The sequence below is a fragment of the Candidatus Ichthyocystis hellenicum genome (genome assembly GCF_001460935.1).
In the GTDB taxonomy this organism is placed as follows: Bacteria; Pseudomonadota; Gammaproteobacteria; order Burkholderiales; family 2013Ark19i; genus Ichthyocystis; species Ichthyocystis hellenicum.
Window position 1 is genome coordinate 358,768 of record NZ_LN906597.1, and the last position, 57,671, is coordinate 416,438.

Consider the following 57,671-nt stretch of genomic DNA (forward strand, 5'->3'; position numbering starts at 1 on the left):
AAGGAGGTGCAATTTCACCCTCAACAACAGTTTCCCGCAAAGTACGTAATGGGGAGGACAATGATCCCGGATCCAAAAAAGATTGAGCTCTACTTTGTTAGGGTTGTTCTTCCACACTATGCTGGGGAAAAGCATTAATGTTCATAAAATTTATCTCACCATATAAACCATCAATTAATTCAAGTTAGGACTGGTTACCGTATAGCACTCACAAAAAAGCAACCGCAGGCAGATTATATATGAAGATAAAATGGTTACTAAAAACAATATATCGCTACCACTTTGGATTTATTTTTAATTAACAGCAAATTTAATATTATTTATACTATGAAAATTAACAAATATGAGCGTAACGCATTGGTGAATTACAAAGTCGATAGTCCCTTGGCCAAAAGCAAAAAATTTTCATCATCTATCTTTATTGATATGCTTGACGGATAGCAAGCGCAAGCCTATTAAGGCCCTCCCCCAATTTATCCAAGCAAAAACACCCCCGACAGGAATAAAAAATTCACCATTAACTTGGATGTATTTTCAGTGAGTTAAGTGACATAAAACTTCACGCATAGTTTATTACCACCTCACAGAATAATCCTCTATGAATCATCTAGTAATCTGCTTAATACTCTAACAATTACCTCTTCAGCAGGAAAGCTAAAACCAGCAACAGCACCTAAAAGAAGAATAGATAACATGGGACATGCCATATGAAGCACACTCAGCAAACTATAATCGATATCATCTGACTCACCATAAAATTTTGAAACCATTCCTAATAAAAAAAATGCTACCATAAAATAAAAATATTTATAAAAAAAAGAAACACCGACACATCTAGGTAAGAACCGGCATCTTTCTTGATTGCAACAATACCCAACCCTCAGCCTATATCGATTAGTCACCCTCGGAGAAATAGAACTAAATCTTATGCAAACAACACCTCTTCCTGAATTTATAACTTCTTGTTCCAATTCCTATGACTCAAGCAAAAAAGATGGTAGAATAGAATAATCTTCTCCTGCCACTTCCATATATATAGGAGATAATTTTTCCCTCATATACGGAGGCGGAGTAGCAATCGCTTCCTCCCTAACTTCATATAACGTATAAGTTACATTCGGCCGAGATAGTTAACTATAATTTGCCGCCGAACCACCCGATGGGAAACATATCAGAAGAGCACCCAAATTACACAAAGTAAACACTAAAGAACAACCATCTAGTGCCGTGTAGAAGTGGGGTATCAATCTGCCGAATAAAAAGTAGAAGCATTATCAAACTGCATATTTCCAAACCCAGAACTTAGCAAGCCTGCTCCCATGTATTGTCGTGAACTTAATTCATTACGTGGATTAACAGAAACCTGCCTCTCTCTAACAAGTGATGAAAAATCACCTTCGCTATCACTATAATCCACTGGAGAAGACAAAGCCCCATTACTGGAAGATGATGATAGATCATAATCATATATAGTCATGTACTATGTGGAGGAGGCTAAATCTCACCCCATAGGGAGGTCACTCTATCCTCAGAAGAAACATCAGTTTCCTGCAAATCACGTAACGTAGCTGACGATAAGACTACATCCGAAATAAGTTGAGACAGCCCTTGCTCTAGCTAATCTTCTACACGCTGCTGTGGAGAAAAATCAATATTCATAAAATTAATTTTACCTTCTAAGTTATCAACTCAAGTTATAACTGCTCCCCCCAATGTAGAATCTAAAAAAAAGAAATGCTCCATATAGTTATTTATCGTTAACAGAACATCATTTGCATTATAAAAATTAACAAATGCATGTAAAACAATAGCTAACCACAACAGTTGATAATACATAAACAGTAATAAGTTTCATCCTGTATATTTACTGAGATACAGAATGACGAATGCAAACTCACTAACTATAGCCGATTGTGTCTTCTTACCGAATCCATTCCTTATCAAAACAACATTACTCCAACTACGAAAATAAAGACCTTAACCCTTACGTTGATATCCTTCTATAACACTACAGTGATTGGCATAAAAGTTATCAGGCTCTGTATTATTCCCAGCACGAGTCCGTATTATCTATAATTATCTTAATGCGCTATAAACTACTTCCTCAGCAGAAAAGATAAAACCAGCAACAACACCTAAAAGAAGAATAGACAACAAAGGACATGCCATACAAAACGTACCTAGCCAACCTTCACTGCCATCTTCTAACCCACCACAAAACCTCGAAGCTATTCCCAACAAAAAAAGTGCCATCATCAAATAAAGGTACTCATAAAAAAGGAAACACCAACACATCTTGGGAAGAACCTACATCTTTCCTGATCATGAGAATAACCGACCCTCAGCCTATATCGTAGTCTGCCCTCGGTGAATAGCACTAAATTCTATGCGCATAGTTCATTGTTATGAATTTACATATTCCCGTTCCATCACCAAAGGTTCAACAAAAAAATAAGGAACCCTAGTAGAACCTTCACCTACCATTACCGCATATAGAGGAGACAATTTTTCTGATATGTATGAAGTTGGAGTAGCAGTTACTTCCTCCCTCACTTCGCGTAATGTATAGGTTACACTTGGTAGTAACGGTAAACTAGTATTTGCCACTAAATCATCGCAAGTACGTAGTGCTTTTTCCAAAAATGATCTACCATCTTGCCAATACAAACTATTTAATAACCTACTAATACGATTACTACCGAAAAGGGAAATCCACGAAAAAATCAATGGGAAACATACCATGGCAGTAGTTATATTACATAAAGCCACCATTAAAGAACGTCTGTTCAGTGCAGTGTAGAATTGGGAAACTAACCTACCGAATAAAAAGAATAGAACTGAGTTAGTCACAGCAATTACCGCACGAACAAAAAACAGGGAAACGTACGACATCCTCTACCACTATCATAGAATAATTCGCTTCTGTGTCTGACTTCAATTGATAGATCCTTATCATCATTTTCGCTCTCGCTTCTAACTCCAATTCTACCAGACAAAATTACACTCCCCCACCTGACGCTGAATCCCGGAGGAAAATAGTTACCACTGAAGGATGAGTCACTACCATACATATAACCGAAGCTGCAGATTCATCAACCTCCCCTACTGTAGATTGCAACAGAGATTGCATCAAAATACCTTCCCTTCCTGAATATTTCCAAACGAAACACTATTCAAATCAGACCTAAGTAGCCCTCCAACTACCACTTGTTGAGGTGAGCTCGGGTCATTTATGCGCATTAACAGAGCTATGCCTCCTCCTAACAAATGATGACTAAACACCACAACTGTTAACATCAGCTATGATAGAAGGCAACGATAAAATAGGATAAGAAAGTGATGAATCATAATCAGATGAATGTGGTCACATTTCACTATCACTACTATGGAGGAGGTGAGATTGCACTCCCCCTGATAATGAATACTGCCATCATCAACAGCAACAATTTCCTGTAAACTCGATGAGGGATACAATAACCCTGCCTCGGAAACAGAGGTGCCTTTGATCTGATTATTCTTCTATATGTTGCTGGGAAAAATACTAATGTTCATAAAATTTATTTCACTTTTTAAGAGTCATTAATTCAAGTTAGGACTGGCCGACACACAGCACTTGTAAAAATCGATGCAAGGCGCTTATGTCTGAATATAAAATAGTTATTAAAAGTAATATATTGTTATTATGCTTGATTTATTTTTAATTAACAAAAAACCTAACATTATTTATACTATGAAAACTAACAAATGTGCGTGCAAAACATTAGTGAGTCACAAAGTAGATAATCAAAAATAGCAGCAAGCAAAAATACCTAATCATTTATATTTATGGAGATACCGTTTAACGAATGCAAACTTATGTATCGCCTCTATCCATCCAAGCATAAATAAACCGACAACAAGAATAAAAAACTACCTATTCCTTGTATATACTATCCAATGATAGTGTATAGCTAACATAAAAATTATCATGCAAGGGTATAACGTTCCACCCCTACTGGTATCACAGCAGATTATCCACTGCACCATCATCCCCAGCAAAGCTAAAACCAGCAACAGCTCCTAAAATAAGAACAGATAGTAGAGGGCACAATATATGAAACTCACTTAGCCAACTATCACCTTCTTCTAATACAGATAACAGAGGAAATGACATACAAAATATACCTAGAAAACCCTCACTATCTTCTAACTCACCATAAAATCTAGAAATCATTCCTGATAAAAAAAATGCCATCATCAAATAAAAATATTTATAAAAAAAAGAAACACCGACACATCTAGGTAAGAACCGGCATCTTTCTTGATTGCGAGAATACCCTATCCTCAGTCGATATAGATTAGCAAACCCTGGGGAAACAAATCTAAGGGCTAGATGTACAATCCCTCGTATAGAGCTCATATTTTCTCGTTCCACATCAAACGATTCAATAGAAAAAGACGGTAGTATATTATGTGCCCTCCCTATGGCAACCAAATATGTAGGTGGCAAATTCTCTTCCATATACGGAGGTGGAGTAGCAATAACTTCCTCCATAACTTCATGCAACGTATAAGTTATATTAGGTGGTAATAGTAAATCAGAATTCTCCAATAAATTGCGACGGATACGTAGCACATTTTCCAAAACTGAAGAACCATCTTGCCAAAGTAATCTATCTGCAACAGCATTAGATAATAATGTATGAAGAGTCTCACTACTACGAATGGCAACAAATGTAAAAATTGAGGGAAAACATACCAAGACAATAGACAAATTATACAAAGCAAACATTAAAAAATCCCCATTTAGTACAGCATAGAATTGGGGAACCAATCTACCGAACAAAAAGAATAAAATCGAATTAGTCACAACACATGCTGCACGAACAAAAAAACATGACGATACACAACATCCCCTATCATCCCTATTAGAAAATCGTTCTCCTATTAAGTTGACGTCAATCGATAACTCACGGGTAATATATGTTCCTCCTCTTCTAATCCCAGCCACCCCAAACAAACGCATACGCCTCCTCCTCACCCCTACTATATCCCTGATGGAGGTAACCACCAGTGAAGGCAACCGTACACCAAGATACACAGCTGAAGATGAAGATGCATCAGGAATAACTATTGTTTGCAAAGCAAGGTGCATCGAGACATCTTCTAAAGGATGGAAAAACTGCACACTACCAAACTCAGAGCTCTCCCCCCTCACTACCATTCGTTGAATCAATATCGTTTCATTATTCGTATTAGTTTCATTATTCGTATTAACAGAGCTTTGCCTTCTCCTAACAAGTGATGACATACCACCAACGCCTATAGGAAAAGGCAATGACGGATCATAATCATGTGAAAGTGGTACTATTTCACTATATGGAGGTGGTTCTGTTTCACTATATGGAGGTGGTTCTGTTTCACTATATGGAGGTGGCACTGTTTCCTGTAAAACAAGCGATTCAGGTAATACCAATTCTTCATCAGATCCACTTTGTTCTGATTGTTCTTCTACATATTGCTGGGGAAAAAAATTAATGTTCATAGGTTTTATTTAACCTTATAAGTTATCAGATCAAGTCAGGGGGAAATTCCAAGAGGAACTTACAAAAAAGTTACGCAGCTCAATTGAATCTATTAAAAATAATTTATATAAACAATATGTTACGATTTATTTATTTTTTATAAATAGCAAATGTACCATTATTTGAACTATGAAAATTGACAAACATATGTGTCAAATAACCGCTGGAGATAGTTATTAATTATCACCCATATAAATCGAGTAACCATAATGCCGCTACTGGCATTGGAACTACGGATGAAATCTCATTGCTTCACGACTAAACCCAGCAACAACACCTGACAAAAGAAAAGATAACCCAGGACACACTAAATAAAGCACATCTAACCAACCCGAACCAATCATAAAATTACTTTCGATTCCGTTAAAAATGCCTGAGAAAAAAAACAACAAAACCAAAGGAAAGTACTTATGAAAAAAATAAGTATCCAAACTCCTTAGCAAAATAAAACCTATTCCTCGCCTACAAATAGAATCTGCTATCCTTAGCAAATATCGATCACTTGTACATCCAGATACAACACTTAATACTATTTCCACAACCTCCCGTTCACTGCTCGGTGAAAAATTAGATGATGTTATTACATTCAAGGAAAAAGCCAGCATCTCCTCCACCTCAGCATATGAAGGAAGCTGATAAGAGACTGATTCCTCATACGAAGGTGGAAATTTAACTACTTCTAGCAATGTGTACCGCGACCGTGAATTATCACAAACACAAATAGAAGAAAAAAACAATCCGCACGAAAAAAATGACAAGGCAATGCCCAAGATATATGAAATAGAAAAAAACAATCCGCACTCTATGTATACCCCATGCATAACCATTCCGGATAAAAAAAATAGTACCGAATTAGATACAACACCTGCAGCACGAACAAAAAAACATGTTAGCGGTAACAAACACTCTACATTTCTTCTATCAACCTGAACAAATATTGCGCTCCTGCTACTACCGACTCTAGTATTAATGTCCATAGTTAGTAATATTATGCCTTCTCCTGCTTCTTCAATGGATGTAACCCTCAATAATGGCCAAGATACATCACGATATAGCGGTGGTGGTGCCATATAATTGAGTAAAGCTCCAACAGACGGTTGGGGATAAACTTCATTGTATGTACTAAAAGAACTACGCCTCCTTCTAACAAGTGATGATACGCCTCCACTGCTACTATCAACTACTAAAGAAGAAGACAAAGATAAAGTGGGAGAATACAGTGATGAATCATAATCATATGGAGGTGGTGCTATTTCACCATATGGTGAAAAAACACTATCATCAGCAAAAACAGTTTCCTGTAAAATCTGCAACTCAGGTGAGAACAATTCCGCACCCGAAATAGGTTGAGATCTACTTCGTTCTAATTGTTCTTCTGCATGTTGCTGGGAAAAATCACTAATGTTCATAAACTTCTTTTAGCTTTCTAAGTTACCAACTCAATTTAGGAGCGATTTCCTCCCAACAATTATAACAAGTTACACAACACAACCGTACGTAAAGAGAAAATAATCACTAAGAGAAATAAGTTGTTCTTAATATATTTTTAACTAACAGCAAAAGTAATATTATTTGAGTTATGAAAAATAACAAATATGCACAAAATAAAACGATCCATAACAACGGACGATAACTAAGCAATAGAAATCAAAACTCTACCTCATCCTATCTCTTTATTGACACATAACAATAAATGCAACCTTTACGACAAACACGAATGGGAACAAGAGAAAATATCTAATGCATCGGACAAAATACCATAATTGGCCAACCACCAATGACACAAATTCCATGTTGTCGAATTATTATCTATCTCCCCCTATCCGTTCTCGATCCACGGCTAAACCCAGCAACTACACCTAATAGAAGAACAGATAGCAAGGGACATAACATATAAACGGTGCCAATCCAATCTTTGCTAACCTTTACCTTTCTATAAAATCCTGAAGCAATTCCTAGCGGAAAAAATAACATCATCAAATAAAAATATTTGTAAAAAAACCGCACACCTACACACCTCGGAAGAAAAACACAGCTTACTTGATTACGAGAACATCCTATCCTAAGCATATGCCGACTAATAATACCTCGGGACATAACCTTCAAGGTTAGACATATAAGCCTTTGCCCCAAACTCATATTCTCTCGTCCCACAGTTAAAGATTCAAGCGATAGTGTAGGAACAAAAAACTGTTCTGCTTCTTTAGTATAAGCAGGAGGTAAATCCTCTTCCATATACGGAGGAGGAAAAGCAATTACTTCCTCTTTCACTTCCTGTAAGGAGTAATTTAAACTCGATTGCGGAACCATATTCACAAGTAAACGATGGAAAATCAATTCTATATTTTTACAGAGTGACCTATCGGTATAAATAGTAAACAAGCTACCAACACCATTGTTGCGAATAATCGAAATCAACAAAAAAATTGATGGAAAACCCACTATAATGTCAAATAAGCTATAAAAAAGAAAAAAACTTCTGTCTGGTCTACTGCATAATTCCGTCACCAATCTCCCGAATAGAAAAAACATAACTGAATTAGCCACAACACATGCCCCACGAATAAAAAAACAAGGTAATAGATAACATCCCATATCCAATCTATTGACAGAAATAGTTACCCTAACCCTAATTAATAATTTACACTTAACATACCCTCTTCTTCCAGTTCTAACTATCACAGACAGTTGCATACATCCGCCTACATCTCTGATGGACGTAACTACCAGTGATGGACCAAGCACTCCACAATATATAGATGGAAACACAAAGTTAGGAACAGCAACTACAGACCCAGAAGTATTTATCATCGAAAAATTTCGCGGGACAAAATTAGCACTATGCAAAATATGGCTCAGTGTCCCCATTACAAAATGTTGTTGCACCCCCCCATCATTGTAGGGGCTCTGCATTCTTCTCATAAATGGCACCCTATCTTCAGAGCTATCAACAGCAACTAGAGAAGACAAAGTTAGATCGCGAACAGATATTAAATTACAGTAATATGGAGGTGGGGCCATTTCCATATCATATGGCGGGGGTGCAATTCCAAATGACAACACTCTATCCTCAGCAACAACAACCGCTGACTGTAATGTGCCTAATGGAGAAACATGAAGACCAGGATCTACATCCAAGATAGGTTGCTGCCGTTCTTCTACATGTTGCTGTGAGAAAATTACATTGTCCATAGAACTTATCGTACCTTCTAAGTTATTCAATTAATGACTTAATTCAAATATACTTATCGCAAGACAACCCTTGCAAAAATCAACGCAGCACAATTGTAAACAAAGTGTGAATAGCTCTCCCCAGTAATCGGTTACATATAGTCTAATTTCTATTAACAACAAACATAGCATTTCTCAAACAATTAAACTTAACAAAAATGCACGCCGAACAACCGTCAAAGATGATAATTAATTATCAGTTACATGAATGAAATGCCACTAATTTCTCCCCTGCTGAAGAAATGATATGCCACTAATATCCTCCCCGAAATTGAGTCGTCCTGGAGAAGATCTACTCGTAATTGCTTCCCGACTAAATCCAGCAACAATACCTAATAAAAAAAAGGACGCCACAGAACATACACAATCGAGCATAATAAACCAACTACCATCAATCACGAAACTACCTCTGCTTCCATAAAAAAACAGGCATAAGCCAAAGGACATTCATCATTATGACTCCTTTTCAAAAACTTTCCCCTTCTAATCATTACTTCATGCTTGCTCTTACCTGCACTCCTAGTATTAATTTCCACTGTTATCAGGGTATCTTCGCCTACATCTTCAATGGCAGTAACAATCAGAAAAGGTGATGTAACATCATATGAAGACGACGAATAATATGTAGGAGGAAAATTTATATCATCATATTGAGGAGGAAGGAACCTCCTATGACCCCGTGGAGACAATGGCGCAGATTCCGCAATAACAACTTCAGGCAACAACTCCTGTAGAGCTGAATAATCTCGAGAATCTACCCCCGTAAAAAAACAGAATTCGGTAAGTCTTCTCTCCGTTGTCGTGCAAAAATATGAACACATATAAAATCCAACAAGGGTATAAATCTCTCATCTTATCTACAAAAACTTTACTGGCAAATTCAACAGACACGCGGATGTTACGAAGCGATAGCGAACCCAAATCCAGCTCATCATATACTGTATATAAAGTAAGATCCCGGAATATATTGATAAAAAAATTAGTAAAAATTTATCTACTTAATGGATTATTTTTGATTAATATCCATACACCATCAGTTTACTTACATAATAACTGAGCAATCATAAACAAATTATTGAACATGGAATACAAAACTAATCGCTGTTAGATACTTGTATTCTCCTCATGATTGAACATTATTAACCACAAAAACTTATTACGTCATAGCAATAGCCAGAAAAATGCCAATAGAAAAATATATCTAACCCCCAAAAAAAACAGTACCTAAAATTACAAACCGTTGACTTCAGCATATTAATGTCAACAGCAACGATAACACTAAACAAGAAACCACCAATCAGGATTAAAAACATATAACCCTTCACCTTAATAAAACGGAATCTATTTCAACGTCTAAGTAGAAAATACAAAGGCAACAGCAAATACCTTTTGCATTCCGTCCCATTTTCATATTACCAACTTATGCAGCTTTTCCCATTTGCAAATAATAAACTGATAGATCAGTTAATGAAGGAAAATCCGTTCACATTCCCAAATGTAAAAATTGACAAAACATCGCCTTTTCAAAGGCAGTTAATCATTAACTGCTACAACTGATTACAGAACTACCATACATTCTAAAGAACAGTAAATACGAAGCTAAAATAGTAATAACAACCGGAAAAAGATAATAGAAACGCGTGACATCAGTAATGGTAATACATAACTTTCAATTGAAAGTAAGTTTATGCCAATTATTTATTAGCTCTGGACAGCGTAACAAAATGCAATTACCCATAAAATATATTGTGCATCTTAAGTTATATATAGTTGCAATTGCACCAAAAGACTTTCTCAACAGCGTCATGTTATTATGATTCATATAGTAGAATGGTTTATTTGTATTTGCGGTAGCGGTAATTATGCAATATTCAATTGCATGAATTTCCTATTTGGTGTCTACAAATACTCGCCCTAACTTGTTTCACTATTTCCCTATTATTTAGTAACCTTAAAACACAGACCGAAAAACAATCACATCATATAATGATAGCAAAAATGCTTGCACCTCCTTTACTAAAAGTTATTATCTAGATTCCTTAGGTGTTACATTATATTAGTAAGCACATGATACATAGTAAAATGACATCTAGGAATTATATTTATATGCCTATGGTATATATCCATGCAAGCTTTACCTAAAGTTTTAGCTTAAAACTACCATAGCAACCAACTCCTACCTCCTATCTTTTTCATGAAGCAACAACCTAAAAAGGCGCTCGAAATAACCCATCTTGCATCTATGTAAGACGATATAAAAGATAAATACTAATCTATTTTATTTAATAAATTCAACTATTCTGGAAAATTTAGCAACTAAGTACCAAATAAAAAAATCACCTAACAGGTCCTCCCACGAATTTGTGCGAGTTACAATAAAATTTTGCTTTCACCAACGGTGCCTCATAATTTACTCAACAAAAGGAGTGGAGTGGAGTGGAGTGGAGTGGACAAACAAAATACCACTTCTACCTTGATACTCCATATGCAATTTGCAATTTATTCCATATGGAATTGTATGCTAATAACATCACTACACAAACCAATCAAAATTGTTCACATACCAGAATACAATGCCATACTACTATCAGGAACGTCGATGTTAAAAGATTGCTACGGAGATTTTTATGAGGGGGTTAGACAGTAGCTATGGTCGGTCAATTTCTTGTCCTGACCTTGGTGAAGATGGTTCGTGCATTGATGGCATTGATGGCATTCATGAACATCGGGCTGGCTCTAGTAGCGATAGTGAAATCGACTATTCCTGTATAAGTGATAATATTCATCAGGAAAACGCGACTTCTGAGCAAGTCACCAATATCTACAGGGGGGACCCTCTAGCACCGTTGTTGCTAGATTTGTTTCTGCCTCATCAACAACAGGACGAGGAAACAATGGCCACACTTAGTCTAGTGATATGCCTTGCTCTTTCGACCATGTCTGCCTATATCTGTTCGGTTATCGTTGAGTGTCATCCACTCATAACTAACTAAAGATCGTTTTTCAACGACCAAATCACAATACAATATCCATACACTTTACACATCATTTTCCTATACTTTCTATTTTACCTTTCCCAGCCAACTAAATCCGATTACTGACGTACATAGCTCACACCAGCAAAAATACTTATAGTTTTGTTTATTGTTATCGAAATATCTATAGCTCAACTAATATATTATGGGATTATAATTTTACATAAATTATCACTATAGTTGATCAAATAACACTTGTCATCCTGTATCAATCCATCTATTTTTTTGTTGGTTGACTTAGCAAGTACAAACTTCATTTTTCCAATTGTTGGCAAAATGAGATAATAAGACTAGAAATATTAATAACTTAGCAACAAAAATATTCATATAATATGGTCTGAAAATATATTACATTCAACCCCACCGAACATTAACAGCGGGCTATAGCATGATAAATTTAGGTAATGAACAAAACCATGAAGAGGGTAGCGAGGAAGAACCCCTTTATCTCAACACAGCGTCCTCCTCTTGCTCTGAAGATTTGGACTGGGAAAGGGTATCTTGTCACAGCGAAGAAGACTGGGAAAGATTATCTTGCTCCGGATCCGAAGCGGGAGGCTCACTTTGCGCGGCAAGCAGAAGGGGGAGTGCGCCTTTATCCGCAGAAAGTGGAGAAGAAGGACCATCTTCACCCGATGGAAATGAATGGAGAAACCTATATTACTTCAACGTATCAGGATGGGATGGTATATGTAGTTCAGAAGAAGAGAGCTCATCGGATTATGATTATCATTCCGATAGATCTGATTCCGATGATTTTTCTGACGAAGAAACCTCGGAAGGAGATGAGGAAAGGCCTGTACAAGGGCGACTGAGCTCGCTTGTTGACATGATTTTGCCACTTGAAATTTTACCTGGAGAAGGACCAATACAATACCCTCCCAGACCATTTGATGTAGTTGTCTATTTTGTCGTCGCACTTTTATTTGCGTACGGATCTTCAGACATTCTATTTGGGTAAGAGCAAAAAAGTCATAGACATACTGGATCAAGAAAAAGGTACCGCCATTGGTGGTTTTGTTATTTTTCCGGATAACAAAACGCCTCTACTCAGACACCCAGATAACACAAAACCCTGGGCGGTACCACCAAACACCAGCACGGTAGGCAACGAAGTAGCCGTCGGACTCTCTCTCTATTAAAAAAATTCCTTTTTCCCGTATTTATACCTCCATTACATCAACAGAAACCAACCACCTAAGCTCTCGTGGCACAACGTAAGACATCAGCATTCTGATCACCTCCTAAAATAGCTAAAATCACATAATACAAATAATTGGAATAACATCATAGCGTCTATAGTACGCTGTCAACTCGGAATAGTATATTTATGACATCACTGTAATATGGGAACAAAATAAAAAATATTAAATAATCAACAACAAAATTATTCATATGATCTAGCTTAAACTAACACTAATATGAACCACACTGATAATTTACCATAGGACCTTGTATGATGAGAAATTCGGATAATTATGACACAGCAATAATGCCATATTGCTGTGAATACAGTGATTCAGAAATCGATGAACCCCTTCCTCCTCCTTATGAATCCATTACATGTGAATACGATAATTTGGTGACCGATGAACAGCAACCACCTCAGTATGGGTCTATCGTTATCGGTGAATGCAGTAATTCAGTAGGCAATGAACTAGTCTTGTCATCGAGCAAAGTTATCCCTTCTAACTACAGTAACTCAGAAATTGATGAGCCTCAGCACAAATACATCACCAAAGACAAAGCTGCTGCTTACAATGAAAACAACACCGAATTGCAAAAGGTTGAAAATTTAACACAAGTTACCAAAAGTGATGGTCCAGCAAAAAAATCTAATTTTTGGAAAGATACTGCTTTACCAATAGTGATGGATATTTGTTTTCCTCCATCATTCCCAAGGGAAGCCAGGTCACCCCTGACTCTAATTATATTAATTGCCTTTACAATTCTATTTTCATATATTTATCCAGGACCAGGATGCACGAGCGCATACAGGAGAAGAAGGTAACGATTATCTCTACCATAACGAAAGTAATTAAACTTACCTAAATTGCATGATCATACGTGAACACATCATCATAGTATCTTAGTTGAATACACACTCCTTGTCCGGGGAAGTACCTCCCCCTCCTTGGAGCTTTAAATCGATTCATAAGATAGAAAATGCTAGTCGGATCCCTTTAAGCAATTAAATCCAATGGTAACATCACAGACTATGATCAACACCCACTATTGGATACCAATCGGTCTATAGAACATGATTCAGGTCGCTCACATTATCTCTATCATTGGGAAAAATCTAACAAAATTAAAAACATTGAGCAAACAAAGTACAAGAAGATCTTATAAACTCATGTAAATCATATCTGCAACACTCATGTTGTAAATTTATTCTTTCAAAGAATCTGGGTATATTAATAATGGACTTATAGTATGTCAGCAAATAAATTTGCTGACATAAATTGTGGTATCTCCGTGGAAGAAGCGAGCCGCTCCTAAAAATGTTATTGAAAAAGCAACAAAAGTCCGTTTTCAGTGTTTGTTGAAGAAAAAACACCAAACTTTTAATAATTAATCCGCAAAAATAATGCCTCGGTATCACTTATTGGATTAGAGTCAGATCAACTAAAGTAACCACATGATAAATTCATCTGATGTAACATGATTATTTTCGTATCGTAATTTTTTGCTGCATTCACGTTATGGCCTCTCTTTTTTATATAAATAAATTAGCCTCAACAATCTTATATTCCGCTAAAAGCAAAAAACTTTACTAATACCTTAGAACAGTAAGGAAAGACATTGCAAAACAGTACCAAAAACTATATATCTCTACTTTGTCTATTGTACCCAGAAACACCACCTAATAGAAGAAGAGCCAATGAAGGACTAAAGAAATGAGGAGCATATAACCTACCGGGAACCATCAACGTGCCTGATAAAAAAACCAACGACATCAAAGAAAAATACCCCCGAAAATAATCCCTCCCCATGCATCTTGGCAAATATACACACCTTTCTCGCCGTGGATAAATATCCGCAATACTTATCAGATATCTATACTCATTCGCTCCATAGATAACCTTCAGCACCAGATCTATATACTCTCTATCAGTAATCAATGAAATAAACGATATTTTTATATCAGGAAGAGAAGCCTCCACCCCTGAATATGAAGGCGGCAACACTTCCTCCAACTCCTCAATATACGCAGGTGGAAACTCAACAACCTCTCGCAAGACATAATGACCCTCTGAATTAATATTATTATTGCTGCGACAAGTTGAGCCTAATAAAAACCCAAAAGAGAAAAACGGCAGCGTAAGAAACAAATTACGTAAAAACGAAACCTGCGAAAGCAGAAAAAATCCCTTCCGTTCGGTGTGTAAAAAACGCGCCATTCTCCCGAATAAAAAGAATAAAAGCAAACTAGAGGAAAAAAAGACACTGCGAACAAAAAAACAGACTGAATTCAGAGAACATACTTTGTTCACAGGACGCCTAGCAATAATGCGATAGCATTCTACTAATAAGCTACATTGAAGAAAAGACTTTCCGACACGAACCCTCGCAAGCATATCTATACCAGTAGGCACTCCTCGGAGGGAGGAAACCACCAGCGAGGGTGAAATCACATCAAAATATGAGGGGGGTATTCTCGGACGATCAACACCAACAGCCGAGAATAAACGGCTAGGAACGGAAGAAACTTGTGAGACAACTCCTGCCTCAATACTTAAAATCCTATCCGGTGATCCTCCCAGATGTCGTCGTGAAGACAGTTCATAATTATTATCAGCAGATCGAGATCGTCTTATCAGCCGACCACTAACATTAGCATTTAGCTGTGTACTTGCTTCTCTATCGAGAGGGAGTGGGTAAAAACTGTATGAAGGAGGCAAATCACGATCTAAAACAGAATTATCTGCGGACAACAAGGAACCAAGCAGCGGTTGCCGGGAATCAACCTCCGGGACACTCCGATGCTGCTCCTCTGTAAATTGCCGTGAAAAAACACTATCACTCATAAAATTTGTCATGCCCTTTGTAACAACGGTCTATCGAAAGATCCCACAAAAAGACAACCTCTATTGCAGCATGATCGCGCAAGTAACTTACGGGATATGATTGTGGCAAATTCAAAGTAATTATTCGTGTAAGTATTTAACAGTCAACTTATTATATTTAATTTACAAAAAATGGCCTCAAATAGGCGATTAAAATACCGGTCATTGCACAAATTTTACTATCACTATACTTATCAAAATTCAAAATCTCACCTTCACAAAAAATCCACAGGTAAATTCAATACCTGACAACAAACAAATTCCTCAAACTTATTTATTTCTCATAATAACAATAGCAATACTTATAATGTAGTCAGTAATATATTAGATATTACTGTTCACAAATCACTAGTAATTTATTCTTTAATAAAAAATTATCTATTACAAATGGAAACAAAAACATTCACATTATTTACAACCATATTAGATTAAATTAGTAAGAGTTTGGAATAACTGAAAGTCATACAGGAGTAGTCCGTGATAAAATCATATGCAAAAACTAGCCCAGCAGATAATGAATGGGTGTGTTTGTCTTACTTGGAAGAAGATGACATGAAAAGTATGTCTTCTTCTGAAAATAGTGATTGGGAACATTTATGCATCTCGGACGATGACGAAAGCAGTGTTTGCGTAACAAGGTTATCCTCTCCTTCAGGCAGTAATAACGAGGAAAGTATATCTGATAGAGATGAATTAAATCCAGAAAGTGGGTCATCGACTGATCCGTGTAATACCACCGATGAATGTGAAACTGAAAGTAACGTAGAAGGATCTACCCACGAGGGTTCTGTACTATCACGGATCAAGAATTGGATTGATGTGGTTTTGCCAATTGACATCGGAGATGATGGCCCTACTCAGTATACAAAAGCTCCGACCGATTGCTTCCTTGCTTTTACTTTAGCACTCCTGGTGGCATACTACTCTCGCGACCTACTATACTAAAACTAGATGAGAGGTAAAAATATTAATAGCAATTATATTTTGCTCGAATTTCTATGGGAAAATATCTACGTTGCCCAGTAATATTGCATCCGAATAGTTATAAAGTCACAGCAACATCACCTGAAACACAACACGGTACGTAAGCTATTTAATTGTGTAAAAAATTTATGCTATAGATCGAAGATTGCGGTCCTACAGCAGTGCCACTAAAAAGTGCTATGATCACACGTATCATTTCCTGCTTCGTATTAGTTGCTAATACATCAGCAACATTGTTTTCTCTATAAAAATATAGGCAACAAATTAGTGCTCGTACGGCAAACGAAAACTCCACCCGCCAAGGAAAATAATTGCCGAGAAGATAAATAAAGGTGACTGCAAAATCACCGCTTCAACCACAATCATTTTTATGGTTATTGTTGCAAATATCTATTTCTTTAATGGTTAATCTGGGTACAATTACCGCTAACTAGAGAGAAACATCTCTTCCCAAGGAGAATCGAAGTTCAAACCCCCTCCTCTCCACTATACACTTTCGTAGGATACAACTTCGGAATTTATTTTTAATCACTTAATCAACGTATTCATGTCCAGAATAGGCATCAGTATAGCCAAAACAATAGTTAGAACCATGCCTCCGGTAAAAAGAATAAGCATCGGCTCCAGAAGACTAGCAAAAAGCATTATCCTACGCTCAGCATCTCTTTGTAAAATCAAGCTAGCTTTATCCAACAGCATTGGCAACTGCCCAGTTTTTTCACCATTGGAAATTAAATGCAAGAATATAGGGGGTAAAAATTTTTCCGTGGAAAGTGCTGACGCCAATGTTGCTCCCTCACTAACCAAAACTTCAGCACGATTAATTAACCTTTTTAGGGGGAGATTCTGAATAACACTTCCAGATACGGTTAATGCTTGTAAAAGTGAAACACCCCCTTTAAGTAAAATTGCGAGTGTCGACGAAAACCTCACAGTATTAAGAGCAAGAACCAATTTACCAACAATAGGCAACTTAATAAGAAAATTGTGAAACTTAAATAACTTTGTCTCAGACTTCAACAAACGCAAAAACTGCCAGGCTAAAACCCCCAAAACACCTACTAGCCACACCCAATATGTCTTCAGGAACCCACTAGCCCCTATAAGAATACGCGTCAACAATGGCAACTGGTGTTTTGTATGCGCAAACACGCCCACAACCTGGGGCACCACATAAACCATCATCAAAATGACAACAAACAAAGAAAACACAGTAACTATTGCAGGATAAAGCAAAGCTCCCAAAACTTTATGAAATAGGTTTTGCCGATTCTCAAGATAATCAGCTAACAAAGACAAAATTTCAGGCAGATGTCCTGATAACTCTCCTGCTCGCACCAACATGGAAAAAAATACAGGAAAATCTTTCTTGCGCTTCAGTAAAGCATCAGCAAGAGTACTTCCTTCCAAAATTTCAGATCGCAAAAACAAAATTAGCGAACGAAAATATTTCTTCTCTGCCTGCTGAACCAATGCCTGTAAGGAATCCTCTATAGTCAGACCGGCAGATAACAAAATACAAAGCTGCCGAGCAAATAAAACTTGGTCAGATGAACTTAGCACTTCTCTAAATAAAAAAAATCTACCAGATGTCTGAGCAATGCTATTGATTTCCACCAAAATTAAGCCTTGTCGGACAATATCTTGCCTGGCTAATCGCTCACTATCCGACTCAATAACCCCCTTACAAGACTTACCTAATTCATCAATAGCTTCATATCTATAAACTGGCATCTTCTGTTTCTCTACCAAGTGACAAAACTTCCTCCGGTGTAGTCAGACCCTCACGTATTAAATGACAAGCATACTCCCTTAAAGTTATAAATCCTTGCTCAAATGCTTTCTCCCGAAGTGTTTGCTCCGATGCACAAGAATGAATCATAGATTCCAGTAATGGCGTTATCTCAAGTAATTCAAAAACACCGACCCGACCCGAATAACCACTAAATCTACAGTGATCACACCCGACAGCCTCAGGAACCTTCTCGCCCTCAGGTAATGATAGCAACCTAGATAATGCTGGAGAAATAATTTTAAACTTTCTACACTGATGACAAACGCGTCGCACTAAGCGCTGAGCTAATACTCCTCGTATGACGGGAGCCAGTAGAAAAGGCTCAATCCCCATATCACGTAACCGTGTTACAGCGCTTAAAGAATCATTAGTATGCAATGTAGCTAACACAAAATGTCCAGTTAAACTCGCCTGCACGGCAATCTGCGCCGTATCAACATCTCTAATCTCGCCAATCATCACAACATCCGGATCTTGTCTAAGAATAGAACGCAGTGCTCGAGAAAAATTCATACCGATACGAACATTAACACTAGTTTGAGAGACACCCTCCAGATCGTACTCAACCGGATCTTCAACTGTCATAATATTTTTTTGTGTCGTCTTAGTAAAACTCTTCAAAGCAGCATACAAAGTTGTAGTCTTACCTGACCCTGTCGGACCCGTAACCAATAAAATACCATGAGGCATAGCCAAAATACGGTTAATCCGCATCTGGATATCATCAGATAAACCTAAATCCCTGAAACTCAGAACCCCCGCATCCTTATCCAACAAACGAACTACAACTCTTTCACCATAAACTGTTGGCAACGTTGAAACACGTACATCAACCTGTCTGTTTCCTAAGCGAACTGCAATCCTACCATCCTGAGGAAGTCTCTTCTCTGCAATATCCATTTTTGCCATAACTTTGATCCGGGAGACAATAGGGGCATGCAAAGAACGCCGTGGCTGAGCAATATTAACTAACAAACCATCTATCCGAAACCGAACCAAAGACGACTTCTCAAAAGGCTCGATATGAATATCAGAAGCCCGATCTCTGACTGCCTGAGTAAGCAACGCATTAATTGTCCTAACTATCGGAGCATCATTATCATTGTTCAACAAATCCTCTTTAACGGGCATATCATCAAACAACGCCGTTAAATCAAGTTCTTCTCCTGCCGCATCAACAACATCAGAAGCACTTTTTCTAGACTGTGCGTCAGAATAAGCTACCGCTAAACGTTGATCAAATTCTGATTGCAATAACACGTGAACATCAAAACATTTTTCGTAAAAACGAAATACTTCATTGAGAGCAACCAAATTTGTAGTTGCTGTAACAAATACCGTATCTTCCAAAATAATTATATTATGTAACCTAGAGTATGCATAAGAAAGATCGGTGCTCATCTCAGTTAACCATCCACCTTACAGTTACTACTTGCAGACCAAAAATCACCTACCAAATAACGACTTTCCGGCAAACACGATCGCAATTTACTGTTGGAATAAGTATCCTCCTTAGCAACCATTGTCCCAGATATATCTGGCAAAATAGGCGACTCCATGCGAGGCATTCCTATAGCGTCAGGCAGTTTCTCCTTCCTTTGAAGAACCCGTAGGTAACGATAGCGATCAATCGTATACGGATCCATATCTTTAGCGTTCCTTATAATTATAGGTCTTAGGAAAATAATAAGATTAGTCTTCTGATGAGTCCTGCTGTCAGAACGAAATAGGGCTCCCAGGATAGGAAGGTTACCAAAGAAGGGAACCTTATGAGAAGAATCCTGCAATTTATCCTCTATCAAACCTCCCAATGCAACAATCTGACCATCATTTACCAAGACTGTGGATCGAATAGAACGCTTACTAGTAACAATATCGGCAGCAGAATTAGTACCATCAACCGAAGATTTAGGTTGAACAGAAGAAACTTCTTGGTAAATATCTAATTTAACCACACCATCTTTCATAATTTGGGGTCGAATATTCAAAGTCAACCCCACATCTTGGCGCTCAATGGTCTGAAATGGCTGTTGAGGAGCTGTTCCAGAGGAAGGCACATACTGCCCCGTCACAAAAGGAACATTTTGACCAACAACAATCTTCGCCTCCTGATTATCAAGAGTAAGAAGATTGGGCTTAGATAAAATATTGGTATGTGTCTGTGTCTCTAAAAACTTAGCCAACATCGTCAAATCAATAATTTTCTTCCCTCCAGGAAGAGTAACCATTCCCCTCAATAACCCAACAATTAAACCAGCCCCTAAACTATTAATACCACTAGGATCTTGAATGACTGAAGACCCAGAATTGTAAAAGTTAGTCATGGCAAACGCCCCTTTTTTAGGCATGCCGCCAAACTGAAAACCAACGTCACCACTATGATCAGATGATATCTCAACAATCAAAGATTCAATAAACAACTGCGCACGACGCACATCTAATTGTTCGATTAAATCTCTAATAGCGATATAAATTTCGTGAGGCGCATAAATAACTAGCGCGTTAATGGATTCATCCGGCGCAATTGTAACTCCAGGAAACACCACAGGATCAACAGACTCAGGTCCATTATTAGGCTCAGGAATAGAATCAGAATCTGTAGAACCAATCTTAGATGAAGAAGATAAATTACTCCGCGACAATTTTCCCATTTGATTATTCGAAAAAGCTGCGTGAGATGCCTCTGAAAAACGAACATTGCCAGGAGAAGAAGGAGTAACACTAGTAGCAGCTGGGCCGCCTACCTTACCAGCACTGCGAGAAAAAACAGATCTCAGCGTATCCGCTAGGTAATTAGCATCAGCATACTTAAGATAGACAATATGATAGTTGGATGATGTATTAACCTTATCATCAATATCACCGATCATCTCTACAATATGTTTTCTATAATCTTTGGTCCCGCCGTAAACAATGATCGAATTACTATCTCGGTCCGGTAAAACAGAAACCCTCTGACCAGGATCCGCGGATAACCCAGTAGTTTTAGGATCAATCAAAGGCGCCACTAAAACTGACATGTCATAGGCAGTGTAATTCTTAAGAAAAACTCGATCCAAACGACCATCACGGGCATCTAACTTCTTTATTACCTTCACTGCCTGAACAACATTATCTTTGTAATCACTCAAAATTATTGTATTCTTATCTGGATACGCAGATATTATTCCACGTGGCGAAAGAACCGGTCTTATAGCACGAGATACCTGAGTTGCAGATGAATTTTGCAAATCGACAATCTTGGTAACTATGCTGTCATCAGAAACACCAGATAGGGAGCTATTAGCGTTAAATTCACTCCTGGCATCAGATCGCAGCAGAACTTTAACAAACTTATCCTCTTCCACTACAGCAAAACCTTGCATACGAAGCGCAGCTAGCAAAATACCGTAAGCCTGCTCCCTAGAAACTGGACCATTGGAAATTAAATTAATGGTTCCGTGTATATGAGGGTCAAGCAAAAAATCCTTTTGAACAAAATAACTAACTGCACGTATAACTGACTCCAGATCAGCATGATTGAAATTTAACGTGGCTGTAGGCAATTTCTTCTGGTCCTTAGCTTTTGTTAACACCCTTCCTTTATCAACCTTAGCTGAATAATCTGTACCCTTAGTTTCCATGCTTTGATTTCTGGTAAACAACCCTATCATCTCGCTATTCTCATCAGGGTGCCCATAAGCAGCAAAAAAGGAAGCTACACCCAAAATACTTGCCAAAAACAAGACATACAGCCTCATAAATCAACCTTTTGATCACCAAGAAAACTTACCATCCAACACCGTACGAGACCCTATGCGACGTCCAATGAGCTGCAAAATTTTTTTCACCGCAACAGGAGCTTTCTTTGTCGGCTCAGCAAATCCTCTAAACTCAACACGTCGGTGTCGCAAATCAACTGATCCAGACCCTTTTAGCAAAACTAGTGCATCACCACGACTTGAGAGATCGATGGAAATACCTTTCACGTCTCCATGAAGATTAATATCATAATTACCTAAAACATTAACATTAGGAACAAGATGAGATGAAATCAAACCAAAATGGATGCTCAATCCACCCATCATTGTGCTATCAGCAAACACCATACCGCCAGAATCTAGTACAACCAAACCTTGCAGTAAAATAGTGTGAAACGGCTCTCCCAAATGCTCTAATAACTCAGCATTGGAAAAAATCTTGAATCTAGAAAGAGATATCTTCTTTCGCATTAGAGAAAGAGTAACACTTTCCTGAAATTGATCAGAGCTAAAAACAAGAACTAATCCCCTAGAAAAAATATGACTAAATTGAACATCCCACTTTAGTCGTTCCAGAATCCGAAAAGATTTAAGTGCCCCATGAGAATATGGCGAGAAAAAAAGATCCCCTTCTCCTGACCAAACCGTTCCAGAACCATTATTTATAGCCAAAGGAACATCAAATTGACGAAAGAAAAAATTCAAAGCACTAGACGGCATAAAACAAATCACACCCATAACCACAGCAATTAAGATAGCAAATTTCTTCATTTTTTCTCTTTCCCTAACAGTGAGAGGGAAATGTCAGCAGATACTTCACCATCATGTATCTGCCTATCAATTTTAATATGTTCAACAACCCAATGCGAAACTCGCTGAATATCGTTGATCAGTTTCATTAACTCAGTAAATGGTATATCTGTGACGCTCAAACTTACGGTAGTTTTTCCTTTTTTTTCCACACTAATGGTGTATTGGGAAAAATTGCTCACAACTATCTTCAAACTACTCAAAGCCACACCAACTTGATCGCTCGATGAGTTTGCTTTTTTAGATAATTTATTTAAATCAGCAACTTGCATATTTAACACTGAATATCTGTCCTTTAGAAAAGCGTTACTATTGACCAGATTATGGTATCGATTGAAAATAACCCAAGAGGCAACAGCAAGAATAAAAGCCATCCCGAAAGAAAAAAATGGCTCATAGTTTTTAAGGTGCTTCAGGATTTCATTGACTTTAAATCTAGAAATTGCACCCCATCTTTTACCCATAACGAACCACCACTACAAAAGACCCGTTTTCCTTGAAGAAATCAGAAGTGTACCCAACTTGACGAAGTAAGACTCTCATAATACGTATGGCTGATGCTGTCAATTCATTACCGTTATAATAAAGTTTCAATATTCCTCTCTCATACACTATGCGATTCACAGGAGGGAACGAGTCTACGCTATATGACCTCTGCATCATAGCAATCATCGGTAAAAAATCGTTGCTACCAATCATACCCTGTCGATGCTTCAACATCAGATGCTTTTCAGAAATACATAGAGGATTAGCAGTAGCACAGAAGGTAGCGGTTAATACATCGATTCCCTTTTTATACTTATAAAAATCAAATAACCCACATGACATTAATAGCAAACTAGACAAAAAAATTAACCCCATCGACACAAGAAATCGCCTTCCACTAACAACAAGCCACTCATATTCGCCCTTTTGTGACAAAAACCTCCTCAAGGAAGAGCACCTCAACCAATTGTCATCTCTTGAAAAATTAGCCCGCCACCATGGAAGATCAATATGGGTATGAGGATAGTCCTTCAAAAAATTGTGCGACTCTAAATCACAAGATATCAAACAAATCTTGTCATTTTCTTCTTGCAAACGGCTAATTACATAGCCTGATTGATCAATACGCAAAAAAAACCCATCTTTTCGCACTAAAAAAGAACTAGAACCACTTTTCACACATAAATAACTATCATCTTCTTCTTTGATAAAATTTGCCTTAGATTGGGCAACGGCACTACTCAAAAGCACCTTGGAAGCCTTTAATTTCTCCAAAGAAGATACTAACCACTCCTTATTCGTCCAGTAAGCAAGTATCTCAGGAGTTCCAAAACATGATACAAAAAATTGTACATCAGCCAAGGCTCCAACAATGTACTTTTCGAGCGAGTAAGGCAAAGCTTTTCGCTTTTGCTTCAAAGTACCCGGTAAAGAAACAGTTGCTGTAGATAAACGATTCATGGGGATAATAACATTAGCTTTTCTATCGCTAAAACGAACATCCTCTTCAGACTGAAAGAAAGACTCAGAGGTATCACCTGTTAACGGATCGTAAATCAGAAAAGGATCATCATTTTCAGCTGGCAAAAAAATGGTTAACTCACTCACAACCCCCCCCTACAAAAACCAAACTGAGAACACTTAAAATCAGGAACGCTTAAACCAAACCACATAAGGCTTTCTCCGTAAATGTCTTCTAATTAGGGCCGTCATAGGACTCTTGGTATCATCTTTCTCTGTAAAACCAGTAATCAAAAAATAATCGCTTTTCAAAGTAATCTGAATCAAATCCTCAAAAACGTTACTCAAAGAAGGAGACACCCCAGCAAGAAAAGAACCTAATTCTTGAAAATTCGAAAAAGGAGCAATGATCCTCCTTGCAACCAGGTGTTGTACTGATCTCATGTCCATAGAAGAAATAACAGCAGCCAAAACTTCCTGAGGAGCTGTGTTAACATTAACCTTAGTATATCCTGGTAGGGCTGTAACATAGGGCCTTAGCTTGGAAATAACGTCATCAGAAAATCCAGGGAGGGCGGAAAGCTCAGATATGTCAAGCAAATAAGAAGAGTGTGGCTGCCGATAATGTCCAAAACTATTATGAAGTAATGCTTGAGCCAACGTTGCCGCTAACTCGGTAGGCAAGTTCAATATCCCCAAAAGCTTTTCAAAAATTTTAACCTGAGATTCATGCAAAAATCCACTGTAAACCAAATTATTACAATTCCAAAGAGCTTGGGCATCCTGAACCCGCCCGGTTACAACTCCACCATAAACAGTTGTATGATCTAGTGGTATTGCCCAAACATCCTCCAAGGTTGTGGGTGTACGACGACGCTGATCAACCCACAACATAACCTTTACCCAATCTATAACACCCTTGTTGAATAGATCAAGCTGAGCACTACTCTGCCTATTTTCTAATAGCGATATCTGTAAATAAGATTTTGACATCAAAGTAGCCGCAATCAAAGAGACGATAAAAATGACCAACAGGGTCATCATCAAAATAGCCCCTTTATGCTTATGCCAAATGCACCTCTTCATGAAAAAATTATCACTTTGATAAAAGAAGAATCTGGTGAACATTAGAACCATCCACCGTGGCAATAGTCAATGAAATAGCCTCTGGTGTTACATAACCTTTATCACCAACACAAGGCCACCTATCGCAAAATTTATGATCTTCACTGCTAAAGTATTTAGCATCAATCGATACCACACCATCCAAAATCACGTCCGTTTGTATTGCGGATCCATGGTAAATTCGACCATGGGATCGCACAAGCTTTCCTCCACCAAACTTGTAACTTACTCTCTCTGGCGGAACCAAATGACCTAGTTTATCAGGAGACATCCTAATAAAACTAAGCCAAATAGCACCTGATCTTCCATCTGGAGAAGCTGCAATGAACTGATCGTCAAATAAAGGAATGTCACCCACGTGAAGAGGCAACGCCTGTTCAACATCATGTCGCATAATCAAAAAAACTCTAGCTATACGCTCGAAAGATCCCGTAGAATCATCCACTCTCCCTTTAACAAAAAGAAAAGAAGACAGGGCACGGGTAATCAAAACAGACATGACAGCAACTATAACCAAGGTAACTAGCAACTCGATGAGTGTTAAGCCCTCATCTAGCTTCATAACATCCCTTTCGCATGATTAATCACTACAGATAAACATATCAAACGGCTATGATTATCTGCAGAAAAAACGCAAAACTCCGCCTCTCGAAACAAAGAATCCTCTGTCGAGGAAACCCGTCTCCTACAGGTGAATCTAACCCCCATATCAGAGCAATCAAAAGACATTTGCCCCAGATCCGGCCAAACATGACCAGCATAGAGCACAGAAGCCTGGTTTTGTGCCACCCAAACTGCAATTTGGTGCTGTTTAACAAAAGAGAAAACATTCAAAGACTGGGAAACAGATCTTTGTCCAGCTATCAAGGCTATAGCAACCAACACCACAGCAACAAGAACTTCCAACAATGTAAAACCATGAAAAACTCGTGCCATAAATTGTAGTTACTCTTGGCTAACCGTCACGCCACCCATAAAATCACTCCTCAGGCAGTAGGAAGAAACAGAAGAAACTATGGTAGAACTATCCGTAGATCCCACCCCATCTGGGGAAAAAACCAACGAAACCTCCTTCTGACGCCCGGAAGAACCTAAAACACGAACACCAGGAACAGGCCAATCTCGATGATGAGGCAAACGCTCCTCTGAGAAGAGAACCCATTCTCCGTCCGCGTAAACCCAAAAATCGATCCCTTTGGCATTAATTGTCACCATATAAGAAGCATTTCTCATAATTGATTGCTGAGATAAATAACTTGCATCCAACTGAAACTCTTCAATAAAGCTCCTCATACGGGCCCTATCCCCATTACCCAAAGCAAGGGTCGCGGATGACATAACAATCCCCATAATGACAATTACCACCAAAATTTCAATGAGGGTAAAACCCCTGCGATTCAAACAACTCATAAATCCCATGAACCAATTACACTAGAACTGGGGGTTGAGTCACCAGAAGCCGAACCACTCGACCCATTGCTGTAAACATCAATTTCCCCATGAGCCCCAGGAATTTCATAATGATAAGACTCACCCCAAGGATCATTAGGCAATTTGTCTAGGTAACCACCTTCTTTCCAGTTTTTAGGAATTGGGTCAATCACTGGTTTTTGTACTAATGCAAGCAAACCTTGCTCCCTAGTCGGATAGTGACCGATATCTAGACGATACAACTTAAGCGCCTGCACAATGGATGCTATATCCTGCTTAGCTGCAACAATACGCGCATCATCCGGCCTACTGATAACCTTGGGAACAATAAGCGCAGCTAAAATTCCTAGAATTACCACAACCACCATAACCTCAATCAACGTAAAACCCGCCCTCTTACGCACCATCACCACACACTCCAAAAACAAAATGACTTGCCATCACCCCATATGAGAAGTACGAACCAAATCTTGGTCATACCTAACTGAATCCAACCTAAGAACCTTTCCGTGATTACTAACAATGACGTGATCTACGTCAACTGACTTAAGGACGGAACCATCTGGCAACGTTCCACCTACTTTGACTACGAACGTACTCAGATCGTCAACCGATTGTCCAGAGCCAACAATCGCTACGCTATGCCCATCAGAAGACATCAATGTTCCTAGTAATTTGAACCGAGGACTTGCCGGGGTAAGCTCATCAACAACAGGCAAATTACCGAACAAAGAAACACCCGTATACGCACTATCAGTGCGGTAAAAAGAAAAATCACCGGAGGCAGACGAGAATAGCACACCCTGAGCAAGAAATACCACAAAAACCACTGCAGCTAAAACAAAGGACATATCAACCATTACCGAAACAAATTTGGAAAAAACAAAGGCAACCCGACTATCCGGAAACTTGTTAATCAGTTCTCCTAGAAAAACCACAGCACTACCTCCAAGTAGCCATAATTATCTTGCGCTCCAATAAAAAAGGCCCAACCCCAAACAAACACGGTAAATGCCTATCAGAAAAAAGCTATTTCGACCATAGCTTAAGAAATCAAACAGTCTCCCAACAACAGCACAGGAAACACCAACAGTCACCACCGAAGCAACCCCCATGATAAGCCACTCATCAAATGTTAGCACACCGACTACCGATAGCAATTGAAAAATAGACACAGAAAACAAAAGAGGAATGGCCAGCAAAAAAGAGAATTGAACGGCTACTGGTCTAGTCATTCCGCATAGCAAGCCACCCACTATGGTTGCTCCAGATCGAGAGACACCAGGGAAAATAGCCAAAATCTGTCCCAGGCCCACCATAAAGCCATGTTTGGGCTCAATAAAATCAACGGAATTGATTTTACAAAAATAATTGCGGTGAAAGAAATAGTTTACGAAAATGAGAACAACTCCTCCTAAAATCAAAAAGGCAGAAACTATGCTCGGGGAAAATAGATAAAGGAAAATGAACTTATGGCTTATAAAACCAACTATCATAAATGGCAAAGCTCCAAAAGCAATACTCTTTAAAAGAGATCTAGAGGTTACTGTATTTATAGTTAAAGTTTTCCTCAAAAATTGCCAATAAAGCCGCATAACCGCAAGAATAGAAACCCCTTGCAGAAAAATTAACATCGACTTAGTATGCTTACCGAAGTCTCCCAAGATACCGGAAAGAAGAACAACGTGGGCTGAGCTCGAAATAGGTAAAAATTCAGTTATTCCTTGAACAATACCTAACAGACAAGCCTTAAATATCAACTCGATACTCATGACCTATAACGCACCTTTAAACAATTAAATGGACCATGATATCTGGTACAATAACAGAACCGAAATATTTACTGCCACTCACAGTAGTAGTTCGTTTATTAAGGAGCACCTATGTTGAGAGAAATACTCAGCGTAATTACCCGTGCAGCAGGAAATTTTTTTTCCTATTTGACTCTTTTGCGTCTCATTATGATCTGTACGTATATGTCTTTTCAATCCCCCATAGGATTATTCGTATTATCAGTAAGCAACCCCCTTGTTCTAAGAATTAGAAAAATTGTACGTCCCATAGGAAAACTTGACACCGCTAGCCTAATAGCTGTGTGGTTGGTCACCATGACGCAAGGAGTTGTACTAGATCTTTTGAACCTAAGATCAATGGGAAACTCATACATCACGGAACTACTAGTGTCATCAGCATGCAAAATATCCCTTCTTTTAACAGACATATACTTGTTCTCTACAATAACCTATGCGGTATTATCCTGGATCTCTCCTCGGAATCAAACCTTGCCCTTTTTTATGGCCATAGTCAAAACACCTATAATGACAATAAGACGGGTAGTAAAACCAATCGCGCAAGTTGATATGTCGCCATTCGTATTGCTTTTGATCCTCAATATTATCCGGATTCCCCTCAAAATGTTAGTTCCTCTATGGTGGTAAAAAAACTACCTCTCTTTGGGAGAAAGTCATTGAAGAGCTACAGTGTAAATAGACAAAAAAATATCTGCATCTTTATTGGCTTCATGTGCATTCCTGCTTTTTTGATATCCACTCACTACGATGAGCCCTTTTCATGGACCTACGGAGCAATAGGAATTCTCTGCCTGCTATTCGGTTACTTCATAAACTCGTGGGAAAAAAAAGAAAATATGCATATAGATCCCTTATTTATAATGACTTTTACTTGGGTATCTATGTCATTCATTTCTTCCATACCTCTTTGGGTTGTTAGTAAAGACTTTCCTTTATCCTACTTTGACACTGTATCGCAAATTACATCCACAGGAACGACAATTCCTTATTACCAAAATTACTCTTCGACGTCTCTAAATTTTTGGAGAAGTTTCCTTTGTTGTGTTGGGGGAATTTACTCAATCATTATCATTTTTTCCAAAACAGAAACAGATACGGAGATGGAATCGTCTTTTGCTCTTTGTATTATATGCTATTTCTCGCTAACACTTTTATGCATCTTATTTGAAAAAATGTGTGGGCTAAGCTGGTTGGACGCATCCAATCATGGAATGAGGATAGCATCTCTAAGTTTTTACGACACAAACTTGCATGACAACACAACTCTATCTTTCATAAAAGAAACGTCCTCTGCTATGCTTATTATTTCGTGGATTGCATTCTCTTGTTTCCACGTACAACAAAAAAGGCAATTCCTAAAACAAAATATATTCTCAGGGAAATTACTTTTGGTTGCCTCATTTTTCTTAGTAACAATCATTATGCTTAGAATTTCTCACCCTCCAACTGAAATTAACAAAAACACTGTACTGACAACTTTAATGTGGATAACAGGAGCAGGGGTTGATCTCCAGAACATTCGTTATTGGTCCCCTGTTACCATTATGCTTCTTGCCATTGTAACCTGCTTGTACAAAAACGAAACTAATGAAGCTGGTATAACATTACAAAACTTAAAGTCTCTTAGAAATACGGCGCGAAAAGAAGTCCGCACCTGTCTCCACCCAAACAGCATCATAGATATTCCCAGATCATACAAAACTCCACCTCAGCATTTAATACTAAATCTGTCTCTTTACGGTCTAGCCATACTAACAATTGGCATCTTGTTAAATTTTAGCGGTCAATCTCTGTCTACAGCAATTCTACTGACACTAACCTCACTTAATAATCTTGGCATTTCGTGTAATGAATTTTTCCTTTCCTCCCAAACTATTACGGCACAACAAGCAACTCTCCTTACCATAGCAATGTGGCTTGGAAAAATTGGATTTGTAAGAATATTTATCGGACTTACCAAAGGATTTTCCCGGCGACATACTAAGAAATCATACTAACAATGGCATTAACCCTCTTACTCTTTAGAATATCTCTTATATCCTGATCCGAATAACCTTCTATATCGCATGGAAGCAACCTAACCGAAGAAGCTAATTCAAATGATCTCCTAAGCACATCTAAACTAGAGGATGGTATATTCAGACGAGACGCAAGTAGTCTTTCCATGGAATAAAATCTACTGGGGCAACGCCAAAGATCCAATAAACTAAACCACTCCACTTGCTCAGATGGAGTCTTTGGTAACTCCTCAGATGCCGTTTCAAAACAACGACGCCAAGAAACGCTCATTTGCCTAAATTTTGCCGGTATTTTCATTCTGTTGCTCATTGCTATTAATTTGCTCACAACAAGAAATTCCGAAAAATAATAAGAAAATCGCTCTTCCAAGGTAAGATTTTCTGAAAAATTAGAATAACTAAAAAAAGATATTATTTGGTCTTGATCGCAATCAATAGAAGCAAGTTCTTCAAAAATTTCAAAGAAAGCGCCACAAGAAAACAAAAAAGAAAACATTCTTTGAGGATGTTGTGTTACCAACCCCTTAAGTAGCTCTTGCCAAACTCTCTCCATAACTAAAAAGCTTACTTCTCCCTGAGACACTATATGCCGGGATAAATCCAAGGTGCCTGGATCAACCGAAAAATCGGGATAACGAGCCAAAAAACGAGACGCCCGCAAAATACGAACCGGATCTTCTGAAAAAGCAGGGGAAACATGCCTAATTATCTTATTTTGAATATCAGAAACACCGCCGAAGGGATCAAAAATATTCCCCTCTTCATCCATTGCAATAGCATTAATTGTAAGATCTCGGCGAAGCAAATCTTGATCTAAGGTAACATCTGGAGACGCATAAATTGAGAACCCTTTATATCCTCTGCCAAATTTACGCTCAGTACGAGCTAAGGCATATTCCTCTTTAGTATCGGGATGCAGAAAAACAGGAAAATCCTTGCCAACAGGAATAAATCCTCTAGAGATCATCTCATCAACAGAAGCTCCAACAACAACCCAATCGCGATCCTTGGGCTGCAACCCCATGATCAGGTCCCTAACCGCCCCACCGACTACATAGCAACGCACGAATCATCCCTATAATTAATCGCTAGGGGATGACAACATGCGCATTAGATCATCCAACATAAAAAATCCACACACAGAATGCGGCGTCACAGCACCAGCTCTCATCAAAGAGGAAAACTCTTTTTTCTCACAAGGATTGTGCAGAATAAACTTAAACTTTCCACCATTCATCAATGAAGAAGACAAAACCAAAGAATTAGCGGAAGGTAATGTATCATCATACGGGTGCTGATATAGATAAACTTCCGTTTTATCTGCATGCATAAGCCAAGACTGATGAGTAGGACTTATCAACAACAAATCATTAGATAAATGATGACAAAGATTCCCCTCCTCGAAAACCAATCCTTTCTCATTTGACCACAAATAATTAAGGGATGAATATAAATCCCAATACAAAGAGTAAGAAAGAACTATAGGATACAGCTCCTTCAATAACTCATGAGGCGGCTTATGAACAGAAGGGGTACAACTTAGAGCAGGCGAAAAATATGAAGAAATATCATAGGCAGCGCTATTGCTCATAACAACTGCCGGCATCCTGTATGACAAGATGTGAGAAAGAAAAACAGAATTGATCACATCTCTACCGCCATCAAAATTCCCTACCATAACCAACTTATTTCCTAAAGAGGTTGAGTAAGTCTTGAGAAAATATTCTCGAGTCGCTTCAACCAAATCAATATTTTTCTTCGCGTAGTAAAAAGGATACGCATCGACAGAAACACTCTTAGGCAAACTATCCCAAACATCAGGAGAAATAAAGACGTTTCCCTTAGAGGCCACAACGATACCCAACCAAGATATATATCCATCAGCACTGGACGGCTGATAATGAGAATTGGAGCGGGATTCAAATAGGACGATAGGCACCTTTTTGTAATCTACCTGAGCACCTACTGGATAAACCAAAAGAGCACTAAATTTCTCCAACCTACCCTTAGGAAGCGCTGAATAAAAATAAATCTTTTTAATTTTTACGTCATACAGAGACTTCACCGCTGAAAAATTTGGCACGGCCAAATGTAGGTGCTTCGACAAAAATGACTTCAATCTAGGATCATTACCCTGTCCCATCTTCAAATCTAGAAAAATATTCAGTGAATTACCTATCTCCGATGAAGCAAGAAACTGCTTATGCTTCCATGGAGAAAATTGGACTGAATTGTCAACTACGGACGACAATCTACCTTCTATGTCATGAATATCAGCATGAGTTAAAAACCCAATACTCCCATCCTGATGGTCAACCCAAAATCTATAATGCTCGTGTGGAGACCATAACAATGACTGCGGCCTAATAATAACTATTTGATGAGATAAATCCTTTTCTGTTACCCCTGGACTGCTATATGCCACAGTCACGGGAACATCTTGCTTGCCCTTTTCTGTCATGACATGAACATGGCAAGATTCAGAAACTTTTTTCTCAATAACAAGAGTAATATTATGGTTAACAGGCACATCTTTCTGGTCATCTGCCGGATCAGACAAAATTATGTGACAACTAAATGAAGCTGTAGCTGCACTGCAAAGGCAAAGAAAACAAAGTAATTTTGCAAAACGACTCACCATAAAATGTAGACGAAATGAGTACCATCTAGTCATAGATAAAGATTCCCTAAAAAATATCGAAAAACATTCCAACCGCGATACCACCGCTCATACGATATAATGTAGCATAGCGTATCAATATAATGTATGTATGGTAAAGTTGATGACATACTAGTAGTATGGTTGTGAATGCCTGTACATTGTTCGCCCGTAAACTATACATAGCAAGTTACGGAGGGAACATGCGCGTACGAACTATTAAGGTTTTTTTCGCTCTGACAGTGCTTCTTGGCAGCTGCTTTGTTTTTGCAGAAGAAAGTGAAGATGAAGCTCCGGATGACACGTGCGTGGTGCTTTACGTTGATCCAACAACAACAGAAAAAGTCCCTGTAAATCACCCCGTGGTACTTTACTACCGAAGCTCGAAAAAAAATTTGTGTGGACAGCCCAGGATCATAGAATCAAGAACGGGAAGAATAATAAACGCACATGTGTTTAAGTCATCATTTTTCTCAAACCATCAATCGATGTTCCTAAATAGTTACAAGCTTTTGGTAGATGAAGACTACTTCCAACCTAATGAGAAATACAAGATAATTTTAGGAGATTCAGTTGTTACTGAGTTCAAAACAGCACAAAAAAATAGCTTCCAAGGCAACTATCTCGGCCAAGAGAGTGTGGAATCTATTTTTTCTCCTTGGAATGATTCTTCAGAAGATAAGGTGATACTAGCCAGAAATATCAATGATCCATTAGGAGTACTAACCAGGGTGCTGGTGAAATCCAAAACTCCAGAAGTGCTGGCCACAATAAATAAAATCATGAAAAAGGATTTGCCCGTATTGGGATCACTAAGAGGAAAATACGATGTTTCCCTGGCAAAAATGAACTACGTTTCGGCTGACGCATTTGGAAGAGAGAAAAATCTCAGTGCGTTTATTGCCTATCCCGTTGCACATGGCATCGAATACTCTTCATTGCCAGCAATAATATATCTACATGGGTGGAATCAACCTAAACATTCACCATCCGCCGGTCAAACGGCGGACACTTGGCTAGCTACTTTAGCCGCTAGCCAAGGATTCGTATTCATCGCCCCTGACATGCTTGGCTATGGAAGTACATCGGGCACCGAACCCTCTTACTTTATGCTAGATAGCAATGGCGAACAGGTAAGAGACGCATGGGTAGCAGCCCGATCTTATTTCGTTGATCAATTAGCTTCAGGTCTTACAAGCAATATTATCCTAATAGGAGGCAGACGCGGCGCTTACAATGCAGCAGCCACTTGGATTAATTTTGCAAAACATGGTGAAAAAATATCCGACATCATCTTGTACAGCGGAATATACGATGTGCCTTATCTGATTAGCCAAGAATCTTCCGAACTGCCATACGAAAAACAACTAGCGCGAAACATAATAAAGACTTACTCTTACTACATGGGAACAACTCACAGTCTGAATGGAGCATCGAAAGAAGACTTGGCGTACATATATAGCTTAGCTGAACTAAACAGTGCATCATCACAGGCAAATGCACTAGATTCTCAGAAATCCCGAGTTCTGATGTACGAGAGATCTCCCGCTAATAATGACTTTTCGGTATTGTTGCGATCATTACTGAAAAATGATTCAGGGCTCTCCATAAAGAAGGTGCCGTGCTACGCCCCAGGACTCGAAAAATTGGTAAAATTAGGCATCTTGAATATTTCAACTGTGTGTTCCTACCGCGCATGGGATTCTTTGCTTAAAGGATAATTTATTGATTTTTTTCATACACTACTTGAATCCATGTGCCGTTACTAAAAAATCTGCTTTGACAATTAGCGTAAATTTCCTATACTGTCGGAAGTTTGGGTCGTTAGCTCAGTTGGTAGAGCAGCGGACTTTTAATCCGTTGGTCGCGCGTTCGAGCCGCGCACGGCCCACCACTGAGACACTGAGGAATTATATTTTAATGGGCTCTCGTCATGACTGACTTATCTGAAAATTATGTAAGAAATTATTTGGATCTAATTGTTTCTCATCGTAGGCTCCTTGATCACTCGTACTACAGAAAGTGGACAATGGGGCTGTTGAAACTGGATCACATAAGGCAGTATGCGAGAGAATATTTCAAGTTCGTGTTGAATGAGCCTTGTTTCCTTAGTGCAGTTCACAGTAATACTCCTAATTTCCCCACAAAGGATGATCCTTGTGGAATTTCTGTCCGTCAAAGGATTCTCTCTAACCTTGTCGGGGAAGAACAGGGTGACGAAAACCACCCGGAGTTATGGAGAAAATTTTGCCTGTCTTTAGGAATGAATGACTCTCAACTGCTTGATGAGGAAATGCTTCCAGGAACAGAAAATTTGATTAGTTGCTTTTCAGATATTTGCAAAAACGAACCATTCTACAATGGTCTGTCGGCAATGTATGCGTTCGAGTCACAAATACCAGAAGTCTCGGAACAGAAGATTTCTGGGCTCAGAACATTCTACGGGCTTACCGATCCTGGAGCATACAAATTCTTCACTGTACACCAAGAAGCTGATGTAATTCACTCATATGAGGAAGCAAAGATTCTAGGAGAAGTAGTAAACTCTGAGGAGAAACTATCTTCAGCCGGATCTGCATGCCAAAGAGCCGCAGATGCACTTCTTGGTTTCCTTGATTCCATAGATGAAACGTACTGCTCAGACGTTGTGTGCGTCTAAATGACAGACCTTATGTCGTACGTCTTATCAATCATCTCCCAGGAAAATTCTGGCTCGTCTCGCCCAAAGTGTCCATAGGCTGCAGTTTTGGCGTATATCGGGCGACGCAAGGACAGTGTCTCTATTATTCCCTGCGGTGTTAGATCGAAACAGCGCAAGATTCGTCTTCTCACATCATCGGTTGACATTATGGACGTTCCAAATGTTTCCACCTCTATTGCTACTGGAATTGATATGCCTATGGCATAGGATATCTGTACGCAGCATCTCTTAGCTAACCCTGCGGCGACAATATTCTTGGCCACATACCTAGCAGCATAAGCAGCCGACCTGTCAACTTTAGAAGGATCTTTTCCTGAAAAAGCCCCTCCTCCATGAGGAATTGCACCACCGTAGGTATCAACAATAACCTTCCTGCCAGTAAGGCCACAATCTCCAAGTGGCCCTCCAATAACAAAACGTCCAGTCGGATTAATCAAAAAATTAATATCACCTTGCTCTGGTAAATCTGGTAAAACTGGCTTAATTATCTCATCCAAAACTGATTCTATGAGATCTTTCTGACAAATCTCTTCCGTATGCTGTGTAGAAAAAACGATTGTATCAACAGCAACAGGGTCTCCCCCACGATAACGAACACTAACTTGTGATTTTGCATCAGGCATCAGCCATGGAAACCTGCCATCACGCCTAACTTCAGAATGACGCTGCATTAACCTATGAGCTAACCAAATTGGCATAGGCATAAAGGACTTTGTTTCATCAGAAGCATATCCATACACAGAGCCCTGATCTCCTGCTCCTAGTTCTTTTTCTTTGAAAACGGCCGCAGAAATGTCAGGACTTTGTTCCCCATAAAAAACATTTATTGAGCAATTGTTTGCATTAATACCGGTGTGCTCGTCTACATAGCCAATATTACGAATAATCCGCCTAACAATGTCTTCATAATTAATAGAAGCACAAGAAGATATTTCTCCGGCTAACACAACAGTATTACCAACAACAAGTGTCTCTGCTGCAACCCGAGCCATCGGATCCAAGTCCAGAAAAGAATCCAAAATTCCATCAGAAATTTGATCCGCCAATTTGTCAGGATGTCCTTCAGACACAGACTCTGACGTACGAAGAACAAGGGACATGAAAAAAGCCTCTTATGGAAGATGGTTATACCCAGGAATAATCACATTATAAATCATTCCTCAATGTTTTCTAATCTTATTTTGATACCAACTCCTGTGAGTCAGCCCCTTAAAAACCATTAGCTAAAATAGTAACTGCCGATAGAACCTGAAGAGAAACTACTCTAACAGATACTTAACCATTTAACCTACCAAATCAAAATCAGCAGAGTCATTCTGAGAATCAGGATTATAGCTTTTACAGATGAATAAATTTCTTACTATAAATATGAGGAAAAAATTTATAAATAATGTTTCACGTGAAACGTTTTGCCGACAATAATTTTGACTTTTAACTAAGGAAATAAAAATCTTGACTAATACTTCTGCTATATACTGACTTCGTCAAAATTTCTACCCAATTTGAGCAAAGACATACCTCAAATGAATAAATCGAAACCTATCTTTCTGTAAATCAATTCTCTCAACTAACAATTCAACGACTAAAAACCAGCCTTTCATCAGCCGAGATAAACTCTGCTCGTATTCCAACTGCTGCTGCCGCACATGAGACACATCTATCACAGTAATTAACTCCCAGAAGAATAATCTAATAAACAAGGTTGTGACTATTGCATATTTTGGAGATAAATTTCATGCTCTAATAATGATAGATTCATAAGAAAAAACCTTGTAAAGAATGTTTCACGTGAAACATTTCGCTAATAATAATCTTGACTTTGAACTAAGGAAACAAAAATCTTGCTTAATACTTCTTCTATATACTGACTTCGTCAAAATTTCTGCCCAATTTAAGCAAAAACATACCTCAAATGAATAAATCAAACCTATCTTTCTGTAAATCAATTCTCTCAACTAACAATTCAACGACTAAAAACCAGCCTTTCATCAGCCGAGATAAACCCTGCTCGTATTCCAACTGCTACTGCCGCACATGAGACACATCTATCACAGCAATTAACTCCCAGCAGAGTAATCTACTAAATAAGGTTGTGACTATCGCATATTTTGGGGATAAATTTCGTGATCTAATAATGATAGATCTATAAGAAAAAAACCTTGTAAAGAATGTTTCACGTGAAACATTTTGCTGATAAGAATCTTGGCTTTGAACTAAGGAAATAAAAATCTTGACTAATGCTTCTGCTGTATACTAATTTCGTCAAAATTTTCACCCAATTTGGGCAAAAACATACCTCAAATGAATAAATCGAAACCTATCTTTCTGTAAATCAATTCACTCAACTAACAATTCAACGACTAAAAACTTGCCTTTCATCAGCCGAGATAAAACCTGCTCGTATTCCAACTGCTACTGCCGCACATGAGATACATCCATCACAGCAATTAACTCCCAGCAGAGTAATCTACTAAATAAGGTTGTGACTATCGCATATTTTAGGAATAAATTTCGCGCTCTAATGGTGATGGAGCCATAAGAAAAAACTTTGTAAAGAATGTTTCACGTGAAACATTTTACTGATAAGAATATTGACTTTGAATTAAGTTGGAATAAAAAACCTTACCCGATCCCTCTCCTTATGCAGATCTCGTTAAAATTTCTACCCAATTTGCAGGAAAATCTCCCACGAACGAATAGTAAGCCCTTCCTATTAAAAATATCTCTTTCTGTGAATCAATCCACTCAACTAATAATTCACCCACTAAAAGTCTAACGTTAATCCGCCGCGATAAAAAACCTGCTCGTATTCCAGCTGCTACTGCCGCGCATGAAGCACTACCACATCCATTGGTCAACCCTGCTCCTCTCTCAAACGTTAACAAACGAATATCAGAAGAACTAATAACATCGCAGAAAGAAATATTAACGCCATCAACAGGATCAATTGCTTTCATGAGATGAGGGGCCACACAACCAACCAGATCATAGGATAGGTTCTGATTGAAAACTATGGCATGGGAATTGCCTAAAAACACCCTAATAACTGGCCACCAACGCTCAACAGCAGAGGGGTATTCGTAAATCGAAGTCTCATCCTCCTTTTGAAAAAAAACAGGAACACCCATCCCTATTTTCACTTGATTGGAAACCATAGTAGCTTCAACAACAACTTTACCCATCTGAAAAACCAGACTTGTTTCATTGGGGCACAATTTCTCAAACGCATATAACGCTATACAGCGAGCACCGTTTCCACACTGGAATGCTTCGGTTCCATCAGAATTAAAAATTCTACAAAAAAACACTTGTTCCTCATTCAGGGGAGGACAGATAATCAATAATTGATCACAACCTATACCAAGCCTACGATCACAGATCTGACAAATGATATCGATGTCAGGATTAACCTCAACCCACAGAGGCAAAATAACAAAATCATTGCCGTTAGCTTGCATTTTGTAAAACTTAAGCATAACTTCCCCAAGTGAGACAAACCCACAGACGTATAAATAAAATAGCACAACAACTCAAAAGCACTTTGGAGATAATTTTAAAATAGGCCTATGAATAATCTGACACCACATAAGTGCCTTCCAATAAAAACAAATAACAGCAATTAGTTCATATAGTGCAATAATATCACTCTCGGCATCATACCTTTCACGTTAACTCAAAAGGGAAATAGAGTGAATATATCGTTGATATGGATCACATCTTACATAATCAGTGGACTACTAACGGGGATAATCTCAGGAATCACTGGCCTCAGCGGTGGCATCATCAGTGTCTCTGTTTTAACCTTAATATTTGAGCTGCAACATTACCCGCCAGAGGAAGGATATCGAATCAGTTTAGCAACAGCAGCTTTTCTTACCCTAATGGCTGCACCATTAAACGCTTATTTTCATTTGCGCCAAAAAAATTTTTACGGACCTTTTATAAAAAAATACCTTGGTCCAATAGCGGCAGGAAGTATCTTTGGAGCAGCAATATCTCACAAATTACCAATAACGATCCTGAAAGTAATTTTCATTCTCATATGCGTATCAGCACTAACTAAAGTACTATGGAAGAAAAAAAGTCAACAAGAAACAACTTCGGACCCACTCGATAACAAAATTTTCTATATCCTGTACGGTATGTCAGGATTTATCAGCTCACTGGTATCCATAGGAGGAGGATCCATTTACCTGCCCCTGCTAACCTCCCAACGAATAAACATTGCTAAAGCAGTAGGAACATCAAGCCTGCTAGTTCTAATGACAACCATAGGAACTGCAATAGGACATATTTCAATAAGCACAGACCAACATGCCTTCAAATTAATAAACACCCAGTTACTAATTTACATGGGAATTCCAACATTCGTTGGAACAAAAATAGGATCATCAATAATCAATAAGATACCTTCAAAATTGATCAAAGCAACTTTCTCAATTGTTATAATTCTCAGTCTATCAAAAATGATTCACAGTCTACTATGAAAATTCTCCGCATGTGCCGTATAGTCATCATCCATGAACACGTAGTTCAGGTTGGCCAAGATATTTGCTTCAAGGAACGTCAACATTAGGACACTCGCTATCCCACAAAGGGAATACTGGCCACAGACAAATAATTTAGTTCTAAGATTATTTGACTACCTCGAACACCGCAGAGAACACTACCAGTTTAAAGATATAAACCATCAAGTCAATAGGATAAATCTTTATTAATTAAAATATGTCCCACATCTTCATCTACCTGAGCAAAATCTATCTTGCCTAAATAGGTTTTCTTTATTTGTCTATTAGGAACATCAACCAGAAAAGATAGGGGTGTAGCTAAAACTTTCCCAAACCCCTGTTGAATTTTCTTATCTCCGTCCCAGAGTACAGGATAAGGCAAAACAGTTTTATTTCTCTCAACAAAGTTACTCAATAACTTGGGATCGTCGTACCACATTGAAACCCCAATAACATTGAGGTTTTTATTGTGCCAATTTAACCATATTTTTTTAATAACAGGCAGTTCTGCAAGACAAACAGAACAATCTATAGACCAGAAAGTCACTAAAACAAGTCGATCATGCTTAAAATCTATAGGAAGCTTATCCAGATGAACCTTAGATGAGGGAATAGAAAAAAATAAAATACCCGCCAAAATAGAAAAAGAAACAACAGCCAAAAATCTCTTGAAAAAAGCAATCCTACTCACAAAACACACCTTTATCATCAAATACGAGGGGGTGTAACCCCCAACTGACCCTGATACTTACCTTCTCTTTCCTTGTAGGAAACCTTACAAGGACTATCAGCTCCGAAAAAAATCATTTGAGCAACCCCTTCATCGGCATAAATCTTAGCCGGCAAAGGAGTAGTATTAGAAAATTCGAGTGTTACATGCCCCTCCCACTCAGGTTCTAACGGCGTAACATTAACTATGATCCCGCAACGCGCATAAGTAGACTTTCCAACACAAATTGTCAATACATCCCGTGGTATCCTAAAGTACTCGACAGTCCTGGCTAAAGCAAACGAATTTGGTGGAATCACACATTCATTTCCTTCAAAATCCACAAAAGAGCGTGCATCGAAGTTCTTAGGGTCAACAATTACGTTATTAATATTTGTAAAAATTTTAAATTGCCTAGCACACCTAACGTCATACCCATAACTAGACACTCCGAAAGAGATAATTCGTTCTCCCCCTCTTTCTTCTCTCCTTCTTACCTGTTGATCAGAAAAAGGATCTATCATTCCTTTAGCTGCCATCTCAATAATCCAGCCATCGGACTTAATTCCCATCAGAAGCGCCCTTCCCAGTAACTACCGGTTTGATCTCTATTTTGACTCGTTCTTCCGCTTGCTCTCTCAGTTGAGAAAGACGCGCCCCCACTCGGCGAGAAAGCTCCGAACATTCTGTCTTAAAATAATGATCACCCCCATCGTCAACCGTATGTGAAAACGGCAACTGACCCAGTAAAGAAGTACCAACATCGTTAGCTAGTCTTTCTCCTGCTCCCTGGCCAAAAAGAAAGTGCTTATGATCACACGCAGAGCAATAAAAAAAACTCATGTTTTCAACTATACCTAAAACCGGAATATCTACCCTGTTAAAAAGATGTACACTACGCCGAGCATCATCAAATGCCAAGGAATGTGGAGAAGTAACAACAACAGCAGCTGTAACTGGAATCTTCTGAGAAAGCGTTAGGTATATGTCACCTGTTCCTGGAGGCATGTCAATAACCAATACATCTAGACTACCCCACTCAGTCTGCATCAGTAATTGAGTCAGTGCTTGTGTAGCCATTGGCCCCCGCCAAGCTACCGCAGCCTCTGGTCGAACCAGATACCCTATGGACATGACAGTTAAACCCTCTGCCTCAATTGGTATCATCTTATTATCCGAATTAATTTCTGGTTTTTCCTCCCTACAACCAACCATCTGCGGCAAGGAGGGACCATAAATATCGGCATCCAATATCCCAACAGAAGCTCCCTCCTTAACATAAGCTTTAGCAATAGCCAAAGCAACAGTAGACTTACCCACCCCTCCCTTACCGGAAGCTATCACTAAGGTGTTTTTCACCCCCGGAATAGATGCCATTCCCCGTGCGTTTTCGTGAACAGAAAAACCACCAGATATATCCATATTGAAAGCTTCCCCAGGAAAATGCTTATCCAACAAGTTTTGTATCTGCTCTCGCAAAATAACGTGATAACATTGTGATGGATACGGAATGGAGACGCGAATCGACTTGCCGCTAACGGTTATTTGCCCAGCGGCAACTAATGATAATTCCTGGTACGGATCGTAAATCTCTGACAAAACGCTATAAATGGCAGAAGAACTAACACCCATTGTTCCCTCGCTCCTATTCCGACTACATGAATACCTTATCTACACAATTGACAGAATGTGAGTAAGCCCCTATGAAGAGAAACATACTCGTTACATCTGCATTACCCTATGCAAATGGTCCGATACACTTAGGACACCTGATAGAGTACATCCAATCAGACATTTGGAGCCGATACCACAAACTGTCAGGCCAAAATTGTTGGTCCATTTGCGCGGATGATGCACACGGCACTCCGGTCATGATTAGCGCGCAAAAAAAGAATATAACACCAGAAGAAATGATTTCCATAACTCAAAAAGAGCATCAACAAGATTTAGCTGCTTTTGGAGTACATTTTGACTGCTATTCATCAACACACACCGATATTAACAAGGATCAGGTCTACGAAATTTATCAGTTACTAAAAACCTCTAACTTGATTGATAAAAAGACCGTGGAGCAATTTTACGACGAGGAACAAAAAATTTTTCTCCCGGATCGTTTCATTAAGGGTAATTGCCCTCACTGCGACAGCCCTGAACAATATGGAGATGGATGTGATAAATGTGGGGAAATATACTCCCCAACAGACTTAAAGAACCCTTATTCTGTTCTTAGCAAATCTTCACCCAAAATTCGTTCATCCGAACATTATTTCTTCAAGCTATCTGACCCTAGATGTATTTCTTTCCTGAGGGAGTGGACCCCCCAGGCTGTACAAGAAGAAATACTCAACAAAATTAAGGAATGGTTAGGAAATGATGAGGACAAACCAGCAAACTTAACTGATTGGGATATTTCCAGAGATAAGCCGTATTTCGGGTTTCCCATTCCAGATGATCCGGATAAGTTCTTCTACGTCTGGTTAGATGCCCCTATTGCTTATATCAGCACCTCACATGAACTATGCAAACAAAAAGGCATCTCCCTGCAAGATGTTTGGGGACAAAATTCAAAGTACGAGATTTATCACTTCATAGGAAAAGACATAGTTTACTTTCACGCTCTATTTTGGCCCGCCATGTTAAAGTTCTCCGGGAAAAAATTGCCAACTAAGATTTTTGTGCACGGATTTTTAACAGTCAATAGAGAAAAAATGTCAAAGTCACGTGGAAATTTCGTCGGCGCTAATGACTACATATCTGCTAATCTTAACCCCGAATGGATGAGATACTACGTAGCGGCCCACTCTGGAAAATCTATAAAAGATATGGACATAAGTTGGAATGAATTTTCTAATATGGTAAACAGTCACTTAATAGGTAAGTACATTAACATATTCAGCAGATCAGCTGGATTAATAGACAAATTTGAGGGAAAATTACTCACTCACAGGGAACTAGTATCATCTGATCAGGATCTTGAAACTATGCTCTTAAAAATGAAATCAATAATCAAGGAGGCATATGAATCAAGAGACTTCTCAAAAGTCACACGGGAAGTCATGATTGCAGCCGATGCTATAAACAAAAGCATAGATGAAAACAAACCATGGTCCTTGGCGAAAAACAAATCTCCGGAAAATGACTTCCGGCTGCTGTCATGTCTGTCAGTAGCTATCAGAGGATTTGTCTTACTAACCTCATATCTAGGACCGATAATTCCCCAAACGGTGAAAAAAATAGAGAAATTTATCCTTTGCAAAGAGCCTATTAACATGGATATAACTGATAAATTAGCAGACATGGCGATTAAGGTATCTCCGAATAGAGAACAACTAATGGGACGAATCACGTCCGAGCATCAAAACATATTCAATTCTTCGCAAACAGGAACAAAAAATGAAAAATAAAAAATACCTGGGTTTATTTGAGATGTTTAAAATAGGAATAGGACCATCAAGCTCACACACAGTTGGCCCTATGAAAGCCGCGGCTAAGTTCATTAATGAATCACTGCCTTTGCTTGACAAAACGGCTTCAATTCATGTCATTCTCCATGGTTCACTAGCGGCAACAGGAAAAGGACATGGAACAGACAAAGCAGTAATCGCCGGGTTATCAGGACGCCTTCCAGAAACCGTCGATCCAATGGAGGTCGTGCTTTCCTTCGACAAAGCAATAGAAGAAAAATCTATCTGTCTTGGCGGGGAAAGAAATGTGCCTTTTAACTACGATCTGGACATAGTTTTCGACAAAATACCGTTACAATTTCACCCCAATGCCCTGACTCTTTCGCTAATTGACAAAAACGGCAATCACCTCACAAAAAAAACCTACTTTTCCGTAGGCGGGGGATTTATACAGGAAGAAGGAGAAATAAACAAAATAGATAAAAACGTTTCAGAAAAAAATGTACCCTATCCCTTTGGATCAGCAAACGAACTTCTTAAACTGTGTCATACCCATAAGTTAACTATAAGTGAAATCGTTCTGCAAAATGAGCTATCATTTCTGTCATACAGTGAAATAACAGATAAAGTACTCAATATATGGAAAACTATGAACGAGTGCATAGAAGCAGGATGCCAAACTGAAGGAGTTTTACCCGGAGGGATGAACATACCCAGGAGAGCTCCTAGCTTATTCAGAAAATTATCTGCACAGAACCAAAAGCAGGTTGGGTTCCTCGAAACTTGTGATTGGATTAATCTCTATGCTATGGCTGTAAACGAACAAAATGCAGCTGGAGGGAGAGTAGTAACCGCACCGACAAATGGAGCGGCCGGCATTATCCCCGCCGTTATTAAATATAGCGAAGTTTTCTTGCCAAATTTCAACGAAGAAAAAATACTTCGTTTTTTCTTTACGGCAACAGCAATAGGAATTCTATTCAAAACCAACGCCTCCATTTCTGGAGCAGAGGTAGGATGTCAAGGTGAAGTAGGATCAGCGTCTTCCATGGCTGCCGCTGGATTGGCTGCAGTTATGGACGGAACCCCTCTACAAGTAGAAAATGCAGCTGAAATAGCCATAGAACATTCTCTTGGTCTAACTTGCGATCCTATTGGAGGCCTTGTTCAAATTCCTTGCATAGAAAGAAACGCCATTGCTTCTGTTAAATCAGTCAATGCTGCCCGATTAGCTTTAAATGGAACTGGGTCACACCAAATATCTCTTGATAGTGCGATAGAAACAATGAAGGAAACAGGAAAAGACATGCAGAAAAAATACAAAGAAACTTCTGAAGGTGGACTTGCTGTACACTTTAAAAGAACCGTTAACTTTATAAATTGCTGAGTTCGAAATATGTCCCCATCGCACAGCCACAACTTTATATCTTCCGTCATTGTCCTGCTGCTTGTTCTTGATCCGTTCGGCAACATAGCCGCTGTTACGGCACTGCTCAAGGACGTGGAACCCAAACGCCGCAAATTATTCATTTTCAGAGAAGGGTGCATAGCCACTGCTCTTCTTTTCTTATTCATGTTCTTCGGTAATGGATTTCTTTCATTAATAAATCTGTCTAAACACGCCATGCAAATATCAGGAGGTATACTTCTGTTCATTATATCGCTGGACTTGGTATTTCCCAAAGCGAACAACCAACAGGAACTGGACAAATCACCAAGATTGTCCCCATCGTACAACGAACCATTTATTTTTCCTGTAGCAATTCCACTCCTAGCGGGTCCGTCTGCTCTGGCTACAGTGATGCTATTATCAAGTCATAATTCTCCACTAGTGGACTCATTTGCACTAATCGTTTCAATGGCCATTACAACCTCAATATTGTTTGCATCAGAGTGGATATACAAGCGCATAGGATCACAAACCATGAACGCTATCGTTCGATTAATGGGGCTACTACTAAGCACCATTTCTGTCCAGATGGTACTCGCAGGGATTCAAGAATTTGTCCATGCTCTATAGCACCCCCAACGACAATACGACATGAAAATATTTTCTTGAGTATTGACCAACTTAGTAATACCCTTCTTCTTTTTTTCCTATTATCGTTGCTCAAAGGAAAAGGTTATGCTCATCACTTTTACCGCAATCTACATGATTTTTTCGATAATAGTAGGCATCTCATCCAAATTTTTGGTCAAGGATTCCATGGACTACGTCGTTGCAGGAAAATCATTACCTCTTCCAGTAGTTATAGGAACCGTATTTGCCACTTGGTTTGGATCTGAATCAGTATTAGGAATCCCACCGGAGTTCATGAAAGGAGGAATATCTGCATTAGCTGAAGATCCCATCGGTACATCTGTGTGTTTGTTTATAATAGCCGCTTTCTTCGTTAAATATTGGTACAATGGTAATTTCCTGACAATCGGAGATTTCTACCGCGAGCGCTTTTCACGAACGGTCGAACTTCTATGCTCTGTTGCAATAGCCATATCTTACGTCGGTTGGGTAGCTGCACAGCTCAGTGCCTTCGGATTAGTCATAAACGTCATATCTCAGGGATTCATCTCAAAATTGTCCGGAATTGTCCTTGGATCAAGTGTAATCATCATATACACCGTGTATGGCGGAATGTGGTCACTAGCTATAATAGACTTTATCCAAATGTTAATCATAGTCGCAGGACTAGTGGCAATTTCCTACCACTTATCATCTGAAATATCAACTCCGACAGTAATAGTTCAAAAATTGAAAGACTCGGGAAAATTCTCACTTCCTTCTGGATACTCAATAAAATCAGTCATTGAAATACTAGCAGCAATCGCAACAGCTTCATTAGGGTCCATCCCTCAGGAAGACATATTTCAAAGAATAGTCTCTGCCAAAAGCTTAAAAACAGCAAGAACCGGAGTAATATTAGCAGGGATACTGTACTGTCTGATCGCTGTCCTACCCATAATAATTCTCGTCTACGGATACACAATTGCACCTACATTGGCAAAACACGGGTCTGACGGCAATCAATTTCTTCTTCTACAAATCATCATGCAACACACGTCCATAAGCACACAAGTCATGTTCTTCGGCGCACTACTATCAGCAATAATGAGCACCGCCAGTGGAGGCCTTCTTGCTCCAGCAACCATACTCACAAAAAACTTAATCCAGCCTTACATGACACCAATGCCTGACCACATAGTGCTGTTGGTAACTAGAGTAGTAGTAGTAGTTTTCGGAACAGTAGCAACCATCTTCTCCGCCATATCCACCGACAGCATCTACAATATGGTAACCAACTCAGATAAAATTACTATGGTTATACCGTTTGTCCCGCTAGTAGCGGGGATATACTGGAAAAAAGCCAACACATCAGGCGCCGTCATCTCCATCAGTATGGGAACCATAGTGTGGATAAGCTTTTCCGGCAGCAAAATAGACAGCATAATCCCACCTCATATAGCCGGACTCATCGCATCAACACTTGGAATGATAGTCGGATCCTATCTGCCAAATCTTAGTAACATAAAAATAAATCTTAGTTAAAACTAACGAAATTTACGTTACTAAAAACTTCACGGACATCATCCAAATCCTCCAGAGCGGATATCAAGTTTCTGACCTTTCTTTCTGCATCGGCTGAAATAGTAATCTCTACCTCTGGCTTCATCACTATAATGGCCATATCAGGAACCAGAGATGCATCTTCAAAAGCCTGTTTAGTATCAAAAAAAAGAGACGGGGTTGTTTGCACTTCTATCGACCCATCTTCCTGCTTAACTACGTCCTCAACATCTTTCGATAAAGCAACCTCCATAACTAATTCCTCCGAAACATAAGGAGAAAAAATAAACAAACCACAGTGACCAAACATGTAAGATACACATCCATCGGTTCCTAAATTACCTCCGGACTTGGAAAACTCGTGCCGCACCGCAGCAACAGTACGGATTTTATTGTCCGTCAAACAATCTACTATAATTGCAGCACCATCGGGCGCATAACCTTCGTACCTTACCTCAACATAATCTGCACCAGCCAAAGCACCGCTTCCCCTTTGTATGGCCCGATTAACGGTATCCTTCGGCATATTAGCAGCACTAGCTTTATCCATTGCTAAACGCAGCGAAGGATTAGAATTAGGATCAGAACCTCCTTTTTTGGTGGCAACAGTAATCTCACGAATTATCTTGGTAAAAGCTTTACCTTTCTTGGCATCGGCAGCTGATTTTTGGTGCTTAATATTGGACCATTTCGAATGTCCTGACATGACGTACTCCCCAAAACACTCCCAATAAGATTGTATCAAAATGAATTCCGGTAAAGAAACCCAAAAACATAAAATAAGAAAGTAATTTCAATAAATGTTCTCGAGAAAAACACTTTCCTTTGGCAACTACAGTGCCCCCCTAAGCACTAAGACAACAAAATTGGCCCAGATAGCACGAAATAGCGTCAAGTAGATAAAGCAAAGATTACGATGGAAATAAATAAGAAGGCTGATGATAAAGTAATTAATATTCAAGAATATTATTCTCATTTCTTTTTATGATTCACATTTTCAGACCAAGCATATTTTTCAACAGAATACAGGAACAAATCAAGCAATTATGAGACAAAAAGACAAAAAACAAATAAGTTTTTGAAAAAAAGCATTTTTTGACAACATATGGATAAACAAAACCTTAACTACTCCTTACGCAAAAACCAAATAATTCTAACCTAAGTATAGCATTTGATTGCTCATTTACTTTTTTACACTACTACAATAACACTTCCTATTTGATTGTTTTTATAGAAAAAACATTATGTGTACCGGTATTGGTTTAACCTCCCCTAGCCTGATTGAAGCTGAAAGTCAAACAGCAGAAAGCCCTTCCTGTACCGGGACAGAGGAAAAAATAGGATCAGAAATAAAAAGATATGAAGAAAGTCACACGTTTAACGAGATCTGCTTCTCTCAAGAACAGCCAACTAATTGTGGCTTGAGCACCTTTCCTTATTCGATAATGATACTAGAGGAACTGCAAACCAAACTCGAACAACTAGAAATATCAGTAAACCCGAGAAAAGAAAGTGAAGGAATCCTACTCAATGCTTACAAGAAAACATATCAGATAGACTTGGCTCTAGCACAACAAAGGGATTTTCTTTTTCCTCCTAGATCTGACTTAGAATTTATTTCTGAGTTTTTCGAACACATACTAAGAGCAGACTGGAACCAGGGCAGCACAACACTGCAGCAAATGAAGCAACAACAACAGCTATGTAGAGAAATATTCGAATCTCACAGAGATCTGAAATTATTAGCACCAAATTGGAGCAAAATAGATGAGGAATTAGCGGAACAAGCCAGAAGAACAAGTATCTCATCTAGAGCCTGCAATAAAGACCTGGCGGCCTTCATTAAAAGTCACTGTATGGTTGGTATATCTAACCTTGGCAATAACAGAAAAGTAGCAGCACAAGAAGCCCTCGATATTAGAAGCACTTTGCTTATGATAATCGATCAACACCACAATAATCCTAAAGAATTACATAAGTTATTTTTGAAAATCGACCCATCACTAGCATCAAGAGACGCCTATATTTCAACAAAGGATCAATTGGGGTCACATATTCTTCATCAATGCGTGTAGTAGTATAGTCAGTAGTTGTTGTTGCTCCAGTAGTTGTTGTTGCCCCAGTAGTTGTTGTTGCTTCAGTAGTTGTTGTTGCTTCAGTAGTTGTTGTTGCTTCAGTAGTTGTTGTTGCTTCAGTAGTTGTTGTTGCTTCAGTAGTTGGAGCAAATATTATCTTCGGTTCAACATCTAGAGCGTCCTCAATGGATATGACCTCTTTAACTCCTTGAGGAAAAATATCGCTCCCCAAATTTGAAACTTGACCAAATATTTTTATTCCATCTTCCCTCGCCCTTTTCACAGCACGCTCCATGGCTGGAGTATTGAAAGAACACGATGAAGTTTGCTCTGGGGGTACTACAATATAAATTGATGAAGGACCATTACTGGACGAAAGTTCTAAAACTGTATTGACAGCTGCAACAATATTAGATTCTGACAGCTGCTGAATCATTTCTTTACTGCCTGTCTTTTGATAGAAAGTAGCCCTCAAATCCACAACACTTGATCCTGGAACTAACTGTCCAAGCTGGTAGCTTATTAGGCTTCCATCTTTACATTCTCTAATATTGTTAGTCTGACTTTCTCGACAAACTACACTTCCTGCATTAAAACGTTCATCTTTGCAGAAATTACCAAGATTACTCCCATAATGACGGAAACATTTTGTATGGGTAACATTAACCCCAGGAATAGGAGAAGTTGCGTTTACTCCATCCGAAACAATAGCCATATTAACTTGCTTATATCTTCTACTTTTTTTACCAGAAGATGGAGAAGAAGAAGGAATGGAAGTAGTAGACGTGGCAGACGTAGTATCAGGAATAGATGTTGCCGTTTTCGGTTCCAGACCAGAGAACATATCATTACCATTGTACTGGCAGTTAACCAAATGTTTACCACTATAATAACTACCTCTTGAAGTAACAACTTCAATAGGAGATGACACCTCATCACACGACGATTCTGACAAAACAGCAGGAGCAGCACCTTGCATAAGGAAATGTTTCAAAACTTCCGGTCTGTTAAAACAGTCCTGCTCCAAAGTAATGTTCATTGGACACAGCTGCTCTTTTATAGTTATTGCTTGACCTAGATCAATTCTAATCTCAACATTTTTCAGCGCCGATTCATTTCTAAATATGCCAGTTTCACTAGCTGCCAATGGTAAAGTATCGTTCACCCTTTGTGGAAACATACCTTCTATGACCGAGTAAACCAAACTCGACTGATCAACGCTTGGTGGCAAATGAATACGGGCTGAAGTTACGGTAACGTTTGATAATTGATCAACTAAGGTTTCAGAAACACTGGTGCAATTGGCGCCAAATCCAGCAGAGACAAGACTACTAACAGTGGCCAACAAACTAGCTGCAGTAGAGCCAGTACCTTTAGATGCATCAAAAGCATCTTGAGATCTCTTCCGCCGACGACCAGCTTTATACATCTCGGTCAAAGGATTACTTGTATCGTCCTCCGGAGGCTCAGCCGTCCCCCTCCTAAGAGAACTAAACTCTTCCCATTTTTCTGAGGTTGACGATAAATAATCGTGGGTCTCTTCTTCTTGTGTGATATTAAAAAAAGAATAAATATAGTTCATCATTGGAGTAGGTTTTTTTAAATTCACCAAGATGAAGATAATCCTCTCATCGCCTTAATATTAAAAGCAACTTTTCACTTAGCCACAACCAACTTTTCTATTTCAAAAATTAGTTTTAACCAAAGCACATCTTAGAAACGTGAATAAGCACCCCCATTTACTAACTATATAAATACCAACGAGCCCTACCCCGGCACTCAAGCAAATTTGCATTGGCTGCTTTCTTCCGAATCTGACCAGATGGGCAAACACTGACGCGAGGGGGCCCGAGGCTCAATTGTAACAGAAATAGCACACAATAAAAATAGAAAAATACAATGAATCACCTTCCATACAACCATAAAAGACATGCCATTCTGACATACACCCCTAATCTAACCTGCTCAAAAATCTTACAACAGGGGAGCTCTAGGACATCACTAGATATTTCTACATTACGATTAATTGGTTGAGGGTGAATAACAATAGCACCTCTCTTTAAGTTATTAGCACGCGACTCATCAAACCTGTACAAACTTACATATTCATCCCAATCAATAACATCATTCTCAGAAAGTCTTTCGCGCTGAACACGAAGCAGGGAAACTACATCAACATCTGAGATACTTTCATCCAAAGACGTGGATAAACTTACGGAATCGAATAAAACATCCTCTTCTGGGTTGGGAAGGAACACTAACGGACCAACAACCCGTATGTCCACGCAACCAAGCATCTTAAGTATTTTTATTTGAGAACGAGCAACACGACTGTGTGCAACGTCACCGACAATTAAAACCGACAAATCAGAAACATCTTTTTTGTTGTAAATGGACATAGTAAAGACATCTAACAAGCCTTGGGTGGGGTGGTGTCTAGATCCGTGCCCACCACTGACAACATGGGTGCTAAACTCAAAATTTCTCAAGAAATGGTCGAAAAAATCACCATCAGAGTGCCTAATAACCAAAAAATCAGCGCCAAGGTGAACAATATTGAGAAGGGTGTCCTCGAAAGTCTCGCCCTTTGACAAGGAAGACCCACGAGGATAGAAATGGTGGACGGCAGCACCCAGACCGCAAGCAGCCACCTCAAAAGACATCCTAGTTCTGGTAGAGTCTTCATCAAAAGCAATAAAGACCCTAGTTTTACTCAAACTACTGCTGAAAGCAGAACTATCCTTAATCACCGACCTGGCTATGCCAAACAACTCCCTCAAGCCATTAACGCATAAATCACCCGGGTCAATCAAATGCCTCACAAAAATGTACCCAATTACGCCAAACGTGAAAAATCGGGTCTGCCATCCCCATCATCATTATCTCCACTGGTGGGGGCTGGATCAGAGCTAACTGCGGTACGACGATTGTCATGTGGGCTAACACCCTTCATAACCTCATCGAAAACAGATTCCCTAACTTCTTTTGAAAACTCCACAAACTGAGTCAATATGTTCTCAAACAGCTGGCAATTCAACATATCAACAACATGAGAAAACACTAACGTCAGCTCAGAAGAATTGGGGTTTAAAGCTATCCAAGTGCCACGGTTCTCATTTGCATAAATGTTGCGTCTAAGAACGGTTTCATAGCCTTCACGAAGCTTATAATCAGGAATAACGAACATTGGAGCAAAAAACACCACAAAGTCACTATTTTCAGGAACTTCAATGATCCAGCGATTAGCCTTATCCTTATCAACCAGCACACAAACTCTGTCAATCAAGGAAAACTTTGTTCCCAGTTTCTGAGAAATCTCTTTCAAAAACCCATCAATTTTAGATGCATTATCCATGAAACACCAATCAAAAATTAGACATCCCGCAAAAAAAGTACCATAGCAAAAAACCCCTTAATTGAAAAGGATATGGGACCTGTTAATTACCTCTATACATCTATATTTTTTACCTTTAAAGCATTATTCTCTATAAACATCCGTCTAGGCTCCACAACATCTCCCATGAGAGTACTAAAAATACCATCAGCTGCTATCATATCGTCAATCTTTACCTTCAATAAACGCCTAGAATCCCTGTTCAAAGTAGTTTCCCACAGTTGGTCAGGATTCATCTCCCCCAACCCTTTATAACGTTGATACGTAATATCACTTTGAACAGTATCCAATACTTTATCTAAAGCCTCGATAAATGAAGGATAAGTCAAAACATCCGAACCAGCCCTAACGGCTACCGACAAATTTGGAAAAAAATTGATATTACTATCAGAAAACTTCTTAAGAGTCATGTAGTTAGAAGAAAAGAAAAAATCAGCAGGAACAACGGCATTAACAGTATTTCCAAAATGCTTGCTCTCCAAGTTTATAAAGGCAGTATCATTAGTAATCTGAGCGCTACACGTAACATCATTTGCTGATAATAATTCGTTAAGATGATCGACAGACTGTAAAAATTCATCCCTAGACCCGAAGTTAATATAGGCACCTTTCATAATTGCCGTCAAAAATTCGTATCCGTACATACTAGAAAAATTCTTCACAACAGACTTAGCTGAAAAATAATCATGGGATAAACTGAAAATATCATCCCTTGAAAGCTCCTTCCCCTCAGATATAAAGCTATAGCTATCAAGCGCCATGGACAACACGTATGCCATCATCTCATGATCATCCTTTATGTACTTTTCTGTCTTGCCCTTTTTAACACGATAAAGGGGAGGCTGTGCTATGTATATGTGCCCCCTTTCGATGATCTCCGGCATTTGACGATAAAAAAACGTCAACAATAAAGTCCTTATGTGAGCGCCATCGACATCAGCATCGGTCATAATTATCACCTTGTGATAACGAAGCTTTTCTATGTTATAGTCATCTTTTCCTATGCATGTACCTAAAGTTTGTATCAAAGTAACTATTTCCTGAGACTCCAAAAGCCTGTCGTATCTTGCTTTTTCAACATTGAGTATCTTTCCTTTCAGTGGAAGTATAGCTTGGTAACGCCTGTCCCTTCCCTGCTTTGCAGAACCACCAGCAGAATCACCCTCCACGATAAACAACTCACTCTTTGATGGGTCTTTTTCCTGACAATCGGCTAACTTTGCGGAAAGACCAAGAGAGTCCAATACTCCCTTTCTCCTAGTTATGTCCCTAGCTTTTCTAGCTGCTTCACGAACTCGGGCCGATTCAATAATTTTCGCACAAATGGACTTAGCATCATTTGGTCGCTCTAACAAATACTCATTCAATTTAGCGGAAATCAATTCATCGACAACTTGCCTAACCTCAGAAGAAACCAATTTTTCCTTGGTTTGAGATGAAAATTTTGGCTCAGGAACCTTGACAGACAAAACACAAGTAAGACCTTCACGCATGTCTTCACCTAAAATTTCAATCTTGTTCTTTTTCAACAATTCATTTTTTTCTATATACTGGTTTATTATCCTTGTCATAGCAGAACGCAGACCAGTAAGGTGTGTTCCACCGTCCTTTTGAGGTATATTATTTGTGAAGCAGATAACATTCTCACTGTAGGAAGAATTCCACTGCATGGCAACCTCGACACCAACCGAGTTTATCATTCCGTTGGCATAAAACATTGTGCTATGTATAGAAGATCTGGACTTATCCACATATTCCACAAAACTTCTAACACCTCCCTTGCATTGGAACGTCTCTTGACGGGAACCAAGCTTGTCCACAATGGAAATAGTAACCCCATTATTTAAAAAAGAAAGCTCTCGCAATCGGTTAGCTAAGGTTTCATAATGAAACTTAATTTCACCAAATATTTCCCTGTCTGGCAAAAAATGGACAAAAGTACCACTCCGCTGAGAATCACCAACGATTTTCAACTTTGACGCTGGTACTCCTTTCTCAAAAGTAAGACTATACTCCTTGCCTTCCCTGCAAATAACCAAAATCAGCCATTCCGATAATGCGTTAACACAAGAAACACCAACACCATGCAAACCACCAGACACTTTGTAAGAATTGTTATCAAACTTTCCACCTGCATGCAATTCAGTCATAACAATCTCAGCAGCAGAACGCTTTAACTCATCATCTTCCTTGATTCCTACAGGAATACCACGCCCATTATCGTTAACACTTACAGAGTTATCTGGATGAATGGTTACGGAGATATCCTCGCAGTAACCAGCTAAAGCTTCATCAATAGAGTTATCTATGACCTCAAATACCATATGATGTAGGCCGCTACCGTCTGCGGTATCTCCTATGTACATTCCAGGACGTTTACGAACTGCCTCCAAGCCCTTTAATACAAGTATACTTGACGAATCATAGGTTGTCGCTGTCACGAAAAAACTCCTCCGATATTCACAAAATCACCTGCAAATGGTACGTCAAACACGTAGCGGCATAACAAGATAACCATACACACCAGTATCACTTTCTGGAAAAATAAGTAACGACTTTTTTTCAGAACTAATCGAAAAACAAACTTCTCCGTCAGAAAACACAGACAAAATATCAGTAATGTAACTGATATTATAAGCAACCTCATGAGTTTGGCCATCGTATGAGATGTCAAGCTCCTCGCATGCTTCTTCTATATCTGTCGCCAATGATAAAAAAGTAATCTTGCCGGTAGATAGTATCATACGAACACACGGGAACTTATCCTGGCAAAAAACGGATATCCTGTATAAAATCTGTAAAATCAATGACTTATCTACTTTCCAAGAAATATCAAAATCAGACGGTAATAATCTATTATGATTTGGAAAATTACCCTCTATCAACTTGGACAACAAAACAGTAGTGCTATAAGAAAACTGAACTTGCGATTGAGCTATAGCTACTTGCACGTGATCATTTTTATCAACAAGAGTACGAGACAACTCCGTGACCGTTTTTTGCGGAAGAATTACACTAAAATCGTCACAAGATACACTTGTCGCAACTACGGAGTATGCCATCCTGTGGCCATCCGTTGCTACTAAAAAAACATTGCCCCCACTGACTTTCAGTTGTACACCTTGGAGAAAAAATCTAATATCTTGTGTACTAGAAGCCGGTTTAACCAGATTTAGCCACTTTTTCAACACTATCTGTGGAAAACAAAGCTCCCGACATATCTTATCACGTAGAACTAAAACAGGAAAATCTGATGTAGGAAGTGTGGCCAAAGAATAGCGCCCTTTTCCAAACATCAATGTGACTTTAGAAGCAGATATCACTACATTTATATGAGTGCCAGATGGAATTCCTCTTAATATATCCAAGCACTTACGAGCATTAACAGTTACGGCGGTTTTTTCAGTAATGGTTGTTTCTATGGAAGACATCATTTGAATTTCCCCATCAGAAACCAAAATGGTACATCCTGAATCAATAAGAGAAATAAGGATATTTCCTAAAATGGGAATGCTCTGTTTTCGATCAACTATACCTATTAATTTTTGCAGAGGATGCAATAAATTATCCACAATTATTTCTAAGGTAATTTCGTTAGG

Annotated in this window: 55 protein-coding genes, 1 tRNA gene and 1 other RNA gene (1 of these 57 running past the window's edge); 17 read left to right on the forward strand and 40 right to left on the reverse strand. The window is 38.8% G+C overall.

The window, feature by feature from the left end; genetic code table 11:
* Positions 1-596: 596 nt before the first annotated feature.
* From Arg41_RS01655 to Arg41_RS01695, 12 genes are all read right to left on the reverse strand, one after another.
* Entirely contained in the window at positions 597-971 is a 375-nt protein-coding gene (locus tag Arg41_RS01655; RefSeq protein ID WP_092486655.1) for a hypothetical protein, read from the reverse strand.
* A 272-nt stretch (positions 972-1,243) separates the two neighbouring features.
* Complete coding sequence (locus Arg41_RS01660) at positions 1,244-1,477, reverse strand: hypothetical protein (protein ID WP_092343132.1); 234 nt, start codon at positions 1,475-1,477, stop codon at positions 1,244-1,246.
* Positions 1,478-2,076: 599 nt separating this feature from the next.
* Entirely contained in the window at positions 2,077-2,295 is a 219-nt protein-coding gene (locus Arg41_RS01665; protein WP_092343133.1) for a hypothetical protein, read from the reverse strand.
* 108 nt (positions 2,296-2,403) lie between these two features.
* Positions 2,404-2,892: a hypothetical protein gene (locus Arg41_RS01670; RefSeq protein WP_092343134.1), complete on the reverse strand. Its 489-nt coding sequence runs from the start codon at positions 2,890-2,892 to the stop codon at positions 2,404-2,406.
* On the reverse strand, positions 2,856-2,996 hold the full coding sequence (locus tag Arg41_RS08120; protein ID WP_172792651.1) for a hypothetical protein: 141 nt from the start codon (positions 2,994-2,996) through the stop codon (positions 2,856-2,858). Before Arg41_RS08120 ends, Arg41_RS01670 begins: the two co-directional genes overlap by 37 nt.
* A gap of 2 nt (positions 2,997-2,998) precedes the next feature.
* Positions 2,999-3,130 carry a hypothetical protein gene (locus Arg41_RS08405; protein ID WP_278183664.1) on the reverse strand — a complete coding sequence of 44 codons (132 nt, stop codon included), beginning with the start codon at positions 3,128-3,130 and terminating at the stop codon, positions 2,999-3,001.
* Complete coding sequence (locus Arg41_RS07845; RefSeq protein ID WP_157722222.1) at positions 3,130-3,285, reverse strand: hypothetical protein; 156 nt, start codon at positions 3,283-3,285, stop codon at positions 3,130-3,132. Before Arg41_RS07845 ends, Arg41_RS08405 begins: the two co-directional genes overlap by 1 nt.
* Before the next feature lie 715 nt (positions 3,286-4,000).
* A complete protein-coding gene (locus Arg41_RS01675; RefSeq protein ID WP_092343135.1) occupies positions 4,001-5,524 on the reverse strand; it encodes a hypothetical protein in 1,524 nt (507 codons plus the stop codon).
* Positions 5,525-5,794: 270 nt separating this feature from the next.
* Positions 5,795-6,973, reverse strand: a complete 1,179-nt coding sequence (locus tag Arg41_RS01680) for a hypothetical protein (protein ID WP_092490434.1) — start codon at positions 6,971-6,973, stop codon at positions 5,795-5,797.
* Between the two features lie 400 nt (positions 6,974-7,373).
* On the reverse strand, positions 7,374-8,756 hold the full coding sequence (locus tag Arg41_RS01685) for a hypothetical protein (protein ID WP_092343137.1): 1,383 nt from the start codon (positions 8,754-8,756) through the stop codon (positions 7,374-7,376).
* Between the two features lie 258 nt (positions 8,757-9,014).
* Positions 9,015-9,194: a hypothetical protein gene (locus Arg41_RS01690; protein WP_092343138.1), complete on the reverse strand. Its 180-nt coding sequence runs from the start codon at positions 9,192-9,194 to the stop codon at positions 9,015-9,017.
* Positions 9,191-9,616: a hypothetical protein gene (locus tag Arg41_RS01695; protein WP_092490435.1), complete on the reverse strand. Its 426-nt coding sequence runs from the start codon at positions 9,614-9,616 to the stop codon at positions 9,191-9,193. The genes Arg41_RS01690 and Arg41_RS01695 overlap by 4 nt, the downstream gene beginning before the upstream one ends.
* A 1,610-nt stretch (positions 9,617-11,226) precedes the next feature.
* Here Arg41_RS01695 and Arg41_RS07850 point away from each other — a divergent pair.
* The 5 genes from Arg41_RS07850 (at position 11,227) to Arg41_RS01715 (ending at position 13,841) form a co-directional block, all read left to right on the forward strand.
* Positions 11,227-11,442 (forward strand): hypothetical protein, encoded by a 216-nt coding sequence (locus Arg41_RS07850; protein WP_157722223.1) that lies wholly within the window; start codon positions 11,227-11,229, stop codon positions 11,440-11,442.
* Positions 11,423-11,788 carry a hypothetical protein gene (locus tag Arg41_RS01700; RefSeq protein ID WP_092490436.1) on the forward strand — a complete coding sequence of 122 codons (366 nt, stop codon included), beginning with the start codon at positions 11,423-11,425 and terminating at the stop codon, positions 11,786-11,788. The genes Arg41_RS07850 and Arg41_RS01700 overlap by 20 nt, the downstream gene beginning before the upstream one ends.
* 430 nt (positions 11,789-12,218) lie before the next feature.
* Complete coding sequence (locus Arg41_RS01705) at positions 12,219-12,791, forward strand: hypothetical protein (RefSeq protein ID WP_092490437.1); 573 nt, start codon at positions 12,219-12,221, stop codon at positions 12,789-12,791.
* Complete coding sequence (locus tag Arg41_RS08125) at positions 12,757-12,972, forward strand: hypothetical protein (RefSeq protein WP_176695746.1); 216 nt, start codon at positions 12,757-12,759, stop codon at positions 12,970-12,972. Before Arg41_RS01705 ends, Arg41_RS08125 begins: the two co-directional genes overlap by 35 nt.
* Before the next feature lie 314 nt (positions 12,973-13,286).
* Entirely contained in the window at positions 13,287-13,841 is a 555-nt protein-coding gene (locus Arg41_RS01715) for a hypothetical protein (protein WP_157722224.1), read from the forward strand.
* A gap of 814 nt (positions 13,842-14,655) precedes the next feature.
* Here Arg41_RS01715 and Arg41_RS01720 read toward each other — a convergent pair.
* Complete coding sequence (locus Arg41_RS01720; RefSeq protein WP_157722225.1) at positions 14,656-15,861, reverse strand: hypothetical protein; 1,206 nt, start codon at positions 15,859-15,861, stop codon at positions 14,656-14,658.
* 516 nt (positions 15,862-16,377) lie between these two features.
* Here Arg41_RS01720 and Arg41_RS01725 point away from each other — a divergent pair.
* Positions 16,378-16,845 (forward strand): hypothetical protein, encoded by a 468-nt coding sequence (locus tag Arg41_RS01725; RefSeq protein WP_092343147.1) that lies wholly within the window; start codon positions 16,378-16,380, stop codon positions 16,843-16,845.
* Between the two features lie 567 nt (positions 16,846-17,412).
* Here Arg41_RS01725 and gspF read toward each other — a convergent pair.
* The 13 genes from gspF to Arg41_RS01790 are packed head-to-tail and all read right to left on the reverse strand — an operon-like array spanning position 17,413 to position 29,003.
* Positions 17,413-18,618: a type II secretion system inner membrane protein GspF gene (gene gspF, locus Arg41_RS01730; RefSeq protein WP_092490440.1), complete on the reverse strand. Its 1,206-nt coding sequence runs from the start codon at positions 18,616-18,618 to the stop codon at positions 17,413-17,415.
* On the reverse strand, positions 18,605-20,080 hold the full coding sequence (locus Arg41_RS01735; RefSeq protein ID WP_092343149.1) for a GspE/PulE family protein: 1,476 nt from the start codon (positions 20,078-20,080) through the stop codon (positions 18,605-18,607). Before Arg41_RS01735 ends, gspF begins: the two co-directional genes overlap by 14 nt.
* A gap of 5 nt (positions 20,081-20,085) precedes the next feature.
* Positions 20,086-22,419, reverse strand: coding sequence for a type II secretion system secretin GspD (gene gspD, locus Arg41_RS01740; protein WP_092490441.1), 2,334 nt, complete (start codon positions 22,417-22,419; stop codon positions 20,086-20,088).
* 15 nt (positions 22,420-22,434) lie between these two features.
* The gene (gene gspN / locus Arg41_RS01745) at positions 22,435-23,190 is read right to left on the reverse strand and encodes a type II secretion system protein N (RefSeq protein WP_092343151.1); all 756 of its coding nucleotides are present in this window, start codon (positions 23,188-23,190) and stop codon (positions 22,435-22,437) included.
* Positions 23,187-23,693 carry a type II secretion system protein M gene (locus tag Arg41_RS01750; RefSeq protein WP_092343152.1) on the reverse strand — a complete coding sequence of 169 codons (507 nt, stop codon included), beginning with the start codon at positions 23,691-23,693 and terminating at the stop codon, positions 23,187-23,189. Before Arg41_RS01750 ends, gspN begins: the two co-directional genes overlap by 4 nt.
* A complete protein-coding gene (locus Arg41_RS01755) occupies positions 23,686-24,822 on the reverse strand; it encodes a hypothetical protein (RefSeq protein ID WP_092490442.1) in 1,137 nt (378 codons plus the stop codon). The genes Arg41_RS01750 and Arg41_RS01755 overlap by 8 nt, the downstream gene beginning before the upstream one ends.
* Positions 24,823-24,861: 39 nt before the next feature.
* Positions 24,862-25,761: a type II secretion system minor pseudopilin GspK gene (gspK, locus tag Arg41_RS01760; protein ID WP_157722226.1), complete on the reverse strand. Its 900-nt coding sequence runs from the start codon at positions 25,759-25,761 to the stop codon at positions 24,862-24,864.
* Between the two features lie 10 nt (positions 25,762-25,771).
* Positions 25,772-26,362 (reverse strand): PulJ/GspJ family protein, encoded by a 591-nt coding sequence (locus Arg41_RS01765; RefSeq protein WP_092343155.1) that lies wholly within the window; start codon positions 26,360-26,362, stop codon positions 25,772-25,774.
* Positions 26,359-26,736, reverse strand: a complete 378-nt coding sequence (gspI, locus tag Arg41_RS01770; protein ID WP_092343156.1) for a type II secretion system minor pseudopilin GspI — start codon at positions 26,734-26,736, stop codon at positions 26,359-26,361. The genes Arg41_RS01765 and gspI overlap by 4 nt, the downstream gene beginning before the upstream one ends.
* Before the next feature lie 9 nt (positions 26,737-26,745).
* A complete protein-coding gene (locus Arg41_RS01775; protein ID WP_157722227.1) occupies positions 26,746-27,210 on the reverse strand; it encodes a pilus assembly FimT family protein in 465 nt (154 codons plus the stop codon).
* Positions 27,207-27,638, reverse strand: a complete 432-nt coding sequence (gene gspG / locus Arg41_RS01780) for a type II secretion system major pseudopilin GspG (protein WP_092343158.1) — start codon at positions 27,636-27,638, stop codon at positions 27,207-27,209. The genes Arg41_RS01775 and gspG overlap by 4 nt, the downstream gene beginning before the upstream one ends.
* Positions 27,639-27,671: 33 nt before the next feature.
* On the reverse strand, positions 27,672-28,169 hold the full coding sequence (locus Arg41_RS01785; RefSeq protein WP_092343159.1) for a type II secretion system protein N: 498 nt from the start codon (positions 28,167-28,169) through the stop codon (positions 27,672-27,674).
* 24 nt (positions 28,170-28,193) lie between these two features.
* The gene (locus tag Arg41_RS01790; RefSeq protein WP_092343160.1) at positions 28,194-29,003 is read right to left on the reverse strand and encodes an undecaprenyl-diphosphate phosphatase; all 810 of its coding nucleotides are present in this window, start codon (positions 29,001-29,003) and stop codon (positions 28,194-28,196) included.
* A gap of 189 nt (positions 29,004-29,192) precedes the next feature.
* Between Arg41_RS01790 and Arg41_RS08495 the strand changes: the two genes are divergently transcribed.
* The gene (locus tag Arg41_RS08495) at positions 29,193-29,669 is read left to right on the forward strand and encodes a YggT family protein (protein ID WP_512698489.1); all 477 of its coding nucleotides are present in this window, start codon (positions 29,193-29,195) and stop codon (positions 29,667-29,669) included.
* The gene (locus Arg41_RS01800) at positions 29,660-31,039 is read left to right on the forward strand and encodes a hypothetical protein (RefSeq protein WP_092343162.1); all 1,380 of its coding nucleotides are present in this window, start codon (positions 29,660-29,662) and stop codon (positions 31,037-31,039) included. Before Arg41_RS08495 ends, Arg41_RS01800 begins: the two co-directional genes overlap by 10 nt.
* On the opposite strand, the gene Arg41_RS01805 is transcribed toward Arg41_RS01800, so the two are convergent.
* On the reverse strand, positions 31,023-32,126 hold the full coding sequence (locus Arg41_RS01805; protein ID WP_092343163.1) for a tRNA nucleotidyltransferase/poly(A) polymerase-related protein: 1,104 nt from the start codon (positions 32,124-32,126) through the stop codon (positions 31,023-31,025). The two genes, Arg41_RS01800 and Arg41_RS01805, sit on opposite strands and share 17 nt — an antisense overlap.
* A gap of 15 nt (positions 32,127-32,141) precedes the next feature.
* Positions 32,142-33,734 carry a hypothetical protein gene (locus Arg41_RS01810; protein WP_092490443.1) on the reverse strand — a complete coding sequence of 531 codons (1,593 nt, stop codon included), beginning with the start codon at positions 33,732-33,734 and terminating at the stop codon, positions 32,142-32,144.
* A 188-nt stretch (positions 33,735-33,922) separates the two neighbouring features.
* Here Arg41_RS01810 and Arg41_RS01815 point away from each other — a divergent pair, with 188 nt between their 5' ends.
* The 3 genes from Arg41_RS01815 to Arg41_RS01825 all read left to right on the forward strand — a co-directional run bounded on the left by Arg41_RS01815 (position 33,923) and on the right by Arg41_RS01825 (position 36,378).
* On the forward strand, positions 33,923-35,440 hold the full coding sequence (locus Arg41_RS01815) for an alpha/beta hydrolase family protein (RefSeq protein WP_092343165.1): 1,518 nt from the start codon (positions 33,923-33,925) through the stop codon (positions 35,438-35,440).
* A gap of 97 nt (positions 35,441-35,537) precedes the next feature.
* Positions 35,538-35,613: transfer RNA gene (locus Arg41_RS01820), tRNA-Lys, on the forward strand.
* A gap of 39 nt (positions 35,614-35,652) precedes the next feature.
* Positions 35,653-36,378, forward strand: coding sequence for a CADD family putative folate metabolism protein (locus Arg41_RS01825; protein WP_092343166.1), 726 nt, complete (start codon positions 35,653-35,655; stop codon positions 36,376-36,378).
* Here the strand turns inward: Arg41_RS01825 and metK are convergent.
* A complete protein-coding gene (gene metK, locus Arg41_RS01830; protein ID WP_092343167.1) occupies positions 36,375-37,520 on the reverse strand; it encodes a methionine adenosyltransferase in 1,146 nt (381 codons plus the stop codon). The genes Arg41_RS01825 and metK overlap by 4 nt on opposite strands.
* 1,539 nt (positions 37,521-39,059) lie before the next feature.
* The gene (gene dapF / locus Arg41_RS01835) at positions 39,060-39,896 is read right to left on the reverse strand and encodes a diaminopimelate epimerase (RefSeq protein WP_092343168.1); all 837 of its coding nucleotides are present in this window, start codon (positions 39,894-39,896) and stop codon (positions 39,060-39,062) included.
* Between the two features lie 213 nt (positions 39,897-40,109).
* Between dapF and Arg41_RS01840 the strand changes: the two genes are divergently transcribed.
* Positions 40,110-40,907 (forward strand): sulfite exporter TauE/SafE family protein, encoded by a 798-nt coding sequence (locus Arg41_RS01840; protein ID WP_157722228.1) that lies wholly within the window; start codon positions 40,110-40,112, stop codon positions 40,905-40,907.
* 208 nt (positions 40,908-41,115) lie between these two features.
* Here Arg41_RS01840 and Arg41_RS01845 read toward each other — a convergent pair whose 3' ends face one another.
* Genes Arg41_RS01845 through Arg41_RS01855 form a run of 3 tightly spaced genes read right to left on the reverse strand, consistent with a single transcriptional unit; the run spans position 41,116 to position 43,269 of the window.
* Entirely contained in the window at positions 41,116-41,619 is a 504-nt protein-coding gene (locus Arg41_RS01845) for a peroxiredoxin family protein (protein ID WP_157722229.1), read from the reverse strand.
* Between the two features lie 17 nt (positions 41,620-41,636).
* Positions 41,637-42,209 carry a dCTP deaminase gene (gene dcd / locus Arg41_RS01850; RefSeq protein ID WP_092490444.1) on the reverse strand — a complete coding sequence of 191 codons (573 nt, stop codon included), beginning with the start codon at positions 42,207-42,209 and terminating at the stop codon, positions 41,637-41,639.
* Entirely contained in the window at positions 42,199-43,269 is a 1,071-nt protein-coding gene (locus Arg41_RS01855; RefSeq protein WP_092343172.1) for an Mrp/NBP35 family ATP-binding protein, read from the reverse strand. The genes dcd and Arg41_RS01855 overlap by 11 nt, the downstream gene beginning before the upstream one ends.
* A gap of 71 nt (positions 43,270-43,340) precedes the next feature.
* On the opposite strand from Arg41_RS01855, the gene metG reads away from it, so the two are divergent.
* From metG to Arg41_RS01875, 4 genes are all read left to right on the forward strand, one after another.
* Positions 43,341-45,041, forward strand: a complete 1,701-nt coding sequence (gene metG, locus Arg41_RS01860) for a methionine--tRNA ligase (protein WP_092490445.1) — start codon at positions 43,341-43,343, stop codon at positions 45,039-45,041.
* Positions 45,031-46,428 carry an L-serine ammonia-lyase gene (locus tag Arg41_RS01865; RefSeq protein WP_092343174.1) on the forward strand — a complete coding sequence of 466 codons (1,398 nt, stop codon included), beginning with the start codon at positions 45,031-45,033 and terminating at the stop codon, positions 46,426-46,428. Before metG ends, Arg41_RS01865 begins: the two co-directional genes overlap by 11 nt.
* Before the next feature lie 9 nt (positions 46,429-46,437).
* Positions 46,438-47,061 carry a MarC family protein gene (locus Arg41_RS01870; RefSeq protein WP_092343175.1) on the forward strand — a complete coding sequence of 208 codons (624 nt, stop codon included), beginning with the start codon at positions 46,438-46,440 and terminating at the stop codon, positions 47,059-47,061.
* Positions 47,062-47,166: 105 nt separating this feature from the next.
* Positions 47,167-48,585, forward strand: coding sequence for a high affinity choline transporter 1 (locus Arg41_RS01875; protein ID WP_092343176.1), 1,419 nt, complete (start codon positions 47,167-47,169; stop codon positions 48,583-48,585).
* Here the strand turns inward: Arg41_RS01875 and Arg41_RS01880 are convergent.
* Positions 48,578-49,309 (reverse strand): YebC/PmpR family DNA-binding transcriptional regulator, encoded by a 732-nt coding sequence (locus Arg41_RS01880; protein WP_092343177.1) that lies wholly within the window; start codon positions 49,307-49,309, stop codon positions 48,578-48,580. The genes Arg41_RS01875 and Arg41_RS01880 overlap by 8 nt on opposite strands.
* Positions 49,310-49,847: 538 nt before the next feature.
* Here Arg41_RS01880 and Arg41_RS01885 point away from each other — a divergent pair.
* Positions 49,848-50,678, forward strand: a complete 831-nt coding sequence (locus Arg41_RS01885) for a hypothetical protein (protein WP_092490446.1) — start codon at positions 49,848-49,850, stop codon at positions 50,676-50,678.
* Here Arg41_RS01885 and Arg41_RS08315 read toward each other — a convergent pair.
* From Arg41_RS08315 to dnaN, 6 genes are all read right to left on the reverse strand, one after another.
* Positions 50,566-52,290, reverse strand: coding sequence for a hypothetical protein (locus Arg41_RS08315; protein ID WP_242641372.1), 1,725 nt, complete (start codon positions 52,288-52,290; stop codon positions 50,566-50,568). The genes Arg41_RS01885 and Arg41_RS08315 overlap by 113 nt on opposite strands.
* 144 nt (positions 52,291-52,434) lie before the next feature.
* An RNA gene (ffs, locus tag Arg41_RS01895) (signal recognition particle sRNA small type) lies at positions 52,435-52,531 on the reverse strand.
* A gap of 51 nt (positions 52,532-52,582) precedes the next feature.
* On the reverse strand, positions 52,583-53,500 hold the full coding sequence (locus Arg41_RS01900) for an aspartate carbamoyltransferase catalytic subunit (RefSeq protein ID WP_157722230.1): 918 nt from the start codon (positions 53,498-53,500) through the stop codon (positions 52,583-52,585).
* A 14-nt stretch (positions 53,501-53,514) separates the two neighbouring features.
* Positions 53,515-54,033, reverse strand: coding sequence for a type III secretion system chaperone (locus tag Arg41_RS01905; protein ID WP_092342162.1), 519 nt, complete (start codon positions 54,031-54,033; stop codon positions 53,515-53,517).
* Positions 54,034-54,125: 92 nt separating this feature from the next.
* On the reverse strand, positions 54,126-56,513 hold the full coding sequence (gyrB, locus tag Arg41_RS01910; RefSeq protein ID WP_092342160.1) for a DNA topoisomerase (ATP-hydrolyzing) subunit B: 2,388 nt from the start codon (positions 56,511-56,513) through the stop codon (positions 54,126-54,128).
* A gap of 45 nt (positions 56,514-56,558) precedes the next feature.
* Positions 56,559-57,671 carry the 3' portion of a DNA polymerase III subunit beta gene (dnaN, locus tag Arg41_RS01915; RefSeq protein WP_157722231.1) on the reverse strand. It continues 3 nt past the right edge of the window, so only the last 1,113 of its 1,116 coding nucleotides appear in the window; its start codon lies beyond the right edge, outside the window — the gene reads right to left on this strand; its stop codon occupies positions 56,559-56,561.

Bases quoted from the DNA above. Each gene is read 5' to 3' on its own strand.
- Arg41_RS01705 (WP_092490437.1), top strand. From the start codon at position 12,219: ATGATAAATTTAGGTAATGAACAAAACCATGAAGAGGGTAGCGAGGAA.
- gspI (WP_092343156.1), bottom strand. From the start codon at position 26,736: ATGGCACGAGTTTTTCATGGTTTTACATTGTTGGAAGTTCTTGTTGCT.
- Arg41_RS01670 (WP_092343134.1), bottom strand. From the start codon at position 2,892: ATGTCGTACGTTTCCCTGTTTTTTGTTCGTGCGGTAATTGCTGTGACT.
- Arg41_RS01675 (WP_092343135.1), bottom strand. From the start codon at position 5,524: ATGAACATTAATTTTTTTCCCCAGCAATATGTAGAAGAACAATCAGAA.
- gspK (WP_157722226.1), bottom strand. From the start codon at position 25,761: ATGAAGAGGTGCATTTGGCATAAGCATAAAGGGGCTATTTTGATGATG.
- Arg41_RS01685 (WP_092343137.1), bottom strand. From the start codon at position 8,756: ATGGACAATGTAATTTTCTCACAGCAACATGTAGAAGAACGGCAGCAA.
- Arg41_RS01715 (WP_157722224.1), top strand. From the start codon at position 13,287: ATGATGAGAAATTCGGATAATTATGACACAGCAATAATGCCATATTGC.
- Arg41_RS01660 (WP_092343132.1), bottom strand. From the start codon at position 1,477: ATGACTATATATGATTATGATCTATCATCATCTTCCAGTAATGGGGCT.
- dcd (WP_092490444.1), bottom strand. From the start codon at position 42,209: ATGGGAATTAAGTCCGATGGCTGGATTATTGAGATGGCAGCTAAAGGA.
- Arg41_RS01815 (WP_092343165.1), top strand. From the start codon at position 33,923: ATGCGCGTACGAACTATTAAGGTTTTTTTCGCTCTGACAGTGCTTCTT.
- Arg41_RS01720 (WP_157722225.1), bottom strand. From the start codon at position 15,861: ATGAGTGATAGTGTTTTTTCACGGCAATTTACAGAGGAGCAGCATCGG.
- Arg41_RS01790 (WP_092343160.1), bottom strand. From the start codon at position 29,003: ATGAGTATCGAGTTGATATTTAAGGCTTGTCTGTTAGGTATTGTTCAA.
- Arg41_RS01750 (WP_092343152.1), bottom strand. From the start codon at position 23,693: ATGGGTAAAAGATGGGGTGCAATTTCTAGATTTAAAGTCAATGAAATC.
- Arg41_RS01665 (WP_092343133.1), bottom strand. From the start codon at position 2,295: ATGTGTTGGTGTTTCCTTTTTTATGAGTACCTTTATTTGATGATGGCA.
- Arg41_RS01775 (WP_157722227.1), bottom strand. From the start codon at position 27,210: ATGAGTTGTTTGAATCGCAGGGGTTTTACCCTCATTGAAATTTTGGTG.
- dapF (WP_092343168.1), bottom strand. From the start codon at position 39,896: ATGCTTAAGTTTTACAAAATGCAAGCTAACGGCAATGATTTTGTTATT.
- Arg41_RS01680 (WP_092490434.1), bottom strand. From the start codon at position 6,973: ATGAACATTAGTGATTTTTCCCAGCAACATGCAGAAGAACAATTAGAA.
- Arg41_RS08495 (WP_512698489.1), top strand. From the start codon at position 29,193: ATGATCTGTACGTATATGTCTTTTCAATCCCCCATAGGATTATTCGTA.
- gspD (WP_092490441.1), bottom strand. From the start codon at position 22,419: ATGAGGCTGTATGTCTTGTTTTTGGCAAGTATTTTGGGTGTAGCTTCC.
- gspG (WP_092343158.1), bottom strand. From the start codon at position 27,638: ATGGTGCGTAAGAGGGCGGGTTTTACGTTGATTGAGGTTATGGTGGTT.
- Arg41_RS01905 (WP_092342162.1), bottom strand. From the start codon at position 54,033: ATGGATAATGCATCTAAAATTGATGGGTTTTTGAAAGAGATTTCTCAG.
- Arg41_RS01800 (WP_092343162.1), top strand. From the start codon at position 29,660: ATGGTGGTAAAAAAACTACCTCTCTTTGGGAGAAAGTCATTGAAGAGC.
- gspN (WP_092343151.1), bottom strand. From the start codon at position 23,190: ATGAAGAAATTTGCTATCTTAATTGCTGTGGTTATGGGTGTGATTTGT.
- Arg41_RS01875 (WP_092343176.1), top strand. From the start codon at position 47,167: ATGCTCATCACTTTTACCGCAATCTACATGATTTTTTCGATAATAGTA.
- Arg41_RS01885 (WP_092490446.1), top strand. From the start codon at position 49,848: ATGTGTACCGGTATTGGTTTAACCTCCCCTAGCCTGATTGAAGCTGAA.
- Arg41_RS01735 (WP_092343149.1), bottom strand. From the start codon at position 20,080: ATGAGCACCGATCTTTCTTATGCATACTCTAGGTTACATAATATAATT.
- Arg41_RS01880 (WP_092343177.1), bottom strand. From the start codon at position 49,309: ATGTCAGGACATTCGAAATGGTCCAATATTAAGCACCAAAAATCAGCT.
- Arg41_RS01865 (WP_092343174.1), top strand. From the start codon at position 45,031: ATGAAAAATAAAAAATACCTGGGTTTATTTGAGATGTTTAAAATAGGA.
- Arg41_RS01695 (WP_092490435.1), bottom strand. From the start codon at position 9,616: ATGTGTTCATATTTTTGCACGACAACGGAGAGAAGACTTACCGAATTC.
- metK (WP_092343167.1), bottom strand. From the start codon at position 37,520: ATGTCCCTTGTTCTTCGTACGTCAGAGTCTGTGTCTGAAGGACATCCT.
- Arg41_RS01810 (WP_092490443.1), bottom strand. From the start codon at position 33,734: ATGACTAGATGGTACTCATTTCGTCTACATTTTATGGTGAGTCGTTTT.
- Arg41_RS01825 (WP_092343166.1), top strand. From the start codon at position 35,653: ATGACTGACTTATCTGAAAATTATGTAAGAAATTATTTGGATCTAATT.
- Arg41_RS01870 (WP_092343175.1), top strand. From the start codon at position 46,438: ATGTCCCCATCGCACAGCCACAACTTTATATCTTCCGTCATTGTCCTG.
- Arg41_RS01700 (WP_092490436.1), top strand. From the start codon at position 11,423: ATGAGGGGGTTAGACAGTAGCTATGGTCGGTCAATTTCTTGTCCTGAC.
- metG (WP_092490445.1), top strand. From the start codon at position 43,341: ATGAAGAGAAACATACTCGTTACATCTGCATTACCCTATGCAAATGGT.
- Arg41_RS01855 (WP_092343172.1), bottom strand. From the start codon at position 43,269: ATGGGTGTTAGTTCTTCTGCCATTTATAGCGTTTTGTCAGAGATTTAC.
- gspF (WP_092490440.1), bottom strand. From the start codon at position 18,618: ATGCCAGTTTATAGATATGAAGCTATTGATGAATTAGGTAAGTCTTGT.
- Arg41_RS08405 (WP_278183664.1), bottom strand. From the start codon at position 3,130: ATGCAATCTCTGTTGCAATCTACAGTAGGGGAGGTTGATGAATCTGCA.
- Arg41_RS01765 (WP_092343155.1), bottom strand. From the start codon at position 26,362: ATGAAGCTAGATGAGGGCTTAACACTCATCGAGTTGCTAGTTACCTTG.